Source organism: Leisingera sp. ABD4_442, assembly GCF_056160905.1.
The window spans coordinates 57123-110356 of sequence record NZ_JBSWYB010000014.1; the positions used below are offsets into that span (position 1 = coordinate 57123).

Annotated in this window: 50 protein-coding genes and 1 pseudogene (1 of these 51 only partly in view); 29 read left to right on the plus strand and 22 right to left on the minus strand. The window is 63.6% G+C overall.

The genetic code is table 11. The features are described from left to right. The 5 genes from ACXAHG_RS12680 to ACXAHG_RS12700 all read left to right on the plus strand — a co-directional run. Positions 1 to 570: the end of an ABC transporter ATP-binding protein gene (locus ACXAHG_RS12680; protein ID WP_475044686.1), read on the plus strand. It extends 948 nt beyond the left edge of the window; the window shows 570 of its 1518 coding nt (coding positions 949-1518); the start codon falls outside the window, past its left edge; it ends in the stop codon at positions 568 to 570. A 42-nt stretch (positions 571 to 612) separates the two neighbouring features. Beyond that, a complete protein-coding gene (locus ACXAHG_RS12685) occupies positions 613 to 1695 on the plus strand; it encodes an ABC transporter permease (protein ID WP_475057821.1) in 1083 nt (360 codons plus the stop codon). 1 nt (position 1696) lies between these two features. Continuing rightward, positions 1697 to 2617, plus strand: a complete 921-nt coding sequence (locus ACXAHG_RS12690) for an ABC transporter permease (RefSeq protein ID WP_475057823.1) — start codon at positions 1697 to 1699, stop codon at positions 2615 to 2617. 58 nt (positions 2618 to 2675) lie between these two features. After that, positions 2676 to 3749: a BMP family ABC transporter substrate-binding protein gene (locus ACXAHG_RS12695; RefSeq protein WP_475057825.1), complete on the plus strand. Its 1074-nt coding sequence runs from the start codon at positions 2676 to 2678 to the stop codon at positions 3747 to 3749. Positions 3750 to 3927: 178 nt separating this feature from the next. After that, a complete protein-coding gene (locus ACXAHG_RS12700; protein WP_475045327.1) occupies positions 3928 to 4278 on the plus strand; it encodes a VOC family protein in 351 nt (116 codons plus the stop codon). Positions 4279 to 4318: 40 nt separating this feature from the next. On the opposite strand, the gene ACXAHG_RS12705 is transcribed toward ACXAHG_RS12700, so the two are convergent. Beyond that, positions 4319 to 4903, minus strand: coding sequence for a hypothetical protein (locus ACXAHG_RS12705; RefSeq protein ID WP_475044694.1), 585 nt, complete (start codon positions 4901 to 4903; stop codon positions 4319 to 4321). Between the two features lie 130 nt (positions 4904 to 5033). Between ACXAHG_RS12705 and ACXAHG_RS12710 the strand changes: the two genes are divergently transcribed. The 4 genes from ACXAHG_RS12710 to ACXAHG_RS12725 all read left to right on the plus strand — a co-directional run bounded on the left by ACXAHG_RS12710 (position 5034) and on the right by ACXAHG_RS12725 (position 8136). Next, the gene (locus tag ACXAHG_RS12710) at positions 5034 to 5996 is read left to right on the plus strand and encodes an aldo/keto reductase (protein ID WP_475057828.1); all 963 of its coding nucleotides are present in this window, start codon (positions 5034 to 5036) and stop codon (positions 5994 to 5996) included. 4 nt (positions 5997 to 6000) lie between these two features. After that, entirely contained in the window at positions 6001 to 7071 is a 1071-nt protein-coding gene (locus ACXAHG_RS12715) for an NAD(P)/FAD-dependent oxidoreductase (RefSeq protein WP_475057831.1), read from the plus strand. Further along, the gene (locus tag ACXAHG_RS12720; protein ID WP_475057834.1) at positions 7071 to 7727 is read left to right on the plus strand and encodes a DUF938 domain-containing protein; all 657 of its coding nucleotides are present in this window, start codon (positions 7071 to 7073) and stop codon (positions 7725 to 7727) included. The genes ACXAHG_RS12715 and ACXAHG_RS12720 overlap by 1 nt, the downstream gene beginning before the upstream one ends. A gap of 73 nt (positions 7728 to 7800) precedes the next feature. Then, the gene (locus tag ACXAHG_RS12725) at positions 7801 to 8136 is read left to right on the plus strand and encodes a carboxymuconolactone decarboxylase family protein (protein WP_475044701.1); all 336 of its coding nucleotides are present in this window, start codon (positions 7801 to 7803) and stop codon (positions 8134 to 8136) included. 238 nt (positions 8137 to 8374) lie between these two features. Here the strand turns inward: ACXAHG_RS12725 and ACXAHG_RS12730 are convergent, their stop codons facing one another. Next, complete coding sequence (locus ACXAHG_RS12730) at positions 8375 to 9982, minus strand: peptidoglycan-binding domain-containing protein (RefSeq protein WP_475057837.1); 1608 nt, start codon at positions 9980 to 9982, stop codon at positions 8375 to 8377. A gap of 119 nt (positions 9983 to 10101) precedes the next feature. Here ACXAHG_RS12730 and lipB point away from each other — a divergent pair. After that, positions 10102 to 10761, plus strand: a pseudogene (gene lipB / locus ACXAHG_RS12735) (lipoyl(octanoyl) transferase LipB); the annotation flags it as partial. A gap of 2 nt (positions 10762 to 10763) precedes the next feature. Here the strand turns inward: lipB and ACXAHG_RS12740 are convergent. Both ACXAHG_RS12740 and ACXAHG_RS12745 read right to left on the minus strand, forming a co-directional pair. Further along, on the minus strand, positions 10764 to 12437 hold the full coding sequence (locus ACXAHG_RS12740) for an alpha/beta hydrolase (RefSeq protein WP_475057840.1): 1674 nt from the start codon (positions 12435 to 12437) through the stop codon (positions 10764 to 10766). A 358-nt stretch (positions 12438 to 12795) separates the two neighbouring features. Continuing rightward, the gene (locus tag ACXAHG_RS12745; RefSeq protein ID WP_475044706.1) at positions 12796 to 13221 is read right to left on the minus strand and encodes an HIT family protein; all 426 of its coding nucleotides are present in this window, start codon (positions 13219 to 13221) and stop codon (positions 12796 to 12798) included. Between the two features lie 234 nt (positions 13222 to 13455). Between ACXAHG_RS12745 and ctaD the strand changes: the two genes are divergently transcribed. Both ctaD and ACXAHG_RS12755 read left to right on the plus strand, forming a co-directional pair. After that, positions 13456 to 15129, plus strand: coding sequence for a cytochrome c oxidase subunit I (gene ctaD, locus ACXAHG_RS12750; protein ID WP_475044708.1), 1674 nt, complete (start codon positions 13456 to 13458; stop codon positions 15127 to 15129). 149 nt (positions 15130 to 15278) lie between these two features. Continuing rightward, a complete protein-coding gene (locus ACXAHG_RS12755) occupies positions 15279 to 15761 on the plus strand; it encodes a DUF2244 domain-containing protein (RefSeq protein WP_475044710.1) in 483 nt (160 codons plus the stop codon). A 111-nt stretch (positions 15762 to 15872) separates the two neighbouring features. Here ACXAHG_RS12755 and ACXAHG_RS12760 read toward each other — a convergent pair whose 3' ends face one another. Continuing rightward, positions 15873 to 16346: a GatB/YqeY domain-containing protein gene (locus ACXAHG_RS12760; RefSeq protein WP_475057842.1), complete on the minus strand. Its 474-nt coding sequence runs from the start codon at positions 16344 to 16346 to the stop codon at positions 15873 to 15875. Between the two features lie 181 nt (positions 16347 to 16527). On the opposite strand from ACXAHG_RS12760, the gene carA reads away from it, so the two are divergent. Then, positions 16528 to 17688, plus strand: a complete 1161-nt coding sequence (gene carA, locus ACXAHG_RS12765) for a glutamine-hydrolyzing carbamoyl-phosphate synthase small subunit (RefSeq protein WP_475057845.1) — start codon at positions 16528 to 16530, stop codon at positions 17686 to 17688. 278 nt (positions 17689 to 17966) lie between these two features. Further along, the gene (locus tag ACXAHG_RS12770; RefSeq protein ID WP_475057848.1) at positions 17967 to 19739 is read left to right on the plus strand and encodes a glycosyltransferase; all 1773 of its coding nucleotides are present in this window, start codon (positions 17967 to 17969) and stop codon (positions 19737 to 19739) included. On the opposite strand, the gene ACXAHG_RS12775 is transcribed toward ACXAHG_RS12770, so the two are convergent. Continuing rightward, complete coding sequence (locus tag ACXAHG_RS12775) at positions 19699 to 20343, minus strand: GntR family transcriptional regulator (protein ID WP_475044717.1); 645 nt, start codon at positions 20341 to 20343, stop codon at positions 19699 to 19701. The two genes, ACXAHG_RS12770 and ACXAHG_RS12775, sit on opposite strands and share 41 nt — an antisense overlap. Positions 20344 to 20485: 142 nt before the next feature. On the opposite strand from ACXAHG_RS12775, the gene ACXAHG_RS12780 reads away from it, so the two are divergent. The 3 genes from ACXAHG_RS12780 to ACXAHG_RS12790 all read left to right on the plus strand — a co-directional run bounded on the left by ACXAHG_RS12780 (position 20486) and on the right by ACXAHG_RS12790 (position 22818). Beyond that, entirely contained in the window at positions 20486 to 21130 is a 645-nt protein-coding gene (locus tag ACXAHG_RS12780) for a pyrimidine 5'-nucleotidase (protein ID WP_475057851.1), read from the plus strand. Between the two features lie 162 nt (positions 21131 to 21292). Next, complete coding sequence (locus ACXAHG_RS12785) at positions 21293 to 21541, plus strand: hypothetical protein (RefSeq protein ID WP_475044720.1); 249 nt, start codon at positions 21293 to 21295, stop codon at positions 21539 to 21541. An 80-nt stretch (positions 21542 to 21621) separates the two neighbouring features. Next, positions 21622 to 22818, plus strand: coding sequence for a UbiH/UbiF family hydroxylase (locus ACXAHG_RS12790; RefSeq protein WP_475057854.1), 1197 nt, complete (start codon positions 21622 to 21624; stop codon positions 22816 to 22818). 98 nt (positions 22819 to 22916) lie between these two features. On the opposite strand, the gene ACXAHG_RS12795 is transcribed toward ACXAHG_RS12790, so the two are convergent. From ACXAHG_RS12795 to ACXAHG_RS12805, 3 genes are all read right to left on the minus strand, one after another. Continuing rightward, positions 22917 to 24041, minus strand: a complete 1125-nt coding sequence (locus tag ACXAHG_RS12795) for an aminotransferase class V-fold PLP-dependent enzyme (RefSeq protein ID WP_475057857.1) — start codon at positions 24039 to 24041, stop codon at positions 22917 to 22919. A 190-nt stretch (positions 24042 to 24231) separates the two neighbouring features. Further along, the gene (locus tag ACXAHG_RS12800) at positions 24232 to 24690 is read right to left on the minus strand and encodes an Lrp/AsnC family transcriptional regulator (protein WP_475057860.1); all 459 of its coding nucleotides are present in this window, start codon (positions 24688 to 24690) and stop codon (positions 24232 to 24234) included. Further along, the gene (locus ACXAHG_RS12805; RefSeq protein ID WP_475057913.1) at positions 24687 to 25142 is read right to left on the minus strand and encodes an Lrp/AsnC family transcriptional regulator; all 456 of its coding nucleotides are present in this window, start codon (positions 25140 to 25142) and stop codon (positions 24687 to 24689) included. Before ACXAHG_RS12805 ends, ACXAHG_RS12800 begins: the two co-directional genes overlap by 4 nt. Positions 25143 to 25274: 132 nt before the next feature. On the opposite strand from ACXAHG_RS12805, the gene ilvC reads away from it, so the two are divergent. From ilvC to ACXAHG_RS12820, 3 genes are all read left to right on the plus strand, one after another. Then, positions 25275 to 26297 carry a ketol-acid reductoisomerase gene (gene ilvC, locus ACXAHG_RS12810; RefSeq protein ID WP_019298383.1) on the plus strand — a complete coding sequence of 341 codons (1023 nt, stop codon included), beginning with the start codon at positions 25275 to 25277 and terminating at the stop codon, positions 26295 to 26297. Between the two features lie 211 nt (positions 26298 to 26508). After that, entirely contained in the window at positions 26509 to 27417 is a 909-nt protein-coding gene (locus ACXAHG_RS12815; protein WP_475057863.1) for a DMT family transporter, read from the plus strand. 92 nt (positions 27418 to 27509) lie between these two features. Continuing rightward, positions 27510 to 28415: a DMT family transporter gene (locus ACXAHG_RS12820; RefSeq protein ID WP_475057866.1), complete on the plus strand. Its 906-nt coding sequence runs from the start codon at positions 27510 to 27512 to the stop codon at positions 28413 to 28415. A gap of 12 nt (positions 28416 to 28427) precedes the next feature. Here ACXAHG_RS12820 and glmM read toward each other — a convergent pair whose 3' ends face one another. The 8 genes from glmM to ACXAHG_RS12860 all read right to left on the minus strand — a co-directional run bounded on the left by glmM (position 28428) and on the right by ACXAHG_RS12860 (position 39196). Beyond that, positions 28428 to 29774: a phosphoglucosamine mutase gene (gene glmM, locus ACXAHG_RS12825; RefSeq protein ID WP_475057869.1), complete on the minus strand. Its 1347-nt coding sequence runs from the start codon at positions 29772 to 29774 to the stop codon at positions 28428 to 28430. A 24-nt stretch (positions 29775 to 29798) separates the two neighbouring features. Next, entirely contained in the window at positions 29799 to 30794 is a 996-nt protein-coding gene (gene folP, locus ACXAHG_RS12830) for a dihydropteroate synthase (protein ID WP_475057871.1), read from the minus strand. Then, a complete protein-coding gene (locus tag ACXAHG_RS12835) occupies positions 30791 to 31711 on the minus strand; it encodes a dihydroneopterin aldolase (protein WP_475057874.1) in 921 nt (306 codons plus the stop codon). The genes folP and ACXAHG_RS12835 overlap by 4 nt, the downstream gene beginning before the upstream one ends. Positions 31712 to 31843: 132 nt before the next feature. After that, positions 31844 to 32497: a cell wall hydrolase gene (locus ACXAHG_RS12840; RefSeq protein ID WP_475057877.1), complete on the minus strand. Its 654-nt coding sequence runs from the start codon at positions 32495 to 32497 to the stop codon at positions 31844 to 31846. A 171-nt stretch (positions 32498 to 32668) separates the two neighbouring features. Then, positions 32669 to 35245 carry a putative PEP-binding protein gene (locus ACXAHG_RS12845; RefSeq protein WP_475057879.1) on the minus strand — a complete coding sequence of 859 codons (2577 nt, stop codon included), beginning with the start codon at positions 35243 to 35245 and terminating at the stop codon, positions 32669 to 32671. Positions 35246 to 35422: 177 nt separating this feature from the next. Beyond that, complete coding sequence (gene glyS, locus ACXAHG_RS12850) at positions 35423 to 37627, minus strand: glycine--tRNA ligase subunit beta (protein WP_475057881.1); 2205 nt, start codon at positions 37625 to 37627, stop codon at positions 35423 to 35425. A 73-nt stretch (positions 37628 to 37700) separates the two neighbouring features. Next, complete coding sequence (locus ACXAHG_RS12855; RefSeq protein ID WP_475057884.1) at positions 37701 to 38237, minus strand: DUF6446 family protein; 537 nt, start codon at positions 38235 to 38237, stop codon at positions 37701 to 37703. A 17-nt stretch (positions 38238 to 38254) separates the two neighbouring features. After that, the gene (locus ACXAHG_RS12860) at positions 38255 to 39196 is read right to left on the minus strand and encodes a glycine--tRNA ligase subunit alpha (protein WP_475057886.1); all 942 of its coding nucleotides are present in this window, start codon (positions 39194 to 39196) and stop codon (positions 38255 to 38257) included. 255 nt (positions 39197 to 39451) lie between these two features. On the opposite strand from ACXAHG_RS12860, the gene ACXAHG_RS12865 reads away from it, so the two are divergent. Beyond that, positions 39452 to 41218 (plus strand): trypsin-like peptidase domain-containing protein, encoded by a 1767-nt coding sequence (locus ACXAHG_RS12865; RefSeq protein WP_475057888.1) that lies wholly within the window; start codon positions 39452 to 39454, stop codon positions 41216 to 41218. 464 nt (positions 41219 to 41682) lie between these two features. Here the strand turns inward: ACXAHG_RS12865 and ACXAHG_RS12870 are convergent, their stop codons facing one another. The 4 genes from ACXAHG_RS12870 to ACXAHG_RS12885 form a co-directional block, all read right to left on the minus strand. After that, on the minus strand, positions 41683 to 42324 hold the full coding sequence (locus ACXAHG_RS12870; RefSeq protein ID WP_475044743.1) for an SDR family oxidoreductase: 642 nt from the start codon (positions 42322 to 42324) through the stop codon (positions 41683 to 41685). A 27-nt stretch (positions 42325 to 42351) separates the two neighbouring features. Further along, entirely contained in the window at positions 42352 to 42864 is a 513-nt protein-coding gene (locus ACXAHG_RS12875) for a DUF1178 family protein (RefSeq protein ID WP_475057891.1), read from the minus strand. A gap of 68 nt (positions 42865 to 42932) precedes the next feature. Then, complete coding sequence (locus tag ACXAHG_RS12880; RefSeq protein ID WP_475057894.1) at positions 42933 to 43706, minus strand: EcsC family protein; 774 nt, start codon at positions 43704 to 43706, stop codon at positions 42933 to 42935. A gap of 46 nt (positions 43707 to 43752) precedes the next feature. Further along, entirely contained in the window at positions 43753 to 44241 is a 489-nt protein-coding gene (locus ACXAHG_RS12885) for a GNAT family N-acetyltransferase (RefSeq protein WP_475044747.1), read from the minus strand. Positions 44242 to 44364: 123 nt separating this feature from the next. Here ACXAHG_RS12885 and ACXAHG_RS12890 point away from each other — a divergent pair, with 123 nt between their 5' ends. Both ACXAHG_RS12890 and ACXAHG_RS12895 read left to right on the plus strand, forming a co-directional pair. Further along, complete coding sequence (locus tag ACXAHG_RS12890; RefSeq protein ID WP_475057896.1) at positions 44365 to 44970, plus strand: flavin reductase family protein; 606 nt, start codon at positions 44365 to 44367, stop codon at positions 44968 to 44970. An 8-nt stretch (positions 44971 to 44978) separates the two neighbouring features. After that, entirely contained in the window at positions 44979 to 45620 is a 642-nt protein-coding gene (locus ACXAHG_RS12895; RefSeq protein ID WP_475044750.1) for a CatB-related O-acetyltransferase, read from the plus strand. A 291-nt stretch (positions 45621 to 45911) separates the two neighbouring features. Here ACXAHG_RS12895 and ACXAHG_RS12900 read toward each other — a convergent pair whose 3' ends face one another. Continuing rightward, on the minus strand, positions 45912 to 47555 hold the full coding sequence (locus ACXAHG_RS12900) for a SulP family inorganic anion transporter (RefSeq protein WP_475057898.1): 1644 nt from the start codon (positions 47553 to 47555) through the stop codon (positions 45912 to 45914). Positions 47556 to 47747: 192 nt separating this feature from the next. On the opposite strand from ACXAHG_RS12900, the gene ACXAHG_RS12905 reads away from it, so the two are divergent. From ACXAHG_RS12905 to ACXAHG_RS12930, 6 genes are all read left to right on the plus strand, one after another. Further along, the gene (locus tag ACXAHG_RS12905) at positions 47748 to 48302 is read left to right on the plus strand and encodes a hypothetical protein (protein WP_475057901.1); all 555 of its coding nucleotides are present in this window, start codon (positions 47748 to 47750) and stop codon (positions 48300 to 48302) included. Between the two features lie 175 nt (positions 48303 to 48477). Next, the gene (locus ACXAHG_RS12910; protein WP_475057903.1) at positions 48478 to 49383 is read left to right on the plus strand and encodes a hypothetical protein; all 906 of its coding nucleotides are present in this window, start codon (positions 48478 to 48480) and stop codon (positions 49381 to 49383) included. A gap of 257 nt (positions 49384 to 49640) precedes the next feature. Next, positions 49641 to 50504: an S-methyl-5'-thioadenosine phosphorylase gene (locus ACXAHG_RS12915; RefSeq protein WP_475045329.1), complete on the plus strand. Its 864-nt coding sequence runs from the start codon at positions 49641 to 49643 to the stop codon at positions 50502 to 50504. Between the two features lie 118 nt (positions 50505 to 50622). Continuing rightward, complete coding sequence (locus tag ACXAHG_RS12920) at positions 50623 to 51633, plus strand: DUF418 domain-containing protein (protein ID WP_475057906.1); 1011 nt, start codon at positions 50623 to 50625, stop codon at positions 51631 to 51633. A 65-nt stretch (positions 51634 to 51698) separates the two neighbouring features. Next, a complete protein-coding gene (locus tag ACXAHG_RS12925) occupies positions 51699 to 52328 on the plus strand; it encodes a LysE family translocator (protein WP_475057908.1) in 630 nt (209 codons plus the stop codon). 144 nt (positions 52329 to 52472) lie between these two features. Then, entirely contained in the window at positions 52473 to 53012 is a 540-nt protein-coding gene (locus ACXAHG_RS12930) for an adenine phosphoribosyltransferase (RefSeq protein WP_008556837.1), read from the plus strand. The last annotated feature ends 222 nt before the right edge of the window (positions 53013 to 53234 follow it).

A 53234-nucleotide genomic window follows, 5' to 3' on the forward strand; every position in this document is an offset into this window, starting at 1 on the left:
CCGATCGGCAAGCTCGGCCCCACCGCCCGGCGCAAGCTCGGCGTTCTGGCCGCGCCGGAGGAACGCCTGGGCCACGCCGCCGCTCCGGACATGAGCCTGACCGAAAATGCCATGCTCACCGGATCCGTTCGTGAAGGGCTGGAAAAGAACGGATTTCTGGATTGGGGCGCCACCAAGGACTTTGCCGAGCGCATTATCAAGGCGTTCGACGTCCGCACCCCCGGCCCCGGCAATGCAGCGCGCTCGCTGTCCGGCGGCAACCTGCAGAAGTTCGTGATCGGCCGCGAGGTGCTGCAGGACCCGGATGTGCTGGTGGTGAACCAGCCGACCTGGGGCGTCGATGCCGCCGCCGCCGCTTCCATCCGCCAGTCGCTGCTGGATCTGGCGGCCAAGGGTGCCGCGGTGGTCTGCATCAGCCAGGACCTGGACGAACTGATGGAAATCTCCGACAGCTTTGCCGCCCTGAACGAAGGCCGCCTCAGCGCCCCGCGCGAAGCGGCGGGCCTGACGGTGGACGAGATCGGCCTGATGATGGGCGGCGCCCACGGCATGGAGGTGGCGCATGTCTGACCTCCGCAACAGAAATCATAAGAAAAAACAGGGAGCCGCCTTATGATCCGGCTTGAGAAACGGCCGCAGCCGTCGCGCGCCTGGTCGATGGCTACGCCGCTGGTGGCGGTGCTGGCGACGATGCTGTTTGGCGGGCTTTTGTTCGCAGTGCTCGGCAAACCGCCGGTGGAGGCGATCCGCACCATCTTCTGGGAACCGCTGTTTGGCGAGTTCTCCTTCTACTACCGCCCGCAGTTGCTGGTCAAAGGCGCACCGCTGGTGCTGATCGCCATCGGCCTCAGCCTCGGCTTCCGCGCCGGCATCTGGAACATCGGCGCCGAGGGCCAGTACATCATGGGCGCCATCTTTGGCGCCGGGGCGGGCCTTGCTTTCTACCCCTCAGAGTCGTTCCTGATTTTCCCGTTCATGGTCATCGCCGGTGCATTCGGCGGCTGGATCTGGGCAATGATCCCGGCGGTGCTGAAAACCCGCTTCGGCACCAACGAAATCCTGGTGTCGCTGATGCTGGTCTATGTGGCCGAGCAATTCCTCGCCTCGGTCTCCCTGGGCCTGTTGAAGAACCCCGAGGGCTTCGGCTTCCCCGGTTCCCGCAACCTGCAGTCCTGGGACGCCGCCCATAATGCCGAGCTGATTGCAGGCACCGGCATGCACTGGGGTGTGGTGGCGGCGCTGATTGCGGTGATCTTTGCCTATGTTCTGCTGAACCGCCACATGACCGGCTACCACATCCGCCTCACCGGCGAGGCACCGCGCGCCGCCAAATTCGCCGGGGTGAACCCCACCCGCTTGGTGCTGTTCTGCCTCGGCACCTCCGGCGCGCTGGCAGGCCTTGCCGGCATGTTCGAAGTCTCCGGCCCCTCCGGCCAGATCTCCATCGACTTCAACGTCGGCTATGGCTTCACCGCGATCATCGTCGCCTTCCTGGGCCGTCTGCATCCGGTGGGCATCCTGCTGGCAGGCGGACTGATGGCGCTGACGTACATTGGCGGCGACATCGCCCAGTCGAACCTGCAGCTGCCGGCCGCGGCCATCCAGGTCTTCCAGGGGATGCTGCTGTTCTTCCTCCTGGCCTTCGACCTCTTGACCAATTTCCGCATCGCAATCGGCAAGCCTGAGGTGGCGTAACATGGATCTTTCTGCAATCAACCCGGTCCTGCTCATTGCCTCGCTGATGGTGGCGGCAACCCCGCTGCTGCTGGCGGCCATCGGTGAACTGGTGGTCGAAAAGGCCGGCGTCCTGAACCTCGGGGTCGAGGGAATGATGATCGTCGGCGCCATCGCGGGCTTTGCCACCGCGGTGGAAAGCGGCTCGCCGCTCCTTGGTTTCATCGCTGCCGCCATCGCAGGCGCAGCGCTGTCAATCCTGTTCGCCATCCTCACCCAGTTTGCCCAGGCCAACCAGGTCGCCTCCGGCCTGTCGCTGACGCTGTTCGGGCTGGGCCTGTCGGCGCTGATGGGGCAGTCCTATGTCGGCATCAAACCGCCGCAGATGGGCGACATCCATATCCCGGTCCTGAGCGACCTGCCCGTCGTCGGTCCGATCCTGTTCGGCCATGACATCATCCTTTACTTCGGCATCATTCTGACAGCCGCGGTCTGGTGGGTGCTGAAATACTCCCGGCTCGGCCTGGTGCTGCGCGCGGTGGGCGAGAATCACGACGCCGCCCATGCGCTGGGATACAAGGTGCTGAAGATCCGCCTGATGGCGATCATGTTCGGCGGCGCCTGCGCAGGCCTTGGCGGCGCCTACATCAGCCTGATCCGCGTCCCGCAATGGACCGAGGGCATGACCGCCGGCATCGGCTGGATCGCGCTGGCGCTGGTGGTTTTTGCCAGCTGGAAACCCTGGCGTGCGCTGCTGGGTGCCTATCTGTTCGGCGGCGTCACCGTGGTGCAGCTCAATCTGCAGGCCGCAGGCGTTGCCATTCCGGTCGAGTATCTGGCAATGTCGCCCTATCTGATTACAATCATTGTGCTTGTTATCCTTTCCGCGGACAAAAGCAGCGCACCTGCCTCGCTTGGCCGCAACTTCCACGCCTCCCGCTAGACGGGGGGCTTTTCACTGCCCCCTGCCGGGGCCAAAAGATCAAACTGGGGAGAACCTGATGAAACTGACCAATCTTCTGACCAGCGCCGCCGTGGCGCTTGGCCTGGCCGCCGGCGCGGCAATGGCCGACACCACCAAGGTAGGCTTTGTCTATGTCGGCCCCGTCGGCGACGGCGGCTGGACCTATGAGCACGACCAGGGCCGCAAGGCGGTTGAGGCCGAATTCGGCGACAAGGTCGAAACCGTCTATGTCGAAAACGTCGCCGAAGGACCGGACGCAGAGCGCGTGATGACCCAGATGGCGCTGGAAGGCGCCGACCTGATCTTCACCACCTCCTTTGGCTACATGGATCCGACCATCAACGTCGCCAAGAAATTCCCGAACGTGAAGTTCGAGCACGCCACCGGCTACAAGCGCGCCGACAACGTCTCGACCTATTCTGCCCGCTTCTATGAGGGCCGCGCGGTGCAGGGCACCATCGCGGGCCACATGACTGAGAGCAACATCATCGGCTACATCGGCTCTTACCCGATCCCGGAAGTGATCCGCGGCATCAATTCTGCCTACATCCACGCCAAGAAGGTGAACCCCGACGTCGAATTCAAGATCGTCTGGGCCTTTACGTGGTTCGACCCGGCGAAAGAGGCTGACGCCGCCAAGGTGCTGATCGAACAGGGCGCTGACGTGATCCTGCAGCACACCGACTCCACCGCGCCGCAGGCCGCGGCCCAGGCCGCCGGCAACGTGATCACCTTCGGCCAGGCCTCCGACATGTCGGAATATGCGCCGAAGCCGCGTGTTTCCTCGATCATCGACGACTGGGCGCCCTACTACATCGCCCGCACCCGCGCCGTGATGGACGGCACCTGGGAGAGCGCAGACACCTGGGACGGCATTGGCGCCGGCATGGTGGGCATCGGTGAAATCTCGGATGCGGTTCCGGCAGACGTCAAGGCCGCTGCACTGGCAATCAAAGACTCGCAAGCCGACGGCTCCTACCACGCCTTCACCGGCCCGATTAACAAACAGGACGGCTCTGCCTGGCTTGCAGAGGGCGAGGTCGCCGATGACGGCACCCTGGCCGGCATGAACTTCTATGTCGAAGGCATCGAAGGCGACATCCCGCAGTAAGCGGCCCCTTCCCAAAAACCAAAGGCCCGCCAAATGGCGGGCCTTTTTTTGATCAAGATCCCGGTTTTCTCCAAGCCTGCTGACACGCCCTGTCACTGGCCTGATGTACTCCCCGCTCCACCAGCCCGCGGGAATCTGCCCGCGGAACGCTTAGGCAAATTGGAGAACGCCCTTGAAAATGAATTACTTCGTTGTCGGCACCAACAACATGGATGCCACAGTCAAATTCTATGACGCACTTTTTGAGAACCAGGGATTTACCCAAGTCCGGCCTAGCGGACGGATGACTTACTGGTTGAAGGACGATTTTGCATTTGCCGCCGCCCTCCCCTTTGACGGTGCACCAGCTACCAATGGTAACGGAACCATGGTGGGGGTCAGCCTTGGCTCCGCAGCCGAAGTCACCAGGCTGCACACGAAGGCAATTGAGCTGGGCGGCACTTGCGAAGGTGAGCCAGGCCAGCGCGGCCCGCGGTTTTCGGCCTATGTGCGGGATCTGGACGGCAACAAGCTTTGCTTTGCGGATTGAAAGGCAGAGGCGGCAGATGCCGCCGCCAAGTCTCGTCTGTTCACGAACAGGCGACCGGAACCGCAAGCTGCACCGCAACGCCGTCCTGCCGCTTGATCAGGGCAGAGCCGGTGACCTGGCAGCCCGACAGCCCTGCCACATGGGTATAAAGCTGTTTCAGCGCCTCCTTGTCGGACACCACCAGGTGTTTCAGCGGCAGGCTTATCTTGAACAGCACCGCAAAGCTGCTGCCGTCGACCGTGACAATCCGGAATCTGGTTCTCGACTTGCCCAGATAAGTTTGCGCCGCATAGGGAGACTTCCGCTTAGAACTCATGTAACCCATCGCTGTCTGCGCCGCCGGCCGTCCGGCAGCAGGCGGGCCGCCTGCCTGAAAACGGGCGGTATGGGTGACCAGCCAGGGCGCGCCGGTCCGGGTCTTGTGCAGGCCGGGCCGCATTGCGGTGGTGAAGTGCCCGGCCTCGGCCAAGGCTGCGGTGCGGTAATCCGGCGTGCCCGGGGCAGAAGCCTGCGCTGCCGTCTGGGTGCCATACCCGGTCCGTGTCGCCGACCAATAGTCCAGCTGCTCCGGCGCCGAACAGGCTCCCAACAGCGCCGCAGCCCCGATCATCAGAAACTGTTTCACTTTCACTCTCCATTCCGCGTACCCGCATCCTGCCAGAAAAACCGGGCGGCATTGTGGCGGGCGCCGGATCCGCAGGCAGCCCCGTAATACCGCCTTTCCAGCCGCCCGGCCCTATGCCAAGCTCTGCGCCATGATCCGAACCAAACGCCAGATTCTCACCAGCCCCGACGGCACCCCCGCCAGCCGTTTCGCCTTTGGATGCATGCAGTTCGGCGGCCGCGCATCTGAGGCGCAGTCAGCGGGCATGTACGCCGCCTGCCGCGCTGCCGGCATCAGCCATTTCGACACCGCCTGGGTCTATACCGATGGCAACTCGGAACAGATCCTTGGCCGCCTTATCAAGCAGGAGCGCGACCAGTTGCTGATTGCCACCAAAGCAGGCTACGAAGGCGGCGCCGGCGCTGCCAACCTGCGCGCCCAGCTGGACGAAAGCCGCCGCCGGCTGGACCTGGACATGGTCGATGTCTTCTACCTGCACCGGTTCGACCCGCACACCGACCTGCGCGAAACCATGGACTGTTTCGCCGCCCTCAAGGCCGAAGGGCTGATCCGCTATGCCGCGCTGTCAAACTTTGCCGCCTGGCAGGTCATGAAGGCACAGATGGCCGGGCTGGCCTCCGGCATTTCCGTGGACATCCTGCAGCCGATGTATTCCCTGGTGAAGCGCCAGGCCGAGGTGGAGATCCTGCCGATGTGTGCAGATCAGGGTATCACGGCGGTGCCCTATTCGCCCCTTGGCGGCGGCCTCCTCACCGGCAAATACGCGACCGGCGGCAGCGGCCGCATCACTGAGGACAGGGGTTACAATATCCGCTACAGCCCTGCCGCAATGCATCAGACTGCCACGGCGCTCACTGAACTTGCCGCCCAGCACGGCATTCACCCGGCCACCCTGGCCGTGGCCTGGGCCGCTGCCCACCCTGCCGCACCGGTGCCGATCATCTCTGCCCGCAACGCACAGCAGCTGCAGCCCTCGCTGGCGGCGCTGGACTTCGCCATGGACGCAGATCTCTACCAAGCGATTGAGGCGCTCAGTACGCGGCCCGCACCTGCTACCGACCGGCTGGAAGAACAAGAAGACGACAAGGACTAGACCCATGCAGGATTTCATCGTGATCGGCGGCGGCATGGCCGGCACCAGCGCCGCTGCCCGGCTGGCTGCCCTCGGCAGCGTCACCTTGCTGGAGATGGAAGACGCGCTTGGCTACCATTCCTCTGGCCGCTCCGCCGCGCTGTTTGAGGAAAACTACGGCCACGGCCCCACCATCGGCCTGAACCGCGCCAGCGCGGCGCACCTGCGCGAGAACGGCTACCTGTCACCGCGCGGGCTGATGCTGGTCGGGGCCAAGGGGGACGCCGACGGCTTTGCCCGCGACGTGGATGAGCTGGGCATGGCGACGCTGGAGCTCGACGAGGCCCGCGCCATGGTGCCGATCCTGAACCCTGAAACGGTCGGGTTCACCGCCATCAGCGGCGCGGCAGAGGATATCGACACCGACCGGATGCTGCAGGATTTCGCCAAGGCCTTGCGCGCCGCGGGCGGCCATATCGTGACCAAGGCGCCGGTGACCGCGATCACCCGCATCAGCGGCGGCTGGCAGGTCATCGCAGGTGGCGAGGTTTATGTGGCACGCAATCTGGTCAACGCCGCGGGCGCTTGGGCCGATAAAGTTGCCGCGCTTGCTGGGGTCGCCGCCATCGGCCTGCAGCCCAAGCGCCGCTCGATAGCGCGGCTGCCCGCGCCCGGCGGCCATGACGTCAGCGGCTGGCCGATGCTGCTGGGCGTAGGTGAGACCTGGTACGCCAAGCCCGACGCCGGCAAGCTCTTGGTCTCTCCCGCCGATACCGACCCGGTGGAACCGCATGACGCCTATGCCGACGACATGGTGCTGGCCGAAGGGCTGGCCCGCTATGAGGAAATGGTGACAGAACCGGTAACGCGGGTGGAAAGCAATTTTGCCGGCCTGCGAAGCTTCGTCGCTGACGGCACCCTAGTGCTGGGGCCGGATCCGGATCAGCCGGATTTCATCTGGTGCGCGGGCCAGGGCGGCTATGGCATCATGACAGCGCCCGCTGCCTCGCAACTGATTGCCGATCTGGCAGCCGGCCGGGCGCCGGTACTGGACGCCGCTACGGTCGCCGCCCTGTCGCCTGCACGGCTGCGCTGATGCCGGTGCGCTCTGTTCCCGGCACCGCTTCGGTCGCCCAGCCGCAGGATGGCAAATTGTTTGCGCCGGCGGCTGAGCGCAACAGCAGCGCCATCTGCGATCTGCTGGCGGAGATTGCCCCGCCGCAGGGCCGCGCCCTGGAACTGGCCAGCGGCACCGGCCAGCACGCAGTGGCCTACGCCGCCCGCCTGCCCGGCCTGACCTGGCAGCCAACGGAGGTTGACGCGACCCGCCGCGCCAGCATCCGGGCATATGCCGATGAAGCAGGGTTGAGCAACATTGCGCCGCCCATAGATCTGGATGCCACCGCCCCCGGCTGGGGCGCGGAGCACACAGGCCAGGACCTGATTGTTCTGGTGAACCTTCTGCATCTGATCAGCGAAGAGGAAGCCCGCACCCTGATCCGAGAGGCTGCCGCAGCCCTCTCCCCTGGCGGGTGCTTTTTGGTCTACGGACCCTTCATGCGGGGCGGCGAACTGACCAGCGAAGGGGACCGGGCCTTTCACGCCAGCCTCAGCACTCACGACCCGGAAACCGGGTACAAGGACGATTTTGACGTGATCGATTGGCTTCACAGCGCCGGTTTGAATCTGATGCAAGCTGTGGAAATGCCCGCAAACAACCTGGCGCTCATCTCAGGAAAACCTGCCGCCTGACTTGGATCAAAGCCCGCACAAAAGACTGCCCTTACATATCTATAAATTAGAATATGCATGGAAGGAGCAGTAAATGGACTGGCACGGCAAACTGGACGGCACCCGCAAGGGCCTGCGCAATTTGAATGGCGCAATCCCAGAGACAGCTCAGGCCTTCGGCGCCCTTGGCAAGTCGGTGAAACAAGGCGGTGTTCTGGAATTCAAGCACAAGGAATTCGTGGCACTTGGTATCGCGGTCGCTTTGCGCTGCGAAGATTGCATTGGTTTGCATGTTGAGGCGCTGGTCAAATCGGGAGCCGCACGCTCAGAAGTTGGTGATGTTTTGGCAATGTCCATTCAGATGGGCGGCGGCCCTGCAATGATGTATGCGGCCAAAGCGATGGAGTGCTTTGATCAGCTGAGCCAGTAACCCATTTCGTTTACCCGTCGCAAAGCACTGGAAAGCAGCTTTCCGAATTGGCCTGTTCAGGATCTGGACAGGCTCCCTTTCTGTCCTGACCCAGGCCAGAATCAGGGATGCCGCTGGCAGGCCATGCCGTCAGTCAATGATCCGCATGGCCTGAACATTTTGTGCCCGGTGACGGCTGGCCGTGAAACCAGCCGCTCACGATCCAGGGCAAATGGCCTTGCCCCGCAATCCGCCTTGGTCAGTCGGTCGAGAACGAGGGCAATGCCGCACCACCGGAAGCCTGCACGGGCTGAACCCGGCCGCCTGCCAGCTTGGACGAAGCAGTCTTGATCAGTTCCGCCCGGTCAGGCTGGCCAGGGGCAAAGACAGGCGCCGCGCCGCCTTCGAGCGAAATCACCGCCATCCCGTACCAGTCTTGCGCCCGCTCAGCCAGCGCTGGGACACCAAAGCCAAGCGCCAGGTGATGGCCGATCAGCTCTGCATAGGGGCGCTGGCCGGTGCCGGACAGAATCAAGGCAGCCCCCAGCGCCACATCCATGTCATCGCGGCGGTAGCCGGAGAACAGGCAGATCCCAGCGGTATTGGCCAGCTGCTCCAGCGACATGCCGGATTGCAGGACAAACTTCTGAACATCGCCCATCACTTCGCCGCTGCCCGCAGTGCCGAGCTTGGCAAGGAAAGGCTGCACTGCCGGGCCGAAGGCATCGCACTGGCTGTCGATCTGCGCCTGAGTGGCCCCTTTGACCTTTGCGGCGCGGGTTTCGCCTGAATTGATCGCATAAGTGCGGGCCAAGCAGAACTGTTCGCCCAGCGCAAGTTCCGGGTCGGTCATATTCGACACGGTGGTGAAACCGCCGTTAGAGCTGGTCAGGAGGCTCACCTTGCTGCAATAGCTGGTCAATGAGGCGCTCTGCTCCGGCTGGTCGAACAGGGTGATACCGCCCAGCGACGCGCTGTCCTGGCTGGCAAAGGCTGCCACTGTGCCGCCGCTCTGCTGGGTTGCCTGGACCGGCGCATCTCCTGCCGTGTCCGCTATGCGGCAGGTCCCTTGGTGACAGGCAAAGCTGGCAGGTGTCACATTGCGGGCCAGAAAATCGTTGCGCTGATAGCCCTGCGGCGTCGACGCAAAGACCATCACAGAGCAATTCGAAGCGCCGCACCAGAATGAACTGCCGGAAACCGAAGTATCCAGCACATAGTCATTGCGGCCGTCGCCGTTCAGGTCCGCCAGCTGCATGAAGCCGGTGCGCTGCAAAAGCTGCTCGCCGGTCGGCTCAGAGCTTGCTGCCACTTCGTCGACGGCATGGCTGACTTCCGGCGGCAGGCCGCCATAGGTGTTGCCGCCATACCCGCTGCCTGCAGTACGCAGGCCCGCGGCCTCGTCACGCCAGGTATGCAGAAGGCCGCGCACGCCCTGCGGGCCCTGCATTGCCTTGATCACCTGCGGGCCGCCGATCTGCGCGCGGTTATAGGAACTGACCAGGAAGTTACGCTCATATGGCGCCAAATGGCCAGTGGCTGGATAGCCCATATGGATCTGATACTGGGAAATGGCCGCGCGCGACCGGCGCCCCAGCACCCCGTCCGGCGTGCCGGCGGGGAACCCGAAATAATTCAGCGCAACCTGGGTTTCCCGGTTCTCTGCCCGGGTGGCTGAATAGGCCGGGGCCCTGCGGTAGGTGGTGCTGCGCTGGCGCTGCTTGTTCTTGTGGACCTCATTGACGATAACACCGCCAATGACGCCGCCGACAATTGCGGCCCCCAAATCGCTTGAAACTGCCGGCCCTGCAGCCGTAGTTGCCAGAAAAATTGCCGTCAAAGCCGGCTTGAGCGGTTTGGCAATCATGAGACTCGCCCCCTATGGATACTAACAATGGAATCAGGATACTCCACTGGAGGGGTCTGCACCTAGGGTTTTAAGGCCCTGGCGCGGCAAATCTATCCGGTAGACGCAGAAGGACGGCAGCGGTCATGGTAGAATGGATCACATCAGACGGTCTTGTTGAGTATGATCAAGCGGTTGCCTTCATGGAGGCGCGCGCCGCTGCAATCGCCGGCGGGTCGGCGGAAGAATGCATATGGCTGGTGGAACATCCGCCGCTCTACACGGCTGGCACCTCCGCAAGGCGCGAAGACCTGACCGACCCGGACCGCTTCCCGGTTTACGAGAGCAAACGCGGCGGTCAGTACACCTACCACGGGCCGGGCCAGCGGGTGGTTTATGTGATGCTGAACGTGGGCCGGCGCGGCCATGACGTGCGGCGTTTTGTGCAGCAGCTGGAAACCTGGGTGATCGCCGCCCTGGATGAATTCAATATCACAGGCCATATTCGCGAAGGCCGGGTCGGGGTCTGGGTTGAACGCCCGGACAAGGCACGCACTGCGGCCGGCCACATTGCAGAAGACAAAATTGCCGCCATCGGAATCCGATTGCGGAAATGGGTGAGCTTTCACGGCATTTCCATCAACGTGGAGCCAACGCTGGAGCATTTCAGCGGCATCGTGCCCTGCGGCATCACAGAATACGGTGTGACCAGCCTGGTCGACTTGGGACTGCCTGTGACCATGGCCGATGTAGATGTCGCCCTGAAACGCAGCTTTGAACAGATCTTCGAAGCGGGCTAAGCTCAGTTTCTGGCGGCAGCACAATCCTGCAGAGCGGTCAGCACCAGTTCCGGAAAAGTATAAAACACCAAGGCGCCCGCTTCCTGGCTGACGCAAAGCTGCGCATTCTGCAGGCCGCCCAGCGCGTCGCGGATCAGCGGAAGTGGCGCCACATGGTCCTCGCCGCCATGAACGAAGACGGACCGTGTGTTCCGGGCCAGCGCCATTTTCTGGTAGCCTTGCCGCATCATCTGCACATCTGCCCTAAAGCCGGCTCCGCCCTGCTGCTGAAACAGCAATTGGCTTTGTTTCAGCAACGGCAGCACATCAAGCTGATCCAGCTTATTTCTCTCCCGGCTGCCGCGCACGGTCTGGATTTGCAGCAAAGCCTTATGGCCGTACCAACGCAGCGCAGCGGACCAGCCTTTCATCAAGACCGGCAGCAGCCAGCGGGCGCGCGCCGCGGAAAAAGCGATCAGCCAGGCATAACCGCTCAGCCCCGGAAACTGCCGCGGCGTGCTGAAGGCGCAATTTGAGGCCACAGAAACCATTCCCCCGATACGGTCATGCAAGCGGTTGGCGGCAGCACATCCGTAAAGCGCACCGCCTCGATGGCAGAGCAGAATGGGCCGTTGCAGGTTCTCGTGCGACATCAAGGCGTCCAGCTGCTGCACAAAAGCGTCAGCCGGGTCCTGGCCGCGTTCCAGCGGGTCCGAATGCCCGTAACCCGCACGCATTGGCGCATAAACCCGGAACCCCAGGTTCCGGAGTTGCGGCTGCAGCCGCTGCAGCGGTGCAATCCCGTCCAGAATCCCATGCGCAAAAATTACCGGCTGACCGGTTTCCGAACCCAGACGGAAGTACTGGCTGCGGCGCCCGCGGCTGTCCTGGATCTCCTGGGCCGGCGGCATCAGGTTTCCCCGGGCAATCTTCAGGTCCCGGACGTGTTCATTCATCAAAAAAGCAGTCAGCCGGATCAGCTCAGCCACGCCAGGAGCCCCTGCCCTGGCAGCAACCGCAGCAAGGCTGGCGGGCGCCCGCCCGCCGGTCCCGGTCATCACCTGTCGGACCTGGTCCAGATCACCGGATTGCAAGCCAAATGCCGCCGCGAGCAGGCCAGCCGCCCCGGCGCTCCATTCGCAATCCAGCCGCTCCGCCATGACTGCATATTCCGGACAGCTGCCGCCGCTGAGCGGAACTGGCCGGCAGAGAAACATCTCACCGGAGCGGCCAGCCCCCAAAACGAGGACATCGCGGCGGGTAAAGGCGCCATCCCGCACCTGCTCCAGAAAATTGGCCCAGCGTTCGGCCGCCGCCCTGCTCATCCCCATTGCCGAGGTTAGCCCGCCGCCTGCAGCCATCTGGCGGGCGGCGCGCTGAGACGCGTTCAAAAGCCGTCCCCCGGTACCCGCCAGCAACCAAAAGCGGCAGCACTCCCCGGAATACGCGCCAGGCAGCGGCCGCCCGTCCCGCTGCCATTGCTGTTCCTGGATTTCTGCGGCCCGGGCAAAATGCGCCCGCAGGAGCGGCAGCGCCCGCTGCCGTCCTCCAAATTTCTCCGGCCCGGCGTCACTGCCGCCATCGGGTGACGATACAGGCAGGAACCGGTCGAACTGCTCCGCCCGGATCATGGTTTCATAAATTGCTGCGGCGACCTGATCCTGCGACAAGGCCTGCGTACGGCAAAAGAGCGTCACTGCGCGCCCTCCAATACTGCTTATGCGTCAACTGAGCCGATGCGCGCTTTGCAAGCATAGGAATTGGCGCGGGCTTTTGCCCCGCCTGTTTCAGGCTGCCAGCCTGTAAACTGAAAACACCCGGCTGATGCTGCTTTCAATCAAGCCCGCATTCGGTGCCGGCTTCCCCCAATTCTTGGGTCCCATACGCTCGGGCGCACACGCCCTCATTGACCTACAACCAATTTGCGAAACAGCTATGATCAAATTCAACTAAAATTCAACATCTATTTCTAATGCACAAATTCATATGCGAAACACCGGCTGCCGCACAGCCGGTGTTTTCAGGAAACAAAATGGACAGGCCAGCCGCCGCGGTTCACTCTCCGGCCAATGCAGCCCTGATTTTTTCTGCCTGCGCTTGGATTGCGTCCAGGTCCCCCATTTTGCCCGGCGGGCGCAAGCGGTCGCCTTCATGGCGCGGCAGCACATGCATATGCAGGTGGAAAACTTCCTGGCCGCCGGCCGCCTCATTGAACTGCTGCACAGTGACCCCGTCCGCCCCGAAAGCCTTGATCACCGCATGGGACAGTTTCTGCACCGTCCGCATCACAGCCGACAACTGCTCAGGGCTTGCGTCCAGCACGTTCCGGCAAGGGGTCTTGGGAATAACCAGCAAATGCCCGTCGGACCGCGGCATGATATCCATAAATGCCAGCGTGTCATCATCCTCATAAACACGGGTTGAAGGAATCTCGCCCCGCAAAAGCTTGGCAAAGATGTTTTCGGGATCATAATCAGGCATCAGTCAGGCCTCCTGTTCTCGCATTGTCCCGGTTGTGCGCCCGCCCAGCGGCCAGGTCAAGCACGCAGCATCGCCCGGCCGAAATGGCATTCAAGCCCCTGCGGCAATAAATCTTGATCCAGATCAAACTCCGCCATTGAAGGCCCCGTCACGCCGCTCTAATACTCCAAAGGAATCCAGGCCGCCCGGAGTCCGTCTCCGGGGGCCTTTCGTTATGCAGCAGGAGGCACCTAAATGGCAGACGCAGCCATTCATGGTCACGGCCACGAGGACGAGCGGAGCTTTTTCACCCGCTGGTTCATGAGCACGAACCATAAGGATATCGGCATTCTTTACCTGATCGTTTCGGCGATTGCAGGTCTCATCTCCGTCATCTTCACCGTCTACATGCGGCTGGAGCTGATGGATCCGGGCGTTCAGTACATGTGCCTGGAAGGCGCGCGCCTGTTCGCAGACGCCTCTGCGGAATGTACCCCGAACGGCCATCTCTGGAACGTGATGATCACTGCCCACGGCATCCTGATGATGTTCTTCGTGGTAATTCCGGCCCTGTTCGGCGGTTTCGGCAACTATTTCATGCCGCTGCAGATCGGCGCGCCGGACATGGCGTTCCCGCGGATGAACAACCTCAGCTTCTGGATGTATGTCGCAGGCACCTCGCTGGCGGTCCTCTCGGTTGTCTCCCCGGGCGGCAATGACCAGCTGGGTTCCGGCGTCGGCTGGGTTCTGTACCCGCCGCTGTCCGTGAACGAGGGCGGCTACTCGATGGATCTGGCGATCTTCGCCGTGCACGTCTCGGGCGCGTCGTCGATCCTGGGTGCGATCAACATGATCACCACCTTCCTGAACATGCGCGCCCCGGGCATGACCCTGTTCAAAGTGCCGCTGTTCTCCTGGTCGATCTTCGTCACCTCCTGGCTGATCCTTCTGTCGCTGCCAGTTCTGGCTGGCGCCATCACCATGCTGCTGATGGACCGCAACTTCGGCTTCACCTTCTTTGATGCGGCAGGCGGCGGCGACCCGATCCTGTACCAGCACATCCTGTGGTTCTTCGGCCACCCGGAAGTCTACATCGTGATCCTGCCCGGCTTCGGCATCATCTCCCACGTCATCGCCACCTTTGCGCGCAAACCGGTCTTCGGCTACCTGCCGATGGTCTGGGCGATCATCGCCATCGGCGTGCTGGGCTTTGTCGTCTGGGCGCACCACATGTACACCGTCGGCATGTCGCTGAACCAGCAGGCCTACTTCATGCTGGCCACCATGGTGATCGCCGTGCCTACCGGGGTTAAGGTGTTCTCCTGGATCGCCACCATGTGGGGCGGCTCCATCGAGTTCAAAGCACCGATGATGTTTGCCTTCGGCTTCCTGTTCCTGTTCACCGTCGGCGGTGTGACGGGTGTGGTGCTGTCGCAGGCCTCCGTGGACCGTGCTTACCACGACACCTACTACGTGGTTGCCCACTTCCACTACGTTATGTCCCTGGGTGCCGTCTTCGCGATCTTCGCAGGCATCTACTTCTACTTCGGTAAGATGACAGGCCGCCAGTACAACGAGCTGGGCGCACAGATCCATTTCTGGATGTTCTTCATCGGCGCCAACCTGACCTTCTTCCCGCAGCACTTCCTGGGCCGCCAGGGCATGCCGCGCCGCTATATCGACTACCCGGAAGGTTTTGCCTACTGGAACAAGATCTCCTCCTACGGCGCGTTCATCTCCTTCGCTTCCTTCCTGCTGTTCTTCGGCGTGGTGATCTATTCGCTGCTGCGCGGCGCCCGCGTCACCCAGAACAACTACTGGAACGAATACGCGGACACTCTGGAGTGGACCCTGCCCTCTCCGCCGCCGGAGCACACCTTTGAAATCCTGCCCAAGCAGGAAGACTGGGACCGCTCGCATTCGCACTAAGCGGCTCTAGCCCCTGAACACCGAAAGGCCCCGGAGCAGATGCGCCGGGGCCTTTTTCTTGAAAGCCTGCGCGGAAAACCCGCAGTGGAAATTCCGCTTTTCCAGCACATCTTTTAGTGTGACCCCACGACCGCAACAGGCCAGATGCGATGCCCTACAACTGGACCCGACCGCACAATGGCGCCGAGCGCGAAATGCACCTCTGGCCGCATCAGTCGCTGCCGCCCAAAGGCTATGCGCGCTTCCTGGGCCTGACTGCGGCATTGATTTGCGTGCCGCTGGTGCCGGTGCTCGGCTCGTTCCTGCTGTGGGGGCTCTTGCCGTTCCTGCTGCTCACCCTGTTCGGCATGAAATGGGCGCTGGACCGCAGCCGCCGCGACCACCAAATTTTGGAAGTTCTCACAATCGGCCCCGAAGACGCCAGGCTGGAGCGCTTCAACCCCGACGGCCACCGCCAAAGCTGGCAGTGCAACCGCTACTGGACCCGCGTCGAAATGCATGACGACGACGGCCCGGTCCCCCACTATGTCACCCTGCAGGGCGGCGGCCGCGAAGTGGAGATCGGCGCCTTCCTGTCCGAGGATGAGCGGCTGGCGCTCTACGGCGACCTCAAATCCGCCTTTGCCCGCTGAGCGGCAAACAAAAAGGTCCGCAGACGCGGACCTTCAAGCTTCTTTCTGGTCTAAAATACTCGCGCCGCAGGCACCGCGCGCCAGCGCGGTATCAGCCCCGGCAGCCGCATATCAGCAATCGCCCTTGCTGCAGAGCTGATCCTTCACCATCGGACCCGCCTTGCCGAAATCCATCTGGCCGGTGTATTTCGCCTTCAGCGCGCCCATCACCTTGCCCATGTCGCGAATCGATTCGGCGCCGGTTTCCGCCACCGCTGCAGAGATCGCCTCTGCGACCTCCTCCTCGCTCAGCTGCTGCGGTAGGAACTCCTCGATCACACTGATCTCGCCCAGCTCCCGCTCCGCCAGATCCAGCCGCCCGCCTTCCTCATAGGCGCGCGCGCTTTCGTTGCGCTGCTTGGTCATCTTGCCCAGAATCGCAAGGATTTCCTCGTCACCGATGCTGGTTTCCTCACCATCGGCCCGGGCTGCGATCTCCCGGTCCTTGATGGCGGCATTGATCAGCCGCAGCGTGGCCAGCCGCTCAGCGGCCTTGTCTTTCATTGCCTGCTTCAGGGCTTGATTGACCCGTGTGCGCGTATCCATGTGCAAAAGCATCCTTGTGGTTGCCGGACACCGATGGTTATCCATTCTGCCGCCGCTGTGCAAGTTTACAGTAAATTTTCAATTCCGGACCCGGCGTCAGCCTGCCGCCTCTTGCAGGCTTGACCCGCTGCCGCGCCCCCCTTACAAGCCCATGAATTTTACCCGCATGGAGACTCGCGCAATGGCCGCTTCCGCCCCGACCAAGCCCACCGCATGCCTGGCGCTCGCTGATGGCACCGTCTTTTACGGCACCGGTTTCGGCGCGACCGGCGACACCGTGGCCGAGCTCTGCTTCAACACCGCGATGACCGGCTATCAGGAGATCATGACCGATCCCTCCTATGCCGGCCAGATCGTCACCTTCACCTTCCCCCACATCGGCAACACCGGCGTTACGCCTGAGGATGACGAAACCGGCGATCCGGTTGCAGCAGGGATGGTGGTGAAATGGGATCCGACGCTGGCCTCCAACTGGCGCGCAACGGAAGAGCTGAAGGACTGGCTCACCCGCACCGGCCGCATCGCCATTGGCGGCGTCGATACCCGCCGCCTGACCCGTGCGATCCGCCAGCAGGGCGCGCCGCATGTGGCGCTGGCCCATGACCCTGAGGGCAACTTCGACGTTGAGGCGCTGGTTGCCAAGGCCCGCGACTGGTCCGGCCTGGTCGGCCTGGACCTGGCCAAGGACGTGACCTGCGCGCAAAGCTACCGCTGGGACGAAATGCGCTGGGCCTGGCCGGACGGCTATTCCCGCCAGGAGGCGCCTGCGCACAAAGTTGTCGCCGTTGACTATGGCGCCAAGCGCAACATCCTGCGCTGCCTGGCCAGCGCGGGATGCGACGTGACCGTGCTGCCCGCCACTGCAACGGCCGAGGAAGTGCTGGCGCACAACCCCGACGGCGTTTTCCTGTCCAACGGCCCCGGCGACCCGGCAGCCACCGGCGAATACGCGGTGCCGATGATCCAGGAAGTCCTGAAGGCAGACCTGCCGGTCTTTGGCATCTGCCTCGGCCATCAGATGCTGGCGCTGGCGCTGGGTGCCAAGACCGTCAAGATGAACCACGGCCACCATGGCGCCAACCATCCGGTCAAGGAGCATTCCACCGGCAAGGTAGAGATCACCTCGATGAACCACGGCTTTGCCGTCGATGCGCAAACCCTGCCGGAAGGGGTCGAGGAATCGCATGTGTCGCTGTTCGACGGTTCCAACTGCGGCATCCGCATTTCCGGCAAGCCGGTGTTCTCTGTCCAGCACCATCCCGAGGCCAGCCCTGGCCCGCAGGACAGCTTCTACCTGTTCGAGCGTTTCGCCGAGGCCATGGCCGATCGTAAATCCGCGTAAAAAAAGCTGTTAACCATGCCGGCAAGCGGCATGGTTAACGCCGCATTCACCCTTTCTTAAGCCAGCGCAGCCAGCCTGACAGGCTCTGCTGAAATTGCTGCGGGCTGACGATGAGCTTTATGTCAAAACCGCTGCGGCAGGCCAGCCAGCCGCAGCCTGCCAGGCACCACCCTCACGCGCCACCGGCCTTGCCGGCCGGCGGAAGCCGGCCTGTGGACGGCGGCAGCATGATGAAAGCCCTGGTTTTGCGGCAGCATCAAAAAGCGGCATTAGGCCGCGTGCTGGTTGCAGAGGGCCTCGCCAGCGAGGCACAGGTCCAGGACACCCTCGCCCGCCAATACAGAATGCAACGGGCAGATCTGGCAGGCCAGATGCCCAACGCCCGGCTGCTGGCCCGTAAACCCGCGCAATTCTGGCTTCGCCACTGCGCTGTGCCATGGATGCAGTTTGGGCAGACGGTCACCATTGCAATCGCCCATCCCGACCGCTTTGATGCGCTGAAGCACGAACTGCAGGCCGCATTCGGCCAGATCACTCCGGTTCTGGCCAGCGAAGGCCAGATCACAAGCCTGCTGACAGAGCATTTCAGCCCGGACCTGGCACACCAGGCGAACTGCAGTGTGGTGCCCCGGCTCAGCTGCCGGACGCTTGAGCCCGCCAGGTCACGCGCAGTATTTTCGGCCTGTGCACTGCCCGGGCTCTGGATCTGCTGGGCGGCGCCCGCAGCGGTCTTTTCGGCGCTCTGCCTGATGGCACTTCTGTCGGTGCTCCTGTTCACAGCGCTGAAGCTTTTCGGGCTGGCAGCCTATTGGACCTCCCGCGCCCGCCGCCGCCACCCGGTTGAGCGGCTGCGCCAGGCACACCAGCCGGCTCTACAGCAGCGTCCCGTCATATCCATGCTCGTCCCGCTTTACAAAGAAGCCGAAATCAGCCGGGCGCTGCTCACCCGTATTCGCAAGCTGCGCTACCCGCGTGCGCTAACGGATGTGATCCTTGTGCTGGAACAGCATGACGCCGTTACCCGCAGCGCCCTGGCAAAGACCCGCCTGCCCCCCTGGATCCGAGTCGTGGAAGTGCCCGCTTGCGGCGGGCTGACCACCAAGCCGCGGGCGATGAACTATGCATTGAACTTCTGCCGGGGCGATATCATCGGGGTCTGGGACGCAGAAGATGCCCCTCTTCCAGACCAGCTGGATCAGGCCGCGCAGGCCTTTGCCCGGGCCGGCAGCAGAACAGCGTGTTTCCAGGGGGTGCTCGATTATTATAACCCCCGCACCAACTGGATTTCCCGCTGCTTCACGCTGGAATACGGCAGCTGGTTCCGCGTCGTGCTGCATGGCCTTGCCCGGCTCGGCCTGGTGGTGCCCCTGGGCGGCACGACCATGTTCATCCGCCGGAAGGTGCTGGAGGAACTCGGCGGCTGGGATGCCCATAACGTTACTGAGGACGCGGACCTGGGGGTCCGCCTCTACCGTGCCGGATACCGCACCGAAATGCTGCCCAGCACAACCTACGAGGAGGCCAATTGCCGCCCCTGGCCGTGGGTTAAGCAGCGCTCCCGCTGGCTCAAGGGCTTTATGGTGACTTATCTGGTCCACATGCGTCAGCCGCTTCAGCTGCTGAAGGAGCTTGGCTGGAAACGCTTCTTCGGCTTTCAGGCCTTTTTCCTGGGCACCATCGGGCAATTCCTGTTTGCCCCGCTGTTGTGGAGCTTCTGGCTGGTCGCACTGGGCCTGCCGCATCCCAGTGCGGGTATTGTGCCCCCTATGCTGCTGTCACTGGCCGCCGCGGCTCTGGTCTTCTTTGAGCTGCTGGGCCTTGTGATCAGCGCCACCGCAGCCGCTGCAATGGGGCGCCCATGGCTGGCGGTCTGGGCGCCGGTAATGATCCTGTACTTCCCGATGGGCGCCGTTGCGGTGGCCAAGGCGGCCTACGAACTGCTGGCCCGCCCGTTTTTCTGGGACAAGACGGCACATGGGGTAAAGCCCCCGCAGGGCCGCCGCCGCCGCATCATCCCCGCCCGCTGGCGTCCTGCTTCAACCGGGTCATGAAGGCAATCGAGATATGCTCTTTCAGCGCGTCGCCGGCCGCGTCCTCGTCACGGCGGCTGATGGCATCTACAATGCCCTTATGCTCCGACTGGGCGATTTCGCTGCGCCCCTCGGCAGCAAGCGAGGTGGTCGCCATCAGCGCCATGGTCCGGTGCACCAGATCCAGCTGCTGCACCAGATAGCGGTTGTGCGAAGCCAGATGGATTTGCTCGTGAAAGCGCCGGTTGGCCTTGGACAACGCCGCAGGATCACCAACAAGCTCATTGTCCGCTTCGACCATCTCCCTCAGCACCTTGATCTCTTCCTCCGTGGCATGGCGCGCCGCCAGCCGCGCTGCCAGCCCTTCCAGCTCGCGCCGGACGACATAGAGTTCCGCCATTTGGTTATGGTCCAGCGAGGCCACGATCAGCGACCGTCCGTCACGCTCCAGCAAGGATTGCGTCTCCAGCCGCTGCAGCGCCTCGCGGATCGGGGTGCGTGAAACGCCGAAACGCTCGGCCAGATCGCTTTCGACCAGCCGGTCGCCCGGCTTGTAAACGCCAACGTCAATCGCTTCGAGGATCAGCGCATAGGCATCTTTCTGGTTGCTGCGGTTCTGGCTCATAGTTGTTCCTGTCTTTACCGGTCCGCCAATCTCTACAGCCCGCTGGGCGGCAATCAACCCTGATGGCGCTAATGTATCTCAATCCTGCGGGCAAAATGCGCTTTTGATTGCAAATGCGGCCAGGGGTGCCTACTTGGGCCTCATGCCAAAACATGCTTTTTCCCATGTCACCCAATGGGTGTTCGACCTCGACAACACGCTGTACCACCCGTCGGCGCGCCTGTTCGACCAGATTGAGGTCAAGATGACGGCTTACGTGATGGAGGCATTGGGCGTGGAGCGGGCAGAGGCCGACCGGCTGCGCAGCCACTACTGGCGCGAGCATGGCACAACTCTTGCCGGACTGATGCGCGAGCATGACTTGGACCCGGATCCCTATCTGGTCGCGGTGCATGACATCTCAATGGACCACCTGGAAGAAGACGAACCCTTGGCTACGGCGATCCGCAACCTGCCGGGAAAGAAGATCGTCTACACCAACGGCTCCGCCCCCTATGCCGAGCGGGTGCTGGCAGCGCGCGGGCTGTCCGGCCTTTTCGATGATGTCTACGGTGTCGAGCATGCCGATTACCATCCCAAACCGGAACGCCGCGCCTTTGACAGGGTCTTTTCCCGCGCCGGTGTGATCCCTCAGCAGGCTGCCATGTTCGAGGATGACCCGCGCAACCTGGCGGCGCCGCACGACATGGGTATGCGCACCGTTCACGTGGCGCCGCAGCCGGTTCAGGCGGAACACATCCATCACCACTCTGATGACTTGGCCGGTTTTCTGTCTTCCCTGACCTGATCCCAAGCTGCCCGCCGGACGCTTTTCAGGCGCGGTTTGCCGCATTGCAGAATGTGTACAAACGCATGCCGGCAGATCTTTGCAACTGCGGCAAAATATACCTGTTTGCCGTATCTTTTCCTGCATATATGCGCCGCGAAACGAACTGATGGAGCCTGACCGATGAGCGCATATGCCCTTCCCGCCCGCCTGACGCTGTGGCAGCGAATCCTGTTTGCCGTGCCGCTGCTGGGACGGATGATCAAGGAGGTCGCCTATGGCCCGGAGGAGAACCTCTATTACGCGCTGGCAACCCTGGTCAGCGCCTGGGGCTGCGCAATCCTGCTGTTCGGCCTTCCGGGTCTTTACATCCCCGCCCTGTGCATGGTGCCGGTGATGTTCATCCTGCTGATCACAATCACCCGCGGCTAAAAGCCGTATCTGCCGGTATCGGCTTGTCTTCCCCCTGCCCCCGGGCCTATCTCTGAGCCAAGAGACGGAGGGCTGAGACCATGGCCGATACCTGCGACATCCTGATTTCCGGCGGCGGCATTGCGGGATTGGCCGCAGCCGCCGCTTTTGCTTCCCAAGGCTTCAGCGTGATCTGCGCCGACCCGGCCCCGCCGGTGACCGAGCGCGACGCCGAAGGCTCCGACCTGCGCACCACCGCCTTCCTGCAGCCTGCGCAAGCCCTTCTGGAGCGCTGTGGCATCTGGGCCCGGCTGGCAGAGCACGCCGCCCCCTTGCAGATCATGCGCATCGTCGATGCCGGCGGCGCCCGGCCCGAGCCGCGGGTGGTCAAGGATTTCAACGCCGCTGACATCTCTGAACAGCCGTTTGGCTGGAACCTGCCCAACTGGCTCTTGCGGCGGGAGATGATTGCCCGGCTGGCAGAGCTGCCGAACGTGGACCTGCGCTTTGGCACCGGCACCACGGGCCTGTTCACCCGCACCGATGAGGCACGCGTCAGCCTCGGCGGCGGCAGCCAGGTGACCGCGAAACTGGTGGTCGCTTGCGACGGCCGCAACTCGCCGATGCGCGCGGCTGCGAGCATCCCGGTCAAGACCACGCGTTATGGCCAGAAGGCGCTGGCCTTTGCCGTCACCCATCCGGTGCCGCATGAAAACGTCTCCACCGAGATCCATCGCTCCGGCGGCCCCTTCACGCTGGTGCCGCTGCCCGACTACCAAGGCCAGCCCTCCTCAGCGATTGTCTGGATGGAGCGCGGCCCCAAGGCGCAGGAACTCTTAAACCTGGAACCCGCAGCCTTCGAGGCCGCCATGACCGAGCGCAGCTGCGGATTGTTCGGCGACCTGAAACTGGCCTCGCGCCGCACCATTTGGCCGATCATCAGCCAGTCGGCAGAGCGACTCAACGGCGAGCGCCTAGCGTTGATGGCCGAAGCCGCCCATGTGGTGCCGCCAATCGGCGCGCAAGGTTTGAACATGTCGCTGGGTGATCTGCGCAGCCTGCTGGAACTGGCCGAGACCCGCCCCGAAGGCCTGGGGGACGCGCAGATGCTGGCCGCCTATCACAAGGCCCGCCACAGCGAGATCATGCTGCGGGTGAAGGGCATCGACCTGCTCAATCGCACCTCGATGCTGGCGCCGCGCCCCTTGCGCGACCTGCGCGCTATTGGCCTCAATGCGCTTTATTCGCTGGCGCCGGTGCGCAAGACCCTGATGCAGATGGGGCTGGGGGTTAAATAAGAAAAGCGGCTTTCCCAAAGGGAAAGCCGCTGCCTCCGGCGGGGATATTTTCAGCCAGAAGAAGAGCGAATCCGGGCGGCTTCCCGCCCGGGAAGGGCTTAGAGCACCTGATCCACGACGGTTTTCAGCCGGGCAATGGTGGCGTCGACGTCATAGAGTTTGTCGAGACCGAACAGGCCCAGACGGAAGGTGCGGAAGTCCGCAGGCTCATCGCATTGCAGCGGCACGCCTGCCGCGATCTGGGTGCCAAGTGCGAGGAACTTCTTGCCGTTCTGCACCTCCGGATCGGTGGTATAGCTCACCACCACGCCCGGCGCGCCAAAGCCCTCGGCAGCCACGGAGGTGATGCCCTTTTCCTTCAGCATCGCCCGCACGCCATTGCCCAGCGCCCATTGCGCATCGCGCAGCTTATCGAACCCGTATTCCTTGGTCTCCAGCATGGTGTCACGGAAGGCCTTCAGCGCATCGGTCGGCATGGTGGCATGATAGGCGTGGCCGCCGTCCTCATAGGCCTTCATGATGGTGCGCCACTGTTTGAGGTTGATGGCGAAACTGTCCGACGTGGTCTCCTCCAGCCGCGCCAGCGCACGGTCCGAGAACATGACCAGACCGGCGGACGGAGACGCGCTCCAGCCCTTTTGCGGGGCGGAGATCAGCACATCCACACCAGTCGCCTTCATGTCGATCCAGGCGCAGCCCGACGCGATGCAGTCCAGCACCATCAGCGCGCCGACCTCATGCGCGGCCGCAGCCATCGCGGTCACATAGTCATCCGGCAGGATCACACCCGCCGCGGTTTCCACATGCGGGGCAAAGACGATGTCCGGCTTCTGCTCGTGAATCGCAGCCACCACGTCGGCAATCGGCGCCGGCTCAAACGGCGAAGCGCTTTCATTGCCGGTGCGGCGCGCCTTCATCACGGTGGAGGATGCGGTGAAACCGCCGGCCTCAAAGATCTGGCTCCAGCGGTAGGAGAACCAGCCATTGCGCACGACCAGCGCATTGGCCCCACGGGCAAACTGGCGGGCAACCGCCTCCATCGCATAGGTCCCGCCGCCCGGCACCAATGCCACCGCTTCGGCGTTATAAACCTCTTTCAGCATCCCGTTGATGTCCAGCATCACCTGCTGGAAAGTCTTGGACATGTGATTCAGCGAGCGGTCGGTGAAAACCACCGAAAATTCATCCAGACCCTGCGGGTCGACGGTCTCGAGCAGTGCCATCTTGGCCTCCCTAAAATTCCTCATCCTACGGCTAGCCGGTGCCGCGCGGTTTGGCAAAGCCTACCATGGCATACATCCGGCAGCCGTCCTCCGAAGGGCGATACTGGCGAAGGCACGTATAAAAGACAGCCCATGGGCGACAGAATGCAGGTGAATTTGCGCCAAGGGTGTTTCGCATCGGAAACAAACGTCAGCCCAATGGCCCGGGCCGCCGCTCCTCGCTCAGCAGCACATTGGCCTCAACATTCCCCACTCCCGGCAATGTCATCACCCGGCGCCGCAAAACGCGCTCGAAATCGGAGATATCCCGCGCCGTCACCCGCAGGCGGTAATCATACATGCCCAGCACATGCTCCACCGTCTGCACCTCGGGAATGGCGGACACCGCGCGTTCAAAATCCTCCAGTGAGACCCGCCCCTTGGTGGCCAGTTTCACCCCCAAAAAGACGGTCACGCCGAACCCCAGCTTCTCCTTGTCGAGATCCAGCTTGCGGCCCGCGATGATACCCGCCTCCTGCAGCCGCTTGATCCGCCGCCAAGTGGCGGGCTGGCTGAGGCCCAATTGCCGCCCCAGCGCCCCTGCCGACAGGGTCGCATCCTCGGACAGTGCCCGCAGAATGGTAAAATCAAGATCGTCCAGCGTGCTCATACCGGCAGCACCTCGTCCGACTTGATCCGCGCCACATGCATCAGCGCCTCGATGTCAGTGATATGCGGCAGGTTCAAAATGGCGGCGCGGTAGATCTGCTGGTAATGCGGCATGTCGCGCGCAATCACTGAAAGCCGCACATCCACCTGCCCCAGAAATGTCTGGATCTCGATCGCTTCAGCAATGGTGCGGGCGGCCTCGATGAACTCGTCAAAGGCGCGCGGATTGGTTTTGTCCAGGGTGACCCGCAGCGAGACCTCGACCTCATAGCCCAAGGCCCGCCAGTCGATCACCGCCCGCTGGCCCAGGATCACGCCGCTCTCGCGCAGCTTCTCCAGCCGCCGCGACAGGCGCGAGGCGCTGAGGCCCAGCCGTTCGGCCAGATCCGGAATCGATTGCTCCGGGTCGCTTTGCATGTAGCGCAGAATGCGTCGGTCGAGATCATCAAGCATGATTTCATCACTATCAGCCAAAACTACGAATGACTACTGCAAAGAAACTGCGGAATTCATGCGTAACAGCAATCGCCTTCCCCGCATACATGCCTATGATGCCCTCAAACACCAAACGAAAGGACGTGGATCATGCGCGTTTATTACGACCGCGATTGCGATGTGAACCTGATCAAGGACAAGAAAGTGGCCATCCTGGGCTATGGCTCCCAGGGCCACGCCCACGCGCTGAACCTGCGCGACAGCGGCGCCAAGAACCTGGTTGTTGCCCTGCGCGAAGGCTCCCCCTCCGCGAAGAAAGCCGAAGGCGAAGGCCTGCAGGTCATGGGCATCGCAGAAGCGGCGGCCTGGTGCGACGTGATCATGTTCACCATGCCCGACGAACTGCAGGCTGAGACCTACAAGAAATACGTCCACGACAACATCCGTCCGGGCGCAGCCATCGCATTCGCCCACGGCCTGAACGTGCACTTCGGCCTGATCGAGCCGAAAGAAGGCGTCGACGTCATCATGATGGCGCCCAAGGGCCCCGGCCACACCGTGCGCGGCGAATACACCAAAGGCGGCGGCGTGCCCTGCCTGGTTGCGGTTCACACCGACGCCACCGGCAAAGCGCTGGAAACCGGCCTGTCCTACTGCTCCGCCATCGGCGGCGGCCGCTCCGGCATCATCGAAACCAACTTCCGCGAAGAATGCGAAACCGACCTGTTCGGCGAGCAGGCGGTTCTCTGCGGCGGCCTGGTTGAGCTGATCCGCTGCGGTTTCGAGACCCTGGTCGAAGCCGGCTATGCCCCGGAAATGGCCTATTTCGAATGCCTGCACGAAGTGAAGCTGATCGTTGACCTGATCTATGAAGGCGGCATCGCCAACATGGACTACTCGATCTCCAACACCGCCGAGTACGGCCAGTACGTCACCGGCCCGCGCATCCTGAAGTACGACGAAACCAAAGCCCGCATGAAAGCGGTTCTGGAAGACATCCAGCAGGGCAAATTCGTGCGCGACTTCATGCTGGAGAACCAGGTTGGCCAGCCGACCCTGAAAGCCTCCCGCCGTGCCAACGACGAGCACCTGATCGAAGAAACCGGCGCCAAGCTGCGCGGCATGATGCCCTGGATCTCGGCCGGCAAGATGGTCGACAAAGAAAAGAACTAAGGCGCCCGCGGAATTTTCCGCAGCCTTTTCCTCTGCAGGGCGCTCCATCTCGGGGCGCCCTTTTTCTTCAGAAAGCCATTCAATGACCCTGCCGCCCGGCCGATAGGCCGGGCCGCGCCCGACCCTCCCCACAGGAGGGCGCTTCGCACCCACCCAGGGTCAGGCGCTGCCCTCAGCTTCTGACGCGTGACGTTTTTGCAAGGAGGAAGATATGCCAGACTCCCCCGGTGCCGCCAATTGGGCCAAGCTTTTGTTTCTCGGCGTGATCTGGGGCGCCTCTTTCATGGCGGTGTCACTGGCGCTGCGAGGCTTCCCGCCGATGACCATCGCCGCGCTCAGGATCTCGATCGGCGCGCTGTGCCTCCTGGGCGTGGTCTATGCGATGGGCATTGGCCTGCCCTCCCCGCGCTCACGCGACGGCCGGATCATCTGGGCCTGCGCCCTTGGCATGGGGTTCTTTACCAACGCCCTGCCCTTCACCCTGCTCAGCTGGGGGCAGACTTATGTGGCCAGCGGCTTTGCCGGGGTCTGCATGGCGGTGGTGCCGCTGTTTGTGCTGCCGCTGGCGCATGTGCTGGTGCCGGGCGAGCATATGACCCTGCGCCGCACCATCAGTTTCCTCATCGGTTTTGCCGGCGTCGTCGTGCTGATCGGGCTGGATGCCTTCCGCTCTGCCGGCACAGATTTTGAATCTCTGGCCCGCCTCGCCTGCCTCGGCGCCTCGCTCTGCTATGCCATCGGCTCGATCATTACCCGGCTTTGCCCGCAGGTGAACATGCTGTCTCTCTCCGCCGCGGCCCTCCTGTGCGGTGCCGCCATGATGACGCCGGCCGCGCTTTGGGCCGAAGGCGTGCCCGATCTGCCCGCCGCCCTGCCGCTCGGCGCCGTGATCTACCTCGGCTTCTTGCCAACCGCCCTCGCCCAGGTGCTGCTGGTGCAGGTTGCCCGCAGCGCCGGTCCTGCCTTCCTCTCCACCGTGAACTACCAGGTGCCGGTCTGGTCGGTGATCTTCGGCGCGGCCCTTCTGGGGGAAACCCTGCCGCCGCAGCTGTTTGCCGCCCTAGCGCTGATCCTCGGCGGCCTGCTGCTCAGCCGCAGCCGCCGCCCGCGCACGGCCTGAGAGCAAACACTTCGATAGATAACAAAGCAATTGCCATTGACCCCGCCCGCCCGGCGGGGTCTTGTCGCGCGGTGAACCGGCACGAGGGACCCATGCCCGATATCGCACCGCGCTACTGGCTGATGATTGCCACCCTGGGCTTTGTCTGGGGCGCAACCTTTCTGCTGATCAAGCTGGCATTGGACGGCATCACCCCCTTCTGGCTTGCCGCCGGGCGGATCGGCTTTGCCGCGCTGCTGCTCTGCGCGGTCTGGGGCTGGCGCGGGTTCAAGCTGTTCAAGGCTGAGACCAACTGGCCCTCGCTTATCCTCATCGGCATCCTCAGCACCGCCCTGCCCTTCATGCTGATCTCCTGGGGGCAGCAGCATGTGTCCTCCGGCTTTACCGGCGTCAGCATGGCGGCAATTCCGCTGATGGTGCTGCCCTTGGCGCATATCTTTGTACCGGGCGAACAAATGACCCTGCGCCGCCTCATCGGTTTCTGCATCGGTTTCGCTGGCGTCGCCCTGCTGATCGGCGGCAAGGCATTAGAAAGCAGCGGTGCGGCGCTCGAATCCTATGGCCGCGCCGCCTGCCTGTCAGCGGCGGCCTGCTACTCGGTCAGCTCGATCCTGACCCGCCGCCTGCCGCCAGCAGACCCCGTGGGACTGGCGGCCGTTTTTCTGGTGATCGGCTGCTTCATCATCTTCCCGGCGGCCTGGCTTACCGAAGGGCCGCCGGTGATGCCGGATACCAAGACGCTGCTGATTGCCGCCGTCCTCGGCCTGATCCCAACAGCCGCCGCCAACCTCTTACGCGTCATTGTGGTGCGCGAGGCAGGCCCCACCTTCATGACCCTCACCAACTACCAGGTGCCGGTTTGGGCGGTGGTACTGGGCGCAGTATTTCTAGGAGAAGAACTGCCGCCTTCGATGCTGCTGGCAATGATGATGATCCTCGGCGGCCTCGGCCTCAGCCAGTTCGGCAGACTGAGGCGGCTGTTTGGCAAAGGGGGCTGACACCCCCGGGCCTTATTCCGCCACTGCAGCCTCCACTGCGGCAACCACGCTATCGACCGCCAGCGTCATCAGCCCGGCGTCCTCGCTTTCCGCCATCACACGGACCAGCGGCTCTGTCCCCGATTTGCGGATCAGCAAGCGGCCCTGCCCCTCCAGCATCTTTTCTGCGGCGGCAATCGCCTCCTGCACCCGGTCATTCTCCAGCGGCGCCTGCCCCGCCTGAAAGCGCACATTGCGCAACCGTTGCGGCACGGTCTCAAACTGATGCGCCAATTCAGATGCCTTCCTGCCCGTCTGCACCACCTCAGCCAGAAAATGCAGCCCGGCCATCAGCCCGTCGCCGGTGGTGGCATAGTCACTCATCACGATGTGACCGGACTGTTCGCCGCCCAGGTTGAAGCCGCCCTCGCGCATCCGCTCCACAACATAGCGGTCGCCCACGGCGGTGCGTTCCAGCCCCAGCCCTTGGCTCTCCAAATGACGCTCCAGCCCGAGGTTCGACATCACCGTCGCCACCAGCGCTCCGCCTGCCAGCTGACCCTGCTCCGCCCAGCGGGCTGCCAGCAGCGCCATCAGCTGGTCGCCATCGGCCACGGTGCCGGTCTCGTCGATCACGATCACCCTATCGGCGTCCCCATCCAGGCAGATGCCTACATGGGCGCCATGCGCAACCACGGCCTCGGCAGCCGTCTGCGGCTGGGTCGAGCCGCAGCCGCGGTTGATGTTCAGACCGTCGGGGGCGACACCTACGGGGATTACATCCGCGCCCAGCTCCCAAAGGATCTCCGGCGCCGCCCGGTGCGCCGCCCCATTGGCGCAGTCGATCACCACTTTCAGCCCGTTCAGGCCCAGATTGCGCGGCAACGAGCTTTTGACCCGCTCGCCATAGCGGAAACGGGCGTCGTCGATCCGCTTGGCCCGGCCGATATTGGCGGCCTGGGCAGGCTCGACACCACTGTCAATCAGCGCTTCGATCTCGATTTCAGCGCTGTCCGAAAGCTTAAAACCATCGGGACCGAAGAATTTGATACCGTTATCTTCCGACGGGTTGTGGCTGGCTGAAATCATCACCCCCAGATCGGCCCGCATCGAACGGGTCATCAAACCCACTGCAGGCGTCGGCACAGGCCCCAGCAGCAGCACGTTCATGCCGGTGGAGGTCAGCCCGGCCGTCAGCGCATTTTCAAACATATAGCCGGACAGCCGGGTATCCTTGCCAATCACCACCCGGTGCGCAGCAGACCCGTCACGCCGGAAGTACCGGCCAACTGCCGCGCCAATGCGCAACGCCATCTCGGCGGTCATGGGATGAACATTGGCTGTGCCGCGCACGCCATCGGTACCAAAGAGTTTACGCATTATGCTTTCCTGCCCAAAAGGGCCTCAGCGGACAGCCTGCCAAAGGCGCAGCGCCTGAACCGTCTCGGCCACGTCATGCACCCGCAGGAATTGCACGCCTTGCGCCAGGGCTGCAAGCCCTACCGCGATAGAACCGGGCGCGCGGGCATCGGCACGCGGCACTTCGCCGATTTTGCCGATAAATCCCTTGCGGGACACACCCAGCAGGATCGGACAGCCAAGCCCGTGAAACAGGCTGAGATTGCGCAAGAGCGTCAGATTATGGTCCAGTGTTTTGCCAAAACCGATACCGGGATCGATCACAATTTGCTCGCGCACCACGCCGATCGCTTCCAGCCTGTCGATCTGTGCGCTCAGGAAATCATAAACATCCAGCAGCACGTTGGTGTAATGCGGGTCATCCTGCATGGTGGCCGGATCGCCCTGCGCATGCATGATGCAGACCGGCACGCTGGCCTGCGCCGCCAGCGGCGCCAGCGCCGGGTCATAGGTAAAGCCGGAGACGTCATTCAGCAGGCTGGCGCCAGCTTCCAGCGCTTCCATCCCCACATTGGCCTTGCGGGTGTCAATGGACACCGGCACCGGGCTGTCGGCGCGTATGGCCGCGATCACCGGCGCGGTGCGGGTGATTTCCTCGGCCTCGGGCACTTCTTCGGCCCCGGGACGGGTGGATTCACCGCCCACATCAATGATCGTGGCACCCTCGGCCACCATCTGCAGCGCCGCCGCCCTGCCGGCCTCAACTCCCGCATGGCGGCCGCCGTCCGAGAAACTGTCCGGCGTCACATTCAGAATACCCATGATCTGCGGCTGGGTCATATCCAGCCCAGCGATCGAGGCACGCCGTGCACTCAGGCGGCGGCGCTCCATCTCGGGCACCAGCCCGGCAGGCACAATCCGCGGCGGCGCCTCGCGGCTGAGGATCTCTACCTCAGTGAACCACAGGGCACTGCCCGCCAGCGGAACCGCACCCTCGGGGCGCGCCTCGCCATGCTGAACCAACGGCCGGTAATATGTCACAGTTGTGCTTGCTCCACGCTGACGGCCCGCAAGGGGACACCGGGATTATCAGGCAAATCCCCGCCAAGCACAATCATTTCACCTGCTTCAAACGTGGCGGCAAACCAGGCCGCCAGGGCAACGGAATCCGACGGCGGCGCCGACGGCCCCTCAACTGCGTCCAGCACAATCTTGGACGGCGCCCAAACACAGATCTGCCCGTTCTTCATCGCCCAGTCCAGCTCGGTCCGGGTCGAGACCACCACGCAGCGGTCGTCCTTTGCTGCCAGACGCCAGGCATTCTGCTCAATCGCCAGCAGGTCAATCCGCCGCTGGGTCCATTTGTGGCCGGTCTGCGGCACTTGCAGCGGATGCGCCTCGGTGCACAGGATCAAGGGCCGCTGGCGGCACTGCATCTGGTCGATCCAGCCGGTCAGATTGCCGCTGTCGATCGCCGTGTTTGACAAATACATCAGCCGCGGATGCGGGCGCTCTTCCTCATCCACCGAATGGGTCAGCTGATCCTTGGAGCGCACCACTTCGACGCCCAGCGCGCCGGGGCCGCGGTCCAGCTTCTCGATCCGCACAAAGGCGCGCACCGCCTGATGCTCCAGCAGGATCCGCTCGGCGACCCGTTCTGCCAGGGTTTCCAGCAGGTTCAGCCGCTCGGCAGCCAGCTCATGGGCAATCGCTTCGGTCAGCTTGTCATAAGACAGGATCCGGTCAACATCATCGTCCAGATCCTTGGGCAGCGGTGCAATTTCAACCACCACATTGAAGCTGATCCGCTGGGTAGAGCCGCGCTCGGCCTGAAAGGCACCGATCTCAACCTCGACCGTGTGGTCGCGCAGGGAGATACGGTCCAGCGGGCCCGGCGCAGCAGTGGCCATGGAACGCTCGGAGGGATGCGCAAAGGCAAGGCGGATTTCAGAGGGCATGGGAAACAACGGGCCTTTGGCTGGCAGAGTCAGGTGATGGGACCCGACATTACTATTTCAGCGCCCTCATAACAGGCCCGCAAACGCCACGCCAGTGGCTGAAAGCGGCACCGCGATGCCGCCTTCAGGCGGTCAGTTGCTCAGCGCAGTCCGATAGCGATCGTCACGGTAGAACAGATGCACGCCAATGCGCGCCGTCTTGGTGAAGCTCCGGCTCCAGCGCGGGCGCACCGCGGTCGTGTGATAGTAGGTCGCGCCCTCTGTCAATTCGCTCTTGAACCCATCCAGCGCGGCGCGCGCCACCTTGGCCACCCGCTGGTAAGCCTTCTTTTCGTTGATCACTTCCTTGTAGCCGTCGCAGGTGTAGGTGAACTGGCACTGGTACTTGCGCCCGGTCCCCTGTTTGATCACCCCGCAGAGCGTATTCGGAAACTGCGCGCTTCTGACCCGGTTCAGGATCACCTCCGCAACCGCGAACTGGCCCTTTACAGTTTCGCCGCGGGCTTCGAAATACAGCGCTTCTGCCAGGCAGGCGAATTGCTCGCCGCCGGTGGCCTTTGGCTGGGCATCCAGCCAAGCCTTGCTGTATTCGACCTGCTTTGGTGCTTTCCGGCTTTTAAACGGATTGTTCCGGATTCCGAAGAATCCGCTGAACTTCCGCGCAGGCACCGCACTCAGGCTGGCCTGTTCCCGCTCGATCAGCGCATCCAGGCCGGATTCGGCGGCAACACTTTTACCCATCGTGATGGTGGCAGCCATCACGGCAATCATAGTCAACAATTTCATTCAGGGTTCCCCCGTCCTAGCAGCTTGTACCCGGTTCCCCCGGTACATGCGATCGCATCCCTTAATGGAAATGGCCCGAAACGTCCAGCTTCCGGGCCGCAATCGCACTCAAGGGGAACATGCACATAGCGCCGACCTGACACCGGCAGCCGCTGGATGCCCTGATTTTTCTTAATATTTTGTGTATGTTGGCGCCGTCTGCCCGGTCTTGCTGGAAATTGCCAACTGGGCTGCGGCTAAACGCGCAACCGGCACCCGGAATGGTGAACACGATACATAATCAAAGCCCGCATCGCGGCAGAATGCAATCGATTCGGGGTTGCCGCCATGCTCACCGCAGATCGACAGGGTGATGTCTCCGTTCTCGGCCCGGCCGCGCTGAACGCCCAGTTTCAGCAGCTCCCCAACCCCGTCCGTGTCCAGAACGTGGAACGGATCTTCCGGAAAAACGCCCTGATTGACGTAGTCCGACATGAACCGCCCCGCGTCGTCACGCGACAGCCCATAGGTCATCTGGGTCAGGTCATTGGTGCCAAAACTCAGGAAGGCCGTGTGCGGCGAAATCTCCCCCGCGCGCAGCGCCGCGCGCGGCGTTTCCACCATCACCCCCAGCCGGTAGGTGAAATCTTCGCCGCGCTCCGATTTGACCGCAGCGGCCACCGCATCAATGCGGGCCTTGACCAGCTCCACTTCGCGTTTGGCCGACACCAGCGGAATCATGATTTCCGGCACCACCGGCTCACCCCATTTCGAGGCCTCCAGCGTGGCCTCGAAAATCGCCCGCGCCTGCATGTCGTAGATTTCCGGCACAGTAACCCCCAGCCGCACGCCGCGCAGCCCCAGCATCGGGTTGTATTCGCCCATTTCCTCGACCCGGCGGGTGACATCGCTCACGGGAATGCCCAAAGCCTCCGACAGCTCCCGCTGGCCGGTTTTGGTGGCCGGCAGAAACTCATGCAGCGGCGGGTCGAACAGGCGGATGCAGACCGGCATGCCCCCCATGATCCGGAACAGTTCCCGGAAGTCGTCGCGCTGCATCGGCAGCAAACGCTCCAGCACCGCTTCCCGGCCCGAGGGCGTCTCGGCAAAGATCATCTCCCGCATCACGGTCAGCCGCCCAGGTTCAAAGAACATGTGCTCCGTACGGCACAGCCCGATCCCTTGCGCATTAAATTTCCTTGCCATTTCAGCATCTTCCGGCGTGTCTGCATTGGCCCGGATGCCAATGTCACGCGCCTCGTCGGCCCAGGTCAGCAAGGTCAAAAGCGCCCCATCCTCAGCCGCTTCCAGCATCTCCGGCTGCCCTGCCAGAACCTGGCCGCTGCTGCCGTCGATGGTAATGATATCACCCGGCTTGAACACCCGGCCATCTGCGGCTTCCAGCATCTTGCGCTTGCTATGGAACTTCATGTTGGAGGCGCCGACAATGCACGGCAGCCCCAGACCGCGGCCGATCACCGCCGCGTGGCTGGTCATGCCGCCCTTTTCCGTAAGCACCCCCGCCGCCGCATGCATACCGCGCACATCCTCGGGCGAGGTCTCCCGCCGGACCAGAATGCAGGGTTCGCCCCGCGCCGCACTGGCCTGAGCCCCGGCGGCAGTGAACACCAGCTTGCCAGTGGCGGCCCCGGGGCTGGCGGCAATGCCGCTGCCGATCACGTCGCGCTTGGCGTCAGGCGCCACCTGGCGGTGCAAAAGCTCGTTCAGGATATGCGCATCGACGCGCATCAGCGCCTCTTCCTGCGGGATAATACCATCGTCGGCCAGCGCCACCGCGATCTGCACCGCAGCCTGCGCCGTGCGCGCGACGCGCACACCGTCAAGGATATGCACCCGGCCGTTCTCGATCACGAATTCCAGCTGCATCTCCTCGCGCAGCTTGCGGCGCATCAGTGCCGCATGGGCCTTCAGGTCCGCAAAGGCCTCCGGCGCCAGTTCCTCCAGCGACAGGCCACGCGCGTCCTTACCCAGATACAGCGCCTTGGCCCCTGCCCCCAGCGCATCGCGCCCCTGGCTTTGGCTCAGGTAGCGGCCGGTCAGCTGCGGCTGTCCGGTGGTTGAATTCACCAGCTGCAACACACCAGAGCCGCATTCCCCCTGGCCGACACCGGGGATCATCTCCTGCACCACCAGCCCGAGGCCTGCATCGGCCGGCGCGCCCTTGGCCTGGCGCAGCAGCCGCGCCGAGGTGCCCTCCCAGGCCCGCGCCATCGACCGCAGCACCGCCCCCAGCTGCTCACCCGGGTCCTGCGGGAACGGCTCATCCGTCTCCGCCTCATAGGCATGCAGAATTTCACTCAACGCATCCGGGCCGCCGTCCTCGACATCGTCGAACACATCTGGGTCCAGCCGCGCCACATGCACCGCATAAGACTGCACGAACCGCAGATACAGCGCCGCCGCAGCCTCGCGGCCCAGGCTGTCGCACAGATCGACATAGCGCGCATCGTTCATACCGATGTTTAGGATCGCCCCGGGGCCGCCCCAATCCGGATCTTCCGAGGACGGCCGCACGCACAACAGCGCTTCCTGGTCGAATTCTGCCAGCACCGCATTCAGGTCCGGCATCTGCCCCTCGGCAATTGCATGCACCGCATCGAAAGACAGCGCCACCGTGCGCGGCACCGGCAGGTCCAGCCGCACCAGCCGCTGCAGGCATTTCGCCCGGCCGCCATGGGTGGCCGTAGCAATGGGCGCTGTCGAAGTGATCAGCGAGGCCGGCGGGGTCTGTTCGAAATCTTTCTGCACTGCAGCACGTCTCCTTTGCAAGTCACCATAAGGACATGCGGGGATCGCGCAAGAGTCTTGTAACAGGGAGATGACCGTGAATGCGGGCCCGGATACGAAAAAACCGGCCTTTCCGGGTGGAAAGACCGGTGCCTCCGGCGGGAGTATTTTTGGCAAGATGAAAGAGCTGGTGCGCGATCAGCCCTCAACCTTGGTGAGATCGGCCACCTGGCCGCAGACCTGGCGGATCTGGCTGAGGAGATTCAGGCGGTTGCGGCGGACAATATCGTTCTCCGCATTCACCTGCACCGCCTCAAAGAACGCATCGATGGGCGCGCGCAGAGCAGCCATGCCTCGCATGGCTGCCGCGAAATCTTCGGCCTCGATGGCCGGAGAGATCGCATCCCCGCCCGCTGCAAGCGCATCAAACAGCGCTTTTTCCGCGTCCTCCTCGGCAAATTTGCGGTCGGCGCCAAAGGAGTATTCGACCCCGTCCTTCTCCTCTGCCTGGGACAGGATGTTGTTGGCGCGCTTGAAGCCCTGCAAAAGGTTCCCGCCATCTTCTGTTTTCAGGAAATCCTCCAGCGCGCGGGCGCGCTTGACCAGCAGCGTGAGGTCATCGTTGCCCTCCATGGCGACACAGGCGTCGATCACGTCATGGCGGATGCCCTGATCGCGCAGGAAGACTTTCAGCCGGTCGTGGAAGAAGGAAAGGAGATCGGCGGAGGCGGACGCGGTCACCGCATTGGCGGCCTCGACCTGATGCGCCATGTCATGCACGCGCTTCTTCGCAGCGTCCAGCACCTCGCCCGATGCGTCTTTCTGCGCAGCTTTGGCTTCCAGCAGCGCCCCCTGCCAGTCAGCAAGCTTCAGCAAGGTTTTCAGCGCTGCCTCAAAGGTTTCCTGCAGGTTCAGCCGCAGATCATTCTCCAGCACCAGCCGGATCACCCCCAGCGCGGCCCGGCGCAGCGCGAAGGGGTCTTTCGACCCGGTGGGTTTTTCATCAATCGCCCAGAAGCCGGTCAGCTTATCCAGTTTTTCAGCCAGCGCCACCGCAACCGAAACCGGCTCTGACGGCACATCATCCGATGGCCCCAGCGGCGAATAATGCTCCTCACTGGCCTTGCCGATTGCTGCCGGCAGTTCTGCCGCATCGGCATAGTAGCGCCCCATCAGCCCCTGCAGCTCGGGGAATTCAAACACCATCTCGGAGCAGAGATCACCCTTGCAGGCCTGCGCCGCCAGCAGCGCCAGCGCCGGGTCCGCATCCACTTTGGGCGCCAGCGCCTGCGCCAGCGCGGCAATGCGGTTCACCTGATCGCCGACTGAGCCCAGCTGCGCGTGGAAGGTCACGCTTTCAAGCTTTTCCACCCAAGGCTCAAAGCCCAGTTCCTGCACCGTGCGCAGGTCGTTCTCCCAGAAGAACTTGGCATCAGCCAGACGCGCCGACAGCACCTTTTGGTTGCCCGCCAGGATCGTCGCGCCATTGTCCGCGGTCTCGCGGTTGGCGACGGTGATGAACTTCTCGATCCGGCCCGTCTTGGTTTTTTTGACCGAGAAGAACTTCTGGTGCTCCTTCATCGAGGTCTGCAGCACCTCCGGCGGCAGTTCCAGGAATTCCTCGTCGATGGCGCCCATCAGAACGACGGGCCATTCCACCAGCCCGGCAACCTCGGCCAGCAGCCCCCTGTCCTCGACAACCTCCAGCCCGCCGGCAAAGGCCTGGTTGGTCGCCTCCTGCCAGATCGCCTCAGCCCGCTCGCGGGCGTCCAGCACCACATGCGCGCGCTTCAGCTTGGCGGCGTAGTCGTCAAAACCGGTGACGGTAATTTCCTCCGGCGCCATGAAGCGGTGGCCGCGGGTGGTGTTGCCCGACTTGATGCCGTCGATGTCCAGATCCACCACCGATGCGCCTGCCTCATCCGACAAGATGCAGAGGATCGAATGCAGCGGGCGCACCCAGCGCAAGGATCCTGCGCCCCAGCGCATGGATTTCGGCCAGGGGAAGTTGCGAATGGTATCTTCCAGCACTTCGGCAATGATTTCGGCTGCCGGGCGGCCCGGCTTTTCGATCATCGCGAAATAGACCGCGCCCTTGGGGGTCTCACGCTCCTCCAGCTGGTCGCGGGTCAGGCCCGCACCGCGCAGGAAGCCCTCGACCGCCTTGTCCGGTGCGCCGACCTTGGGGCCCTTGCGCTCTTCACGGATGGTGGGGCTTTCCGCCAGCAGGCCATCCACCGCCAGGGTCAGGCGGCGCGGCGTCGACAGCGCCGCGGCCCCGGCATAGGTCAGGCCCGCCTCGACCAGACCGTCGGTCACGCGCTTTTTCAGGTCTTCGGCGGCACGCGCCTGCATGCGGGCCGGGATTTCCTCGGAAAACAGTTCAATCAGCAGATCGGGCATCAGATATCCTCGGGCGTGGCCGCGCGGGCGGGCGCAGCGGAAAATTCAGAAAATTCGGGCAAGATGCGGGGCACTATCCGTTGCCTCCGCCGGCCTCAGGCCGTGGCGGGCATTCCTCGCCCACCACGGTGCCGTCATAGGCTTTTTGGCCGCAGTCATTCAGCTCATGCCAGACATAGCCGCGGCCCTCATTGGTGACGGCAACAATCCGGTCGACACCATAGGAGATGTTCTTGACCGACAGAAACGGTTTGGCAGAGCCATCCGCCAGCTTGGCGCCGATGGCAGCCGCATCGAAACAGTCGAACCAGTCCGGCGCGTTGCGCGGCTCTGTCTTGTCCGACAGGGTAAAGAGCTGCGCCAGCGCGTCCGGCGTCATCTTGGTGGTGAAGCAGGCGCGGTAGCGGATCGGGGAGCTGCCGGCGTCAATCGCCTCGAAATCCGCATAGGCAATCGGCTGCCCCTCGCCGCCGTCCAGCGGCACCAGCACCACGTCGCGGCCCGGCTGCAGTTCCACGTCTTCGTAGAAGCCATAGACTTGCAGATAATACATCGCCCCTCCGGCCGCGAGGCCGGAGACGATCAGGATCAGGGCAAGGAATTTCCCCATAACGTGCCGCCCCCTGCTCAGGCCGCGCTCTCGGGCGCATGCCCGCCGGCCTCGGTCAGCACAAAGGCGTCGGCGCATTGCTTGGCCAAGGCGCGGACGCGGCCGATATAGGCTTGGCGTTCAGTGACCGAAATCACCCCGCGGGCATCCAGCAGGTTGAAGATGTGGGACGCCTTGATGCACTGATCATACGCGGGGTGCGCCATGATGATGCGCTTGCCGGTCTTCGGGTCCTGATGCTCCTCAGCCAGGATCGCGGCGCATTCGGCCTCGGCCTCCTCGAAATGGCGCAGCAGCACTTCGGTGTTGGCCACGTCAAAGTTCCAGCGGGCGTATTCTTCCTCGGTCTGCTTGAACACATCGCCATAGGTCAGCGGGATCAGCGCATCCGGGTCGTTGAAGGGCATGTCCATCACGTGATCGACACCCAGCACATACATCGCCAGACGCTCCAGACCATAGGTCAGCTCCCCCGACACCGGGTGGCAGTCATGGCCGCCAACCTGCTGGAAATAGGTGAACTGGCTGACTTCCATACCGTCGCACCAGACCTCCCAGCCCAGGCCCCAGGCGCCGAGCGTCGGGCTTTCCCAGTCATCCTCCACAAAGCGGATGTCATGCATCGCCATGTCAACGCCAATCGCCTCAAGGCTGCCCAGATACAGCTCCTGCAGGTTCGGCGGGCTGGGTTTGATCAGCACCTGGTACTGGTAGTAATGCTGCAGACGGTTCGGGTTCTCGCCATAGCGCCCGTCCGTCGGCCGGCGCGAGGGCTGCACATAGGCCGCGGCCCAGGCCTTGGTCCCCAGCGAGCGCAGTGTGGTCGCCGGGTGGAAGGTGCCGGCGCCGACTTCCATGTCATAGGGCTGCATCACCGCGCAGCCCTTGGCGGCCCAGTAATTCTGAAGCCTCAGGATAATCTCTTGGAAGGAGCGCGGCGCGCCGTTGGTCTGGGTCATCTCTCATCCCTTTAGGGGCAGCTAAGGCAGCAATTGCGGGGATCTTCCTATGCAAGCCTGCCGGCAGGGTCAACGCCCCTGGCCCCCGGTTCCGCACCGCCCTGCCGGCCGTTTGCACTCCATTGGCAACAAAATTGCGGAAATGCGGCAACGGGTCGGGAATTCCCCCTGTCATGAGGAGTTCCCTTTGGTGCCGCAAAATGCTTAACCTCCGCGGCAAAGAATAAGAGTACTTCCGGGATACGAGGCCCACACATGAAAAAACTGTTTGCCGCTCTGGCGCTGCCGCTGATCGCGCTGGCCATTGCGTTCACGGCGCCTGTTTCGGCGCAAAGCAGCCGCGATGCGGTCTGGATCCAGATCGCCGCCCGGCCCTCCCTGCGCGAGGCCGAAACAGAGGCCCGCACCTATGCCGCCCGCCTGCCCGATGTCTCGGGCTATGCGCTTGGCGGCGGCTGGTACGGTGTGGTGATCGGCCCCTATGCCCGTGAAGACGCCGAACGCGTGCTGCAGGTCTACCGTGCCGAAGGCCAGATCCCGCGCGACAGCTTCATCGCCTTCCGCCGCAACCTGCGCAGCCAGTTCTATCCGGTGGCGGCAGATGCCACCCAGCCTGCAGAACCCGCCCCCGCCCCGGCAGCACCCGCGCAGACAGACCCGGAACCGCAGCAGCAGGCGGCCATTCAGACCACCCTGCCCGACGAGACCCCGGCAGAGGCCCGCCGCAGCGAACGCGCGCTCAGCCGTGAACAGCGGATGGAGCTGCAGGTGGCACTGAAGGCGGCCGGGTTCTACACTTCCTCGATCGACGGCGCCTTCGGCCGCGGCACCCGCGCCTCGATGAGCGACTGGCAGGCCGCCCGCGGCTTTGAGCCGACCGGCGTTCTGACAACCGCCCAGCGCCAGGTGCTGATGGATGAATACAACGCGCCGCTGATCTCTGTCGGCGTGGCCCGGGTTGAGGATGCCAAGGCCGGCATCGCCCTGCAGATCCCGGCGGGTGAGGTTGGCTTTGACCGCTATGAATCGCCCTTTGCCCATTACACCAGCAAGGGGGACCTGGGTGCCCGGGTGCTGCTGATCAGCCAGCCCGGCGACAAGCGCACCCTGTTCGGCCTCTATGACATCCTGCAAACGCTGGAAATCGTGCCGCTGGAAGGCCCCCGCCAGCGCGGCAAGGACAGCTTCACCATCGAAGGCCGCAACAACCAGATCGTCTCCTTCACCCAGGCCAGTCTCAAAAACGGCGAAGTGAAGGGCTTCACCCTGATCTGGCCCGCAGGCGACGAAGACCGCCGCGCCCGTGTGCTGGCGTCAATGCAGGCCAGCTTCACCCGTCTGGACGGCGTGCTGGACCCGGCCGAGGGCGGCGACGCCGTGCAAAGCATCGACCTGGTCTCAGGCCTGGATATCCGCAAGCCGAAACTGTCGCGCTCGGGCTTCTTCGTGGACGGCAAGGGCAGCGTGCTGACCACCTCCGACGTGGTGGCCGGCTGCACCCGGATCACCCTGGACCACGGCTACCAGGCAGAGGTTGCCGCCAACAACACCGCCGACGGCATCGCCATCCTGAAACCCGCCCAGGCGCTGGCGCCTGCCGCGGTTGCCGGCCTCAGCACCGCCTCGCCGCGGCTGCAGTCCGAGGTCGCGGTCTCCGGCTTCTCCTATGAGGGCCTGCTGGGTGCTCCCAGCCTCACCTGGGGCAAGGTCGCCGACGTCAAAAGCCTGGACGGCAACACCGGCGTGGCCCGGCTGGAGCTGGCGGCACAGCCCGGCGATGCCGGCGGCCCGGTTCTGGACAGCACCGGTGCGGTGCTGGGCATGCTGCTGCCGCGCCAGATCGAAGGCAAGCAGCTGCCCGAAGGCGTGAGCTTTGCCGTGAATGCCGAAGCTATCCGCGCCGCGCTGAGCGCCGCAGGCCTCAGCGCCGCCGAACAGAGCGCCTCCGCAGGCAGCCTGCCCAACGCGGCAATCACCCGGCTCGCCTCCGGCATGACCGTGCTGGTCAGCTGCTGGGAGTAAGCGCCGGGCCTGCAGGGCCAAGCGCTTCAAAAAACATCAGCCGGTGCGCTCCCCGCACCGGCTTTTTTGTGCGGGCCTGACAAATGCTTCCCCGGGCCGCCTGGCCTCGGGCGGGGGGCTCCCGCCCGGCTTCGGACCTTTCCAGGCCCTCCCCCCTTGGGCATGGCACCGCACCTGCGTGCGGTGCCGGGGGGGGGGGGGCTGGGGGGAGGAGGGGGGGACAAAAAAAAAGGGGGGGGGGGGGGGGGGGCAGAGGAGGGGGGGGGGGGGGGGTGCGCGAGGAAGGGAGAGGATTTTTCCCTTCCCCCCCTTTTTGGGGTGTTCCCCCCTTTTTTTTTTTTCCCCCGCGCCGCGCATCCGCGCGGCGCCCGGCCCAAACCCGCCAAGGGGTCTGGCGCAGCCAGGCACCTGCGGGTGCGGGAGCCTTCCCCCCCGGCAAGGCAGCCCCGTTTTTCCTGGAGGTATCAATAAGGGTGGATACGGCCGTCCCAGGTGTGGAAACAGCCAGAAGTCTCCACCGTCAGAACCTCGAATTCATTGATCAGCCCGGCCACCGACTCCTCGACCGTGATGTCACCCTCATCGCCGCCCATATCGGTGCGCACCCAGCCCGGGTGGTAGATCCCCACCGCAATCCCCTCGGGCTGCAGATCGGTGGCCAGGTTCCGCCCGATATTCAGGGCCGCCGCCTTGGACGCGCGGTAGGCATAGCTGCCGCCCGGCGCCCGGGACTGGCTGGCCATCTGCGACGACAGGATGGCGATCCTGGGGTTTTCCGCCAGCCGCAGGTTCGGCAGCATCGCCTGCACCGTCAGGAACACGCCGGTCACATTGGCCGCCAGCGTCTTGGTCCAGACCTCGGCGGAATAATCCTCCAGCCCCATCGCCTTGTCGATATAAACGCCTGCATTGCAGACCAAGAGATCCACCGGGCGCCCCTTGATCTGGGCGGCAAAGCGCGCCTGCTGGCCCGGATCCGACACATCCAGCCGCACGCCGGAGGAATGGTCGCGCGAGGTGCCTGTCACCTCGTAGCCCGCCTCCTGCAGCCGCTTCACCAGCTCTTTGCCGATCCCGCGGCTGGTTCCTGTTACAACTGCATGCATGGCTCAGGCCCTTCAGTTCGAATTACGTCAGTTTGATTTCCGGCCCGGACGGAACGGCAGCGGCATCACCGGCACGCCTTCCTCGATCAGCTCGCGCGCATCTTCCAGCTTGGCCTCGCCATGAATGGCCCGCTCCGGCGCCTCGCCCAGATGCATCGCGCGGGCCTCCTGCACAAAGCTGTCCCCGACATAATCGGAATTGTCCTCAACCTTCTTGCGCAGCTCCGCCAGGGCTTTTTCCACCTCCCCGGTGGGATTGCTCAGCATGCCCGGGCCTGCCGGAGCAGGCACGGGCGCCGGAGCCGGCACAGGCATTGGTGCATCCGGCGCCGCCGCTTGCGGTTCAGGCTCGCCCACGCCGGACACTGCCTTGCGCCCGGGACGCACCCGCGGCGCCATAATAGCTTTCTCAACGCTGGTGCCGCCGCAGACCGCGCAAGAGACCATCCCGGCCGCTGCCAGCTTGTCGAACGCCGCCGCCGACTGGAACCAGCTGTCGAACGCATGGCCGTCCGCACATTTGAGGCTGTATTGAATCATGCTTTCCCTCTTAGCAGGAAAGGCTGATTAAATCTCCCTTTCCGGCAAGCGCAAGAGGCCTCTTGCATCTACCCTGCTGCATCCGGGCGCTGCAGCCGCTGACGCAGCTTCGCCGCCAGCTCTTCCTGTGGCACATCTGCCTCCACGGCCAGCCGCCTGAGGCCAAAATGCACATGCGCCATCTCGCGGTAATACCCGGCAAAGACATAGTTTACTGTTGCCCCGGCCATGGCGCCTGCAATCGGCACCGCCTGGGCCGCCAGTTTCTGCCCCAGCACCGCGCCTAGCTTCGGCGCCACTTGCGCGATCAGCTTGTGCAGCCCGCCGGGCAGCCCCAGCCGGACCGAAAGAAAGCCAAGGTCTGCCCCATCATCATCGGCCAGCGGACCCGCTGCCGCAAACACCTGGATACAGTCGAAAGTCACGCTTTCAGCCTCCGGATCAAACCCCTCTTCCACCGCGGCGCTTTGTATGCTGCGCAGCAAAAAGGCTGTAGTCGCAGGCAGTTCAATCAGCGCCCCCGGCAGCCCGGCAGCGCCTCCGGCTGCGCCCATGGCGGCGCTCAGCACGCGGTCAAAGCCCGCTGTCTGATCCGGCACCAGGCGGCGCGACCGGCTGGCGCCCTTCATGGCAACCCGCAGCGCGGTTTCCGCAGCGCCTGTCAGCCCGGCCCGCACCGGCGCCGGCAGCCGCTCCAGCAGGCTTTCGCCGCTGCCGCCCAGCCGGTTCAGCAAGTCGATCCCCGTGCCGCCAGCGGCGCGGTACCGCTCCGCCAGCCTATCCAGTTCGAATTCGATCTCCTGCGGGGTGTAGCTCCGCGCGTCTGTCAGAACATCTGCCAAAACTGTCTCCTTTGCCGTTTAAACATCGGCAGCAGACAGCGGATTTTCAACCCTGCCAGCGGGCAACCTGGCCTTGAATGCCCTGCCAGGCACCGTCTTCCAGCGCCAGCCCCAGCACCCGCTCCGGGTTGGTCGGCGGCGGCATTTCGACGCCGGAAAGCTTGGTAAATCCAAAGCGCCGGTAATAGGGCGCATCGCCCACCAGCATTACCCGCGCCCAGCCGGTTTCCTCCGCCTTGGCCAGGCTGTCGCGAATCAACGACCCGCCCAGCCCTTCGCCCTGCCGGGTCGGGTGCACCGCCACCGGCCCCAAGAGCAGCGCAGGCGCGTCCCCGATCAGCACCGGCCAGAACCGGATCGCCGCAGCCAGAATGCCGTCGCTGTCGCGCGCCACCTGGCTGAGGCCCGCCACCGGCGGCACCCCGTCGCGCAGGCGGTAGGATGACAGCGCCTCGCGGCCCGGCGCAAAGCACAGGTCATAAAGCGCCTCGACCTCCCACCGGTCGTCCGCAGTTTCCGCTGTCAGCTCGATCACGCCGCCAAGTCTCCGCCCCTCACCACGCCGCAGTCTCCGCCAATTTCCCCTGCAGGCTGGCGTTTGGCCTAACACGGGCGTAAGCCTTGGGCAAACACCTATAGACCAGAGCAGGACCCCCGCATGTTCTACCGCCCCGAGGACGGCCACGGCCTCCCCCACAACCCGTTCAATGCCATTGTCACGCCCCGGCCCATCGGCTGGATCTCCTCGCGCTCGGCGGACGGGGTGAACAATCTTGCGCCCTATTCCTTCTTCAACGCAGTGGCCTATACGCCGCCGCAGGTGATGTTTGCCTCCACCAGCGCCAAACCGGACCAGGAAGGCACCAAGGACTCGGTTGCCAATATCGCGGCCACCGGCGTCTTCTGCGTCAACGTGGTCTCTTATGCGCTGCGCGATGCGATGAACGCCAGCTCCGCCGCCCTGCCCAAGGAGACGGATGAGTTCGCCCACGCAGGCCTGGACCCGATTGAATGCGAAACCATCGCCTGTTCCCGCGCCGCCGCTGCCCCCGCGGCGCTGGAATGCCGGCTCACCCAAATCGTCACCCTGCCGGGCGAGGCCAACAAGGTGGTGTTCGGCGAGGTGACCGGCGTGCACCTGCGCGACGACTGCCTGCGCGACGGCGCCTTCGACGTCACCGCCTTCCAGCCGCTGGCCCGCCTTGGCTACCGCGACTACTCAGTAGTGCGCGACCTGTTTTCCCTGTCCCGCCCCGGCGAGTAAGCCCCGCCATGCCGCTTCCCGATCCCCGCAAACGCAATCCGATCCTCCTGCCGGACGGCACGCCCCACGCAGGCACGGTGATGCTGTCCCAGGTGCTGGATCACCCCAATATCCAGGCCGGAGACTATACTTACGCCTCCGACTTCAACCCGCCGGACAACTGGGCGCAGCACCTTGCCCCCTACCTGTTCCCCGGCGCCCGCGAACGTCTGATCCTTGGCCGCTTCTGCCAGATCGCCCACGGCGCGCGCTTCATCACCGCCTCCGCGAACCACGCCCAGGACGGGCTCAGCTGCTATCCTTTCCCAGTGTTCGACCCAGGCCAGATGGCGGGCTTTCAGCCCGACACCCGCGACACGGTGGTCGGCAATGACGTCTGGGTCGGCTATAACGCGCTGATCCTGCCCGGCGCCCGCATCGGCGACGGCGCCATCATCGGCGCAGGCGCAGTGGTGCGCGGCACGGTGCCGCCCTATGCCATCGTCACCGGCAATCCCGGTGCCGTGCAAGGCTTCCGCTTCCCCAAACCGCAGATCGCCCGGCTCCTCAGCCTCAAATGGTGGGACTGGCCGCCCGAGCTGATCACCCGCGCCGAACCCGCCCTGCTGTCCGGCGATCTCGACATGCTCGAAACCCTCGCCCCCGACTGACCCTGCCCCCATGCCCTTGCTGGTCCGGAGCCGCCGTCGCCTGAGACCGGACGGCCACGCGGGGTTCGCCGGGACAAGGCAAATCGCCGAGGGGCCCCGCCCCCGGCGGGGAGGCGGCTATTTTCCTTGGCGCGGCGGGGACCGGGTGGCAGGCAAGGATCAGGGGATGGAGGATCGGGGCCGGCTTTTGCTGGTATGGTGAGCCCGAAGCCCCCGAAAAACAAACCCCTACAAACAAAAAAGCCCGCGGTTCGCCAGAACCGCGGACAATTTTCTAACACCGGCCAGGCGTCAGTGGCCGCCCAGCACCCCGGTCTTGACCGAGTAATCCACCGCAACCTCATATTCCGGGTCGTCATCGCTATCGACCATCAGATGGCCCGCCTTGGTCAAGAGCTGGTGGCAATCGCGGCTCAGATGCCGCAGCACCAGCGACTTGCCTTCAGCCTCATACTTGCCGGCCACAGCCTCGATTGCCTGCAGCGCCGACTGGTCCACCACCCGGCTGCGGGCAAAGTCCACGATTACATGATCCGGATCGCCTGCCACATCAAACAGCTCGATGAAGCCGTCGGTGGAGCCAAAGAACAGCGGCCCCTCGATCTCATAGACCTTGGCGCCCTTGTCGCTTTCCGACTCGCGGGTATAGGCGTGGATGCGGCGCGCGTTGTTCCAGGCATAGGCCAGGGCCGAGACGATCACGCCCACAACCACCGCAATCGCCAGGTCGGTCATCACCGTCACCACGGTCACCAGCACGATCACAAAGGCGTCCATCATCGGCACCTTGGTCATGATTTTCAGGCTGTTCCAGGCAAAGGTGCCGATCACCACCATGAACATCACGCCCACCAGCGCGGCCAGCGGGATCTGTTCGATCAAGGGCGAGGCCACCACGATGAACACCAGCAGGAACAGCGCCGCGGCAATGCCCGCAATCCGCGTCCGGCCGCCGGATTTCACGTTGATCATCGACTGGCCGATCATCGCACAGCCGCCCATGCCGCCAAAGAAGCCCGTGACCACGTTGGACGCACCCTGCGCAATGCACTCCTGGCTGGCTCCGCCGCGCTTGCCGGTGATCTCCCCCACCAGGTTCAGCGTCAGCAGGCTCTCGATCAGGCCGATGGCGGCCAGGATCACCGCATAGGGCAGGATGATCCACAGCGTCTCCAGCGTGAACGGCGCCAGCGCTGTGCCATAAAGCCCCTCACCGGTGCCAAACGGGTTGTGGAAGCTCGGGAACCCGCCCTTGATTGAGGCCATATCGCCAACGGTCGGCACGTCGATGTTCAGCGCAATGACCAGAACCGCCACAACACCGATCCCCGCCAGCGGCGCCGGGATCACCGATGTGATCTTGGGCATCCCCCAGATGATCAGCATGGTGAGGCCAACCAGCCCCAGCATCATGTAAAGCTGCATCCCGCTCAGCCATTCCGCGCCGCCCGACCCCGGCACCTTGAACTGGGTCAGCTGCGCCAGGAAGATCACGATGGCGAGCCCGTTCACAAAGCCCAGCATCACCGGATGCGGCACCAGCCGGATGAACTTGCCCCAATGCATCACACCGGCGATGATCTGCAAGATCCCCATCAGGACCACGGTGGCAAACAGGTACTCCACCCCGTGCTGCGCCACCAGCGCCACCATCACCACCGCCAGCGCGCCCGTGGCGCCCGAGATCATCCCCGGCCGGCCGCCAAACACCGCGGTGATCAGCCCGACCATAAAGGCAGCGTAAAGCCCCACCAGCGGATGCACCCCCGCAACGAATGCAAAGGCGACGGCCTCCGGCACCAGCGCCAGCGCCACGGTGAGCCCCGACAACAGCTCGGTGCGCACCCGGGCCACGGTAAAGCCCTCGTCCTGCATGATCGAAAGATTGGGCGGGGAAATCTGCTTGGCCAGCAAAGCCACGGCTGCGCGTCTCATGTCAGGTACCTGTGCTCGGGAGGATGGGGGTTCGCTGCCCGCCCCTAGCGGAAATCCGCCTTTGCCACAAGGTTTGATTGCCCCGCTCTCCCTCCGCCCGCCAGCCGCCCGCGCATCAGCCGTCGCGCCAATGTGACTTGCACCGCTTTCCCGGCAGCCGCAGGCTGCTGCCGTCACCCCGGGAGATGACCCATGCGCGCCCTCTTCACCTGCCTCGCCCTCCTCGCCGTCCCTGCCGCAGCGCAGGACCGCGACGGCAACGACACCCCCGGCAATTGGCGGGTCAAGCACTATGAAAGCTTCGGCATCTGGAACTCGGTCTGCGATGAGCGCGAGGAGAACGGCACCCTGGTCCAGCGCTGCTACATCCGCTGGGTGGACGTGTTCTCGCCGCACCCGAAATTCGCGGCCCAGTTCCTGTTCATCACCCCCCAGGACGGCGGCTGGAAAGCCGATTTCGGCATCGAGCCCGGCACCCTGTTCACCCCCGGCGGTTTCCGCATCGACCAGGATGGAGAGACCGCCTGGCGCAGCCGCGCCCCCGGCTGCCTGACCGGCCTCAGCTGCACGTTCACCGGCGAGGACGCGGATGCGCTGATCGCCCGAATGCAAGCGGGCGGCGCCTTCCGCTTCACCTTCCGCGACCGCCACGGCATGGCGCAGGACCTCACCTGGCCGCTGGCAGGCTTTGCCGCGGCCTTTGCCGATTTCCAAACCCAAGCCGCCGCCCGCGGCTTGCTGGACTGACACTCCGCAGACCCGCTGACGTTAAACTTTAGGGGTTGTTAGGGATTGAAAATTCTCCTTTTGGCCTGCTTAATCCACACACGCTTGAATGACTGGAAACCCCAGACTGGCAGAACTTGAAAGTAAGCACCTTGTTTCCAAGCAAGGCGGACATTGATGGCAAGGAGAGGGGGCTTTGAGAGTATTGAGCAGACGGCGCTTCGGTACTTTCCTTCCGGCGCTAGCCTTCACTGCAGTTTCTTCACTTTCTGCGGCAAGCGAGGACCGGCTCCCAAACATCCACTCCTCAGTCTTCTCAAAACAGCAGGTTGAGGAACTAGGAGAAGACCACTTCGAAATTGACGCGGAGGGGAACATAATTAACGGTCCAAAGGCAGCGCCACAGGAGCCTGTTGACTATTCCAGCCTATTGAAACCTTTTGTTTTGGAGGGCGACTTCAAGAAGACCGCTTCAATATGCCAAAGTTGTTCAAATGGCTATTTTTCCTGGCCCTCTGGAGAAATGTCTTTTCGTGTGCTTACCGACGCGGAAACCAGAGAACGCCCCCTGTCTGAAAAGCTTGCTTCTGTCCTCAACACTGTGTTCGTGAAAGCCGGGATCAAACCCGTTCCTGCAAATCACGCTGGAGACGCCGGCCTAGTTCTCATCATTGGCGGTGAAGATCATCTGCGGTTCGGCTCAAAGAAGATTGGCGTAAAGGCAGCCGAAGATTTCTACACCGAAGTGGATGGGGCCGAATACAATGAGGATCACCTTCCTGTCTCGCGGGGATTGTTTGACGGAACGACTTGCAGAGTTGCCTTTCTCGAAGGCAAGCAAAGCCGCAAATACTTTGTCTTTCTGCAATACGAAGAGATTGACCATTGCCTGCGCCAGCAGCTTTTGATTTCAGCTGGTTTGCAGCCGTTTGTGGGCTTCACGCCGAGCGCGCTCAACACGGCCTATGATTACAAAGCGCCGACCATTGCAGACTTCATCTTCATCAGGCAGGTGCAAGGCACCTTGAATACACCTTCAGAGCAAGAACAGTTTATCTTGCAGTCCCTGATAAGTGCAGCTCCTTCGTCAGTCACCGAATGATCCGACCTTGGTCGCCCTCGGTGCCGCGGCGCTGACCGGGATCATCCGGCGCGAATAGCCCCGCCTTTTCATCTTTCCCAAATACTCTTGCCGAAGGCAAAACCCGAACGTGCGGCACCCCTCCGGTGCACGGGTGGTGCACAGGGGGTGCACGCATGTCACCCCCTGTTTATCACCTTGCTCTTGCCAAAACCGCCCTCCCTTGCGCATATCCGGGTCCAGCAGCATCAGGAGGGCAGAGCTTGACCAAGGAAACCATGATTGCCGTGATCGGCGGCTCGGGTATTTATGAGATCGACGGGCTGGAAGGCGCCGAATGGGTCTCTGTCGAAACCCCTTGGGGGGCGCCCTCGGATCAGATCCTGACCGGCTCCCTGGACGGCGTCAAAATGGCCTTCCTGCCCCGCCACGGCCGCGGCCATGTGCATTCCCCGACCGAGGTCCCCTACCGCGCCAATATCGACGCGCTGAAGCGGCTCGGCGTGACGGATGTGTTCTCGGTCTCTGCCTGCGGCTCCTTCCGCGAGGAGATGGCGCCGGGCGATTTTGTTGTTGTGGATCAATTCATTGACCGGACGTTTGCGCGCGACAAAAGCTTCTTTGGCACCGGCTGTGTTGCGCATGTGAGCGTGGCGCATCCGATCTGCGAACGGCTGTCGGACGCGGCGGAGGCTGCAGGCAAGGACGCCGGGATCAAGATCCACCGCGGCGGCACCTACCTGTGCATGGAAGGGCCGCAGTTCTCCTCGATGGCGGAAAGCAAACTCTACCGCGAGCAATGGGGCTGCGATGTGATCGGCATGACCAATATGCCCGAGGCCAAACTCGCCCGCGAGGCAGAGCTGTGCTATGCCTCCATCGCAATGGTCACTGACTACGACAGCTGGCATCCAGAGCATGGCGCAGTGGAAATCACTGAAATCATTGCGACTTTGCAGGGCAACTCCGCCAATGCCCGGGCGCTGGTCAGCCGCCTCCCCGGTCTGCTTGGCACCGGACGCGCGGACTGTCCGCATGGCTGCGACAAGGCGCTGGAATATGCGATCATGACCGCCCCGGAGAAACGCGATCCGGCGCTGCTGGCAAAACTGGACGCCGTGGCGGGCCGGATACTGGGCTGACACCGGACAGCAACAGATTGAGACAATTAGGGCGGGCCGCAGGGTGCCGCCCTTTTCGTTGCACATCCCGGTTCCTTTATCAAACAGCAGATACAGCTTCTGGTTTCAGGATTTTCCCATGCGCCTTCATGGTTTGGACATTGCCCGTTTCCTTGCGTTTTGCGGCATGGTCCTGGTCAACTTCCGCATTGCGGCCCAGGTAACACCCGGAACCGATGCCATATCTGTGTTCACCAGCAGCCTGGAGGGCCGGGCCGCCGCACTGTTTGTGGTGCTGGCCGGGATCGGGCTGTCGCTAGGCAAACCCAGCCGGGCAGTCTTGTTCCGCCGCGCCCTGTTCCTGTTCGCAATCGGCCTTGTGAACCTGACCATCTTCGAGGCCGATATCCTGCATTTCTACGCGCTTTATTTCCTGGTGGCACTGCCATTTCTGACCGTCTCCAGCGGGGCGCTTCTGCGGGCCGCTGCGGCCATTCTGATCATCGGGTTCATAAGCCTGCTGGCGCTGGAGTATGAGGCGCATTGGAACTGGGAAACTCTCGAATATGCGGATTTCTGGACCCTTGAGGGCTTCCTGCGGCATTCCTTCTTCAACGGCTGGCACCCGGTGTTTCCCTGGGCCGCCTTCCTGCTCCTGGGCATGTGGGCAGGCCGTCTGGACCTGGCCAGCCGCGCTGTTCAGATGCGCCTGATCCTCTGGGGGGCAATGGCCGCCGGCCTTGGGGCGCTGCCCGGTGCGCTGGTGCAGGATCCGGAGCTGATTGATCTCCTGAACACCAGCGCCATCCCGCCGGGTCCTTTCTATGTCATCGCGGCCTCTGGCAGCGCGCTGATGGCAACCGGGCTGATGCTGGCCATCGGCCCGGCCCTTGCCAAGGCGGGGCTGGCCGGGTGGCTGGCAGCCCCCGGGCGGCAGGCGCTCAGCCTTTATGCGGCGCATATCCTGCTGGGAATGGGCACGCTGGAGGCCTTGGGCCGGCTCGACGGCTCATTGAGCGTGCAGCAGATCTTTGGCTTCTCGCTGGGGTTCTGTGCGCTGTCGATGCTGCTGGTGCGGGTCTGGAACATCTTTGCCAGGCACGGACCACTGGAAGCGCTGATGCGCTGGAGCACCGGTTCAGCCCGCTGACACCGCTGTTGACTGCACTGCAATTCTAAGGCTCCCTTCGGCACGTAAGCCGCAAGGAGAAACCTATGGATCTGAACCTCTGGCTGGCTTTTGCCGCTGCCTCGACCGCCCTGCTGCTGATCCCCGGCCCGACTGTGCTGCTGGTGCTAAGCTATGCCCTGACCAAGGGGCGGCAGGTCGCTGTTGCCTCGGCACTTGGGGTGGCAACTGGCGACCTGATCGCAATGAGTGCATCCCTGGCCGGGCTCGGCGCGCTAGTGATGGCTTCTGCTACGCTGTTTACAGCGCTCAAGTGGATTGGCGCCGCCTATCTTGTGTGGCTCGGCATCAAACTCTGGCGCAGCGCGCCATCCGCGGCTCTGGCGCAGTTGCAGCCGGAGGCCGGCATCAAGGCACGCGGCGTGTTCGGGCATACAGCTGCCGTCACGGCCTTGAACCCGAAATCAATCGCTTTCTTCATCGCTTTTGTGCCGCAGTTCATCCGGCCCGAAACACCGGTCCTGCCGCAGTTTGCCATCCTGACTGCAACCTTTGTGGGGCTGGCGGCGCTGAACGCTCTGGCCTATGCGCTGCTGGCTGACCGGCTGCGCCGCTGGTTCGCCAAACCCGCCGCGGCTGCAGCAGTGACGCGCACCGGCGGTTTGGCTTTGATCGGCATGGGGGCTGCAACCGCGCTGCTGCGGCGCCCCGTATGACGTGCGGCAGCGCCGTTTCAGACCGTTCCGGCAGAGATCCGCGCCGTCTTGACCCTTGCAAGACAGCGCCGCATGGGCGAAACCGCCCGTGGCCCGGCCTTCTGCCTGGCTGCCATCAACGCTGCGTCAAAGAGAGCCAAGCCGATGCCTAAGAAGACCGCCGTCAAGGATTACATCCGCACCATCGTCGACTTCCCGCATGAAGGGATCATGTTCCGCGACGTGACCACCTTGTTTGCCGATCCGCGCGGCTTCCGCATGGCAATTGACCAGATGCTGCACCCCTATGCCGGCGAGCAGATCGACAAGGTGGTGGGGCTTGAGGCGCGCGGCTTCATCCTCGGCGGTGCGATCGCGCACCAGCTGAGCGTCGGCTTTGTGCCGATCCGCAAGAAGGGCAAGCTGCCCGGCACCACCATCAGCCAGGAGTACAAGCTGGAATACGGCGAGGCGATTGTTGAAATCCACGACGACGCGATCAAGCCGGGCGAGAAGATCCTGGTGGTGGACGACCTGCTGGCCACCGGCGGCACCGCGGGGGCGGGGATTAAACTGATCGAGCGCTTGGGCGGCGAGATCGTCTCCTGCTCCTTCATTGTCGACCTGCCGGAACTGGGCGGCCGCAAGCTGCTGGAGAGCATGGGGATGGATGTCCATGTACTGTGCGAGTTCGAAGGCCTCTGAAGCTTCTCTCCTGACCGTCTAGGCTGCCAGCCCGGGCACTCCCGCCGGTCAGGCGCCTTCCAGGGAAAGGCTGTTCCCGTTGGGCATGGCCCCTTCAGGCCCCTTGGGCCGGAAGGGGCGCGGGGGGGGGGGGGGGGGGGGGGGGGGAAAAAAAAAACAAAAAGACAACACAAACAAAGAAAAAAAAGGGAGGGAGGGGAAAAAACAAAAACCTCCCCCCCC

Bases quoted from the DNA above. Each gene is read 5' to 3' on its own strand.
- ACXAHG_RS12730 (WP_475057837.1), bottom strand. From the start codon at position 9,982: ATGATTGCCAAACCGCTCAAGCCGGCTTTGACGGCAATTTTTCTGGCA.
- ACXAHG_RS12685 (WP_475057821.1), top strand. From the start codon at position 613: ATGATCCGGCTTGAGAAACGGCCGCAGCCGTCGCGCGCCTGGTCGATG.
- ctaD (WP_475044708.1), top strand. From the start codon at position 13,456: ATGGCAGACGCAGCCATTCATGGTCACGGCCACGAGGACGAGCGGAGC.
- ACXAHG_RS12760 (WP_475057842.1), bottom strand. From the start codon at position 16,346: ATGGATACGCGCACACGGGTCAATCAAGCCCTGAAGCAGGCAATGAAA.
- ACXAHG_RS12820 (WP_475057866.1), top strand. From the start codon at position 27,510: ATGCCCGATATCGCACCGCGCTACTGGCTGATGATTGCCACCCTGGGC.
- ACXAHG_RS12720 (WP_475057834.1), top strand. From the start codon at position 7,071: ATGCCGGTGCGCTCTGTTCCCGGCACCGCTTCGGTCGCCCAGCCGCAG.
- ACXAHG_RS12695 (WP_475057825.1), top strand. From the start codon at position 2,676: ATGAAACTGACCAATCTTCTGACCAGCGCCGCCGTGGCGCTTGGCCTG.
- ACXAHG_RS12710 (WP_475057828.1), top strand. From the start codon at position 5,034: ATGATCCGAACCAAACGCCAGATTCTCACCAGCCCCGACGGCACCCCC.
- carA (WP_475057845.1), top strand. From the start codon at position 16,528: ATGGCCGCTTCCGCCCCGACCAAGCCCACCGCATGCCTGGCGCTCGCT.
- ACXAHG_RS12860 (WP_475057886.1), bottom strand. From the start codon at position 39,196: ATGACCCAGACCAACGGCGCGCCGCGCTCCTTCCAAGAGATTATCCTG.
- ACXAHG_RS12805 (WP_475057913.1), bottom strand. From the start codon at position 25,142: ATGCTTGATGATCTCGACCGACGCATTCTGCGCTACATGCAAAGCGAC.
- ilvC (WP_019298383.1), top strand. From the start codon at position 25,275: ATGCGCGTTTATTACGACCGCGATTGCGATGTGAACCTGATCAAGGAC.
- ACXAHG_RS12840 (WP_475057877.1), bottom strand. From the start codon at position 32,497: ATGAAATTGTTGACTATGATTGCCGTGATGGCTGCCACCATCACGATG.
- ACXAHG_RS12920 (WP_475057906.1), top strand. From the start codon at position 50,623: ATGCGCCTTCATGGTTTGGACATTGCCCGTTTCCTTGCGTTTTGCGGC.
- ACXAHG_RS12915 (WP_475045329.1), top strand. From the start codon at position 49,641: ATGATTGCCGTGATCGGCGGCTCGGGTATTTATGAGATCGACGGGCTG.
- ACXAHG_RS12785 (WP_475044720.1), top strand. From the start codon at position 21,293: ATGAGCGCATATGCCCTTCCCGCCCGCCTGACGCTGTGGCAGCGAATC.
- glmM (WP_475057869.1), bottom strand. From the start codon at position 29,774: ATGCGTAAACTCTTTGGTACCGATGGCGTGCGCGGCACAGCCAATGTT.
- ACXAHG_RS12755 (WP_475044710.1), top strand. From the start codon at position 15,279: ATGCCCTACAACTGGACCCGACCGCACAATGGCGCCGAGCGCGAAATG.
- ACXAHG_RS12905 (WP_475057901.1), top strand. From the start codon at position 47,748: ATGCGCGCCCTCTTCACCTGCCTCGCCCTCCTCGCCGTCCCTGCCGCA.
- ACXAHG_RS12865 (WP_475057888.1), top strand. From the start codon at position 39,452: ATGAAAAAACTGTTTGCCGCTCTGGCGCTGCCGCTGATCGCGCTGGCC.
- ACXAHG_RS12890 (WP_475057896.1), top strand. From the start codon at position 44,365: ATGTTCTACCGCCCCGAGGACGGCCACGGCCTCCCCCACAACCCGTTC.
- ACXAHG_RS12925 (WP_475057908.1), top strand. From the start codon at position 51,699: ATGGATCTGAACCTCTGGCTGGCTTTTGCCGCTGCCTCGACCGCCCTG.
- ACXAHG_RS12745 (WP_475044706.1), bottom strand. From the start codon at position 13,221: ATGCCTGATTATGATCCCGAAAACATCTTTGCCAAGCTTTTGCGGGGC.
- ACXAHG_RS12780 (WP_475057851.1), top strand. From the start codon at position 20,486: ATGCCAAAACATGCTTTTTCCCATGTCACCCAATGGGTGTTCGACCTC.
- ACXAHG_RS12835 (WP_475057874.1), bottom strand. From the start codon at position 31,711: ATGCCCTCTGAAATCCGCCTTGCCTTTGCGCATCCCTCCGAGCGTTCC.
- ACXAHG_RS12790 (WP_475057854.1), top strand. From the start codon at position 21,622: ATGGCCGATACCTGCGACATCCTGATTTCCGGCGGCGGCATTGCGGGA.
- ACXAHG_RS12775 (WP_475044717.1), bottom strand. From the start codon at position 20,343: ATGAGCCAGAACCGCAGCAACCAGAAAGATGCCTATGCGCTGATCCTC.
- ACXAHG_RS12725 (WP_475044701.1), top strand. From the start codon at position 7,801: ATGGACTGGCACGGCAAACTGGACGGCACCCGCAAGGGCCTGCGCAAT.
- ACXAHG_RS12930 (WP_008556837.1), top strand. From the start codon at position 52,473: ATGCCTAAGAAGACCGCCGTCAAGGATTACATCCGCACCATCGTCGAC.
- ACXAHG_RS12700 (WP_475045327.1), top strand. From the start codon at position 3,928: ATGAATTACTTCGTTGTCGGCACCAACAACATGGATGCCACAGTCAAA.
- glyS (WP_475057881.1), bottom strand. From the start codon at position 37,627: ATGCCCGATCTGCTGATTGAACTGTTTTCCGAGGAAATCCCGGCCCGC.
- ACXAHG_RS12800 (WP_475057860.1), bottom strand. From the start codon at position 24,690: ATGAGCACGCTGGACGATCTTGATTTTACCATTCTGCGGGCACTGTCC.
- ACXAHG_RS12815 (WP_475057863.1), top strand. From the start codon at position 26,509: ATGCCAGACTCCCCCGGTGCCGCCAATTGGGCCAAGCTTTTGTTTCTC.
- ACXAHG_RS12875 (WP_475057891.1), bottom strand. From the start codon at position 42,864: ATGATTCAATACAGCCTCAAATGTGCGGACGGCCATGCGTTCGACAGC.
- ACXAHG_RS12900 (WP_475057898.1), bottom strand. From the start codon at position 47,555: ATGAGACGCGCAGCCGTGGCTTTGCTGGCCAAGCAGATTTCCCCGCCC.
- ACXAHG_RS12855 (WP_475057884.1), bottom strand. From the start codon at position 38,237: ATGGGGAAATTCCTTGCCCTGATCCTGATCGTCTCCGGCCTCGCGGCC.
- ACXAHG_RS12870 (WP_475044743.1), bottom strand. From the start codon at position 42,324: ATGCATGCAGTTGTAACAGGAACCAGCCGCGGGATCGGCAAAGAGCTG.
- ACXAHG_RS12895 (WP_475044750.1), top strand. From the start codon at position 44,979: ATGCCGCTTCCCGATCCCCGCAAACGCAATCCGATCCTCCTGCCGGAC.
- ACXAHG_RS12795 (WP_475057857.1), bottom strand. From the start codon at position 24,041: ATGGCACTGCTCGAGACCGTCGACCCGCAGGGTCTGGATGAATTTTCG.
- ACXAHG_RS12690 (WP_475057823.1), top strand. From the start codon at position 1,697: ATGGATCTTTCTGCAATCAACCCGGTCCTGCTCATTGCCTCGCTGATG.
- ACXAHG_RS12715 (WP_475057831.1), top strand. From the start codon at position 6,001: ATGCAGGATTTCATCGTGATCGGCGGCGGCATGGCCGGCACCAGCGCC.